Raw genomic sequence first — 54,205 nt, 5'->3', positions numbered from 1 at the left:
TGGGCCAGAAGCTGGGCGAGGCCGAACTGGCCCGCGCCGACGTGGTGATCCGCCCCCAGGTGCTGGACATCGGTCCCGCCGATTTTGCCCAGCGCGCCAGCGCGATTCTGGAAGGCGAGAAGGCCGCCCTGGCCGCCATGCCGCAGATCCGCGAACGGATAGCCCAGTTGCAGGCCGAGCGTGCGCGTGCTGCGCAACTGGCGCAGGAGAAGGTGCGGGAGGCGGAGTACAAGGCTTGTCTGGAGAAGCGGTCGAGTTTGCAGAAGTTGGCTGGGATGGCGGGGATGGGGGAGGGGTGTGTGGGGGCGAAGTAGGCGGCGCCCGCAGAGCACTCACGCGGAAATGTGGCGGCGCCCAAGTGATACGGTGTTGCGCGCAACGTCACTCCTCAGAACGAGACTGCGAGAGAATCGCAACGGCCTTCGCTTGCGCCGGTTCAAGGCCCCCGCGAATTGGTCGGCAGATGAGTGTGGCAAAAGATCTTGCCAGAGGTCGTAGACAACCATGAGCACCCTCAGTCCCCCCACCCTTGGTGGCTACTTTTGGCTCCCAGCGACACCTGAAAACCAAGTGCCTGGACGTTTTTTTGCCACTGACGATGGACGACTGCAGCTTGAGTTGATGGGGGTCCTGTCTGGGGGCGTCATGGAGGTGAATGACGACAAGGAGCTTGGCCGTATTCTCGGGCTCTCCCATACAGGCAAGTCGATTACGTTGGACGAGTGCCAGGTCATCAAGCGGACACTGAATATTCCGGGTGTCTCTCAGACAACATTTCGTGTTGGCCTTGCATTGTTTGGCGTGCATTTCGGTCAAGACGAACCCCTAGAATTTGATCGGGTTGACATCTACAGCGATGCGCTAAATGAATGGCTGGAGTTTGCCCCCATCAGCACCATCTTCGCCCTCCCCAAACCGTCTAGCGCAGCGGTCACTTTCGTACCCCCGCCAGAAAAAGAATGGACACTTTCTGACGGTACAACAGTTCGGCTTTACACGGCATGGACGGTACCTTCAACCATTCAATACCGCGAGGCGAAGATCACCCAGAAGACATGGGTAAGCTTTCGGTTCATCAAGGCTACACCTCTTGATGACGTTCTGGAGATGGTCCATCGCTTCGTGAGCTTCGCATCGGTCGGCATCAATCAGCTGGTCAGCTTTGAAGAGATCACACTGCGTTCCAAAAATTTCGTCAAGGCCGTGAGCGAGAAGGTGCAAGAAGAGTTGCTCACCCTCTACTACGTACCAGCCTTCAAGGCGGAACCCAAGTTGGCAGATATCAGGCCGCGATACACGTTGTTCCAGTTTTCAGATGTGGGAGAAGATTTTGCTGGTAAGTTCGATTCGTGGCTGACGAATTATCAAAAGTATGTGGCCCCTTTCAACCTGTACTTCGCAGTCAACAAAGGGCGCGAACTCTATCTCGACAACAAATTCCTGATGCTGGCGCAGGCCTGCGAGTCGTTGCACCGGCATACCTCCTCCAGCAAAGCCTTCCCTGAAGAAAAATACGAAGAGCTGACAGTGCTGCTTGAAAGCGCGGTCCCAAAGGAGTTCAAGGATTGGCTGGAACCTCGATTGAAGTACGGAAACGAGCCTTCTCTGCGTCAGCGCCTGAAGGAGTTGTTCAATGAGTTCACATACATTTTCGGGGATACCAAGAAGACCAAGCCGCGAATTGACAAAATCGTTGCGACACGGAACTACTTGACGCACTACGATGCAGCGGGGAAAAAACAAAGTGCCGAGGGCGGTCAGCTCTACAAGCTGTGCATTGTTCTCGAAGTGCTTTTCCAGCTCCACGTCTTAAAACTCTGCGGCTTCACGCACCAGGAAATCGATGCCATGTGCAAGAAGTCTGAGAGCTTCAAGGGAAAGCTCGGAATCATTGAAATTGCCTTGTCGTAGTGCCTGACAGATCCGTTCATAGGCCTGACGGGGGAAACAGCCTTCATCCCCCTCTTCCCCTGTGCATGGCCTGCAATTTCTGGATTCTCAAGGCCGAGACCACACGCTAAGCTTTCAGGACTCAATGAACACGGTTCAAGTAGGAGGGGCTTATGGTGGGGACAGTCAAGAAGCTGGTGCTGAAAAACTTCAAGCGTTTCAAGACGCTTGAACTCGATTTTGATCCTGAGCTGAACATTCTTGTCGGCGGCAACGAAGCCGGAAAAAGCTCAGTCCTTCAGGCGCTGGACATTGTCCTTAGTGCTAGTCGCTCAAAGGTTGAGGCATTGGGTTTGGAGACCCTCTTCAACGTTGACTGCATCGCCGAATTCCTGGCCAAGACCCCTCGAAAGATCGAAGACCTGCCGGAGCTGGTGATCGAGGTCTACTTCGACGGTGTGGCTGACCCTGATCTGGATGGTCGGAACAATAGCAAGGGCATTGACGCTCTGGGCATGAAGCTGGAATGCAAGCCTGTTGAGGACTACACGAAGCAGATCAAGGAGATCCTGGACGGCCCTCATGACAGCTTCCCCTTCGAATACTACGGCATTCAGTTTCTGACCTTTACGGACGAAGCAATCTTTCCGCACAAGAAGCCATTCAAGCATCTGCTCATCGACAGCGCGCAGATCAACAACGAGTACGCAACCCGCGAGTACACCCGTTCAATGTATGCGGCGCATGCGAGCGTGGTTGAGCGCAACCTTCATGGCTTCGAGTATCGGCGCGCAAAGCTCAAGTTCAGAGACGACATCCTGAAGGAGATGAACGATCCGCTCGACATTTACAAATTCGATGTGCGGACCAGCCCGAAGGCCAGCATTGAGACGGACATCATCATCACGGAAGGTGACATCCCGATTGACAGCAAGGGCAAGGGCCGGCAGTGCTTCATCAAGACGGAGTTCGCGCTTCGTGACCGCGAACATGCGCTTGACGTTCTCCTCCTCGAAGAGCCAGAGAACCATTTGAGCCATGTTCACATGCGCAAGCTCATCGAGCGCATCAGGGATTCCCGCAAGAAGCAACTCTTCATCGCGACCCATAGCAGCTTCATCGCGACACGGCTCAATCTCAAGAACGTGCAGATCCTGAGCGAAGAGACACCTTCAAAGCCGGCCTCACTGAAGAGTCTTAGCAAGGAGACTGCTGAGTTCTTCATGAAGGCCCCGGACAACAACGTTCTTGAGCTAGCGCTATGCAAGAAGACGATCCTTGTGGAGGGTGATGCGGAATTCATCCTGATGGATGCGCTCTACAAAAACAGTGCGCCGGGTGCAAGCACGGACAGTGACGGCGTTCACGTCATCTCTGTGGATGGCACCAGCTTCAAGCGCTACCTGGAACTGGCAGAGCTCCTGAACATCCGCGTGGCCGTCATCCGTGACAATGACCGTGACTATCAGGTCAACTGCGTCGAGAACTACACGGGCCACTTGGCAGCATCGATCAAGATCTTTGCCGATTCTGACAATGCGCGGCACAGCTTTGAAGTCTGCATGTACCAGGACAACAAGGCCTTGTGCGAGGCGCAATTCGCCGCAGGTCGGCGCACGCTTTCTGTCGAAGAGTGGATGTTGAAGAACAAGACTGATGCGGCGTTCACCTTGCTGGAGAAAAAGGGCGCGGAGCTGGCCGTGCCGGCTTACATCAAGCAGGCGGTGGAATGGATAAGAGAGTAACTTTCGCTGTCGCGGGCTCCGGGAAAACCTCCCGTCTGGTTCAAAATCTGGATGAGGAGACACGCTTCCTGATCGTGACCTATACGGATGCGAACCGGGAGAACTTGCGTCAGAAGATCATTGCGCGCTTTGGTTACTTCCCTGCAAACGTCAAGCTCTACACCTATTTCCGGTTTCTCCACAGCTTCTGCTATCGCCCTTTTCTCCGCTCTGAGAAGAAGACCAGAGGCGTGACATTCGGCTTGCCGCCGCTCCTTCCCCGTTTCAGCTTGTCGCAGGACCGTCGCTACATGACAGCGGGAAAGCGGCTCTATGCAAACAGGCTCGCGAAGTTGATTGAGCAATCGAAGCTAATGCCCGCAGTGATTGCACGCATTGAAAAGTATTTCGATGTCTTCTTCGTGGACGAGGTCCAGGATTTTGGAGGCAACGATTTCAACTTCCTTATGGAGATCAGCGCGGCCAAAGTGCAGTGCGATTTCGTTGGGGACTTCTTTCAGCACACCTACGACACTAGCCGCGATGGCCCCGTCAATGCGAGGTTACACGACGACTATGTGGAATATCAGGCCCGTTTCAAGAAGGCCAAGATCGGCGTAGACACGACCAGCCTGAAGGTAAGCCACAGATGCAGCAAAAGCGTCTGTGACTTCATCACGGAAAAGATTGGGATTGCCATCGAAGCCAGCAATGCCCGCGAATCAACGGTGCGCTATGTGGATGACCCGGATGCAGTGCGGGCGCTCTACGAGGACAACAGCGTCGTCAAGCTCTTCTACCAGGAGCACCACAAGTTTGGGTGCTACTCCCAGAACTGGGGGGCATCCAAGGGGATGGACAGGTATGGTGATGTGGTGGTGGCTCTGAACCCTGGCAATGTAGCGGCATGGAAGAAAGGCGGGTTCAAGGACATCAATCCCGGAACGCGGAACAAGCTGTATGTTGCGTGTTCGCGTGCACGCGGTAACCTGACCTTGATCCCGGAATCCCTTCTCAAAACCTACAAAACCGGCTAGCGGCTTCCGCTATCGTTTATTGATTTGGCTATCACCTCTTAGTGGTCACCCACCTCACCCCAACTCCGCCCGCGTAGGCAACCCATCCGCATCCCCCGGAAACTGCACCACGCGCGCGCCGATGGCATTGCCACGGGCCGCCGCCTGGGCCAGGGTAAGGCCTTCGAGCAAGCCACTGACAACGCCCACCGCAAACCCATCGCCAGCGCCCACGGTATCCACCACGCGCTTCACGCGCAGGCCGGGCGCGAGGCCCGATGCACCGTCGCGCTGGGCGTAGTACGCGCCCTCAGGCCCGAGCTTGACGACGACCTGCTGGGCGCCGCGCTCCAGGTAGAAGGCGGCAATGTCTTCGGCCGTGTGGCGGCCGGTGAGCTGGCGGCCTTCGGCCAGGCCGGGGAGCACGGTGTCGCAGAGTGCGGCCAGGGCATTGATGCATTCGGCCATGGCCTCGGGCGAAGGCCACAGGCGGGGGCGCAGGTTGGGGTCGAACGAGATGGAGGCGCCGGCCGCGCGGGCCTGCGTTGCCAGGTGAAAGGCCAGCTCGCGCGTGGTGGGCGACAGTGCGGGGGTGATGCCGGTGAGGTGCAGGTGGCGCGCAGGGAAAGTGCCCACGGGTGCATCGGCCACGCTGAGGTGGCTGGCGGCCGAGCCCTTGCGGAAGTATTCGATCTGCGGGTCGCTGCCGTCGTCGGCACGGGTCTTGAGCATGAAGCCCGTGGGGTGGGCGGCGTCGGCCACCACATAGCGCGCGTCGATGCCTTCGTGCGCGAGCACGCCGCGCAGGAAGTTGCCGAACGAGTCGTTGCCCAGGCGTGTGATGTAGCCGGTGCGCAGGCCCAGGCGGGCCAGGCCGGTGGCCACGTTGAGCTCGGCCCCGGCGGCGACGCGGCGGAAGTCGGGCACGGCGTGCAGTTCGCCGGGCTGCAGGGCCATGAACAGGGCCATGGGCTCGCCCACGGTGATCGCATCCAGGGGCGGCAGGTTTTGTTGCTGGGTGGTCGTCGTCGTCATCACATCACCGCGCCCAGTTGCCAGGGCAAAAATTCGTTGTCGCCCAGGCCGTTGTCTTCGCTCTTGCTGCGCTGGCCCGATGCGGTGGCGATCATCAGCTCGAACAGGGCCCGGCCGGCCTCGGCAATGCTTTCGCGGCCGTCGACGATGCCGCCGCAGTCAAAGTCCATGTCGAGCGACATGCGCGTGAACATGGGCGTGTTGGTGGCCAGCTTGAGCGAGGGCGTGGGCTTGCAGCCGTAGGTGGAGCCGCGCCCGGTGGTAAAGCAGATGAGGTTGGCGCCGCCGGCCACCTGGCCGGTGGCGGACACGGGGTCGTACCCCGGTGTGTCCATGAACACCAGGCCGTGGCTGCGCACGGGCTCGGCGTATTCGAGCACGTCCATGAGGCCGGTGGAGCCGGCCTTGGCCACGGCACCCAGCGATTTTTCGAGGATGGTGGTGATGCCGCCGGCCTTGTTGCCGGGCGATGGGTTGTTGTTCAGGTCGCCGCCGTGCAGGGCGGCATAGCCCTCCCACCAGGCCAGGCGCTTGAGCAGCTTGTCGGCCACGGCGGGCGATGCGGCGCGGTGGGTGAGCAAGTGCTCGGCACCATAGATCTCGGGCGTTTCGGACAGGATGGCGGTGCCGCCATGCTGCACCAGCAAGTCCACCGCCGCGCCCAGCGCGGGGTTGGCGCTGATGCCGGAGTAGCCGTCAGACCCGCCGCACTGCAGGCCCACGGCCAGGTGCGACAGGGGCACGGCCTGGCGCTGGGCCTGGTTGGCCTGCTGCAGCATGCCGGCCAGGATGTCCTTGCCGGCGGCAATGGTCTCGCGCGTGCCGCCTTCGTCCTGGATGGTGAGGGTGGCGAACATGCCGGGCGAGCGTGCGGTGAGCGTCTCCACCAGCGGGGCGATCTGGTTGACCTCGCAGCCCAGGCCGATGACCAGCACGCCGGCGAAGTTGGGGTGGTTGGCGTAGCCGCGCAGGGTGCGCTGCAGCAGCTCCAGCCCTTCGCCATTGCCGCCCATGCCGCAGCCGCTGCCGTGGGTGATGGCGACCACGCCGTCCACGTTGGGAAAGGCGGCCAGCGCCTCGCCCTTGAAGGCGTCGGCAATGTGGCGGCACACGGTGGCCGAGCAGTTGACGCTGGCAATAACGCCCAGGTAGTTGCGCGTAGCCACGCGGCCATCGCTGCGCACATAGCCGTCGAAGGTGCGGGCCTGCGCGGCCTGCTGCGTGGCGCGGTAGCCGGTGCCGGCAGTGTGTTCATGCACGGACTCGGCCATGCCCACGTTGTGCACGTGCACATGCTGGCCGGGGGCGATGGCCGCCGTGGCAATGCCGATGCCCTGGCCGTACTTGAGCACCTGGGCGCCGGCCGTAATGGGCAGCAGCGCGAACTTGTGGCCCGAGGCAATGGGCTCGGCCAGCGTGACGCTGTGGCCGCCAACCTGCAGCGTGGTGCCGGCGGCCAGCGCCTGGCGGGCCACGGCCACGTTGTCGGCCGTGCTGAGCTGCAAGGCCAGGGGGGGAGTGGGGGTGGTTGCGGTGTTCATCGTCGGGGCCGCACGGCCGGGGGCCGCTGCGGTTCGTCGTTGTTCAGGAGGAGGCCAGGGCCGCTTTCAGGCGCGGCTGGGCCAGGTGGGGAGCGTTCTTTTCGGCCAGCGCGACGATGGGGCCCAGGCGGCGTTCCTTCTTCTGCGCGTGGTTCTGGGCGATGTCGGCGATGCGGTGGTCGAGAAAGGGGTTCTCGAAGCGCTCGCGCACGTCCACCAGGTAGGCGTCGGCCTGCGCACGCGCGGCCACGCCCAGGGTGCTGAACACGGGCAGGATCTCGTCGGCCCACAGGGCCTCGACCTCGGCGCGCAGCGCAGGGTTGGCCATGGCTTCGCGCACGGTGAGGGTGGCGGGGTGGGCGTCACGCTGCCAGCGCTCGGCCAGGAAGGTGTGGGCGGCGTTGAGCAAGAAGAGCTTGAGACGTTCGTAAAAGGCCAGGTCGTCGGTGAGCACGATGCTGGGGTGCGTGCAGGGCAGCTGCAGGCGCGCCTGGCGCTCTATCACCCACACGGCATAGGGCTCGGCCACGGCACCCACGGGCTCGATGGCTTCGGACACGATGCGGTCTACCAGCGAGTTGGCCCACACGCAATGCGCCTGCAGCCAGTGGGTGAACTCCACAGGCAGTTGCCACTGGCGCGCCAGGCCCAGCACCAAGTCGCGCAGCACTTCGCCGTTGCGCTCGATGAGTTCGCAGGGCAGCAGGGTCAGCTCTGCAGCAGGGGCGGCCTGCCAGCGGCCGTGCAACAGCACCAGCAGCTTGGCGGGAAAGCTGTGGGGCACGGCGGCGCCTTCGGCCAGCGCGCCAGGGCCGTCGCGCTCGTCGAGCAGGTAGCCCTTGTCGGCCGTGTTGGAGACGATGACGCGCACCTTGCCGGCCACGGCGGCCTTGAGCTCGGCCCAGTGGGTGGATGCCTGCCAGGCCTCCTTGACGGCCAGGCACTGCACGGTGCGGTCGATGCGCTCGCCGCCCGAGAGGCCGCGGATGCGCACGGGGTAGCCGCCGCCTGCGGCCAGCGCCGCGATGCGGGCTGCGCCGTCGGCACGGTCGGTGGTCTGCACCACGGTGATGCCGCCCAGCGCGTCGCCCGCGCCCGCCACCCCGGCCAGCGCCTCGGAGACGAACAGGTCCACGTGGGCCTGCAGGAAGCGGCTGGTGCCGAACTGGAGGATGGGTTGCGTCATATGCGGATCAGACTTCGACGATGGCCTTCACCACGCCGCGCGCGGGGTCGAGCAGTTGTTCAAAGTCCGTGGGCACGTCGGCCAGCGCCATGCGGTGCGTGTTGAGCGCGGCGGTGGGCACCTTGCCCTCGCGCATGGCGGCGATCACGGTTTCGAAGTCTTCGGTGGTGGCGTTGCGGCTGCCCAGCAGCGTGGTCTCGCGCTTGTGGAATTCGGGGTCGGAGAAGGTGATGGTGTCGCGCACCACCGAGATCAGCACATAGGTGCCGCCGTGCGCCACAAAGCCGAAGCCGCGCTCGATGGCCTTGGCGTTGCCGGTGGCGTCGAACACCTGGTCGAAGAACTCGCCATGGGTGACCTTGGAGAGCTGGTCCACATCGCCTTCGCCCAGCGTCACGGCGTGGGCCACGCCCAGTTCGCGGCGGCAGAAGTCCACGCGGTCCTGGCGGCCGTCGATGGCAGTGACCTCGGCGCCGCGCAGGCGGGCGAAGATCATGGCGGCCATGCCGATGGGGCCGGCGCCCACCACCAGCACGCGCTGGCCGGGCTGCACGTTGCCGCGGCGCACGGCGTGCGCGCCGATGGCCAGGAACTCCACCATGGCGGCCTGGTCGAGGGTGACGCCCTCGGCCTTGTGCACGAAGGCTTCGGGCAGCGCAAGGTATTCGGTAAACGCGCCGTCGCGGTGCACGCCCAGCACCTGGATGTTGACGCAGCAGTTGGTCTTGCCCTGGCGGCAGGCCACGCAGGTGCCGCACGACAGGTAGGGCATGACGTAGGCCACGTCGCCCTTGGCCAGGCGGCCGCCGGGCACGGGCTCTTCGATCACGCCCGAGAGTTCATGCCCCATCACACGCGGGTACTGCAGGAACGGCTGGTTGCCGGTGAAGATGTGCAGGTCGGTGCCGCACACCCCCACGCGCTTGACACGCAGCAGCACTTCGCCTTCGCCGCGCACGGGGCGCTCGCGTTGCTCGGCGCGCAGGGTGCCAGGGGTTTCACAGATCACGGTCAGCATGGTGGTTCCAGGGGTAGTAGCGGGTGAAGGGGGCAGCGAAGTCCGCGGCTCAGTTGCCGTGGTACTTTTTGTAAATGGCCGGCAGCTTGCCGTTGGCGGTGTTCTTGGTGATCCAGTCGTTGAGCCAGGCCTTGAGCTCGGGCTCGTTCTTGCGCAGGCCGATGCCCAGGGGCACGGTGGACATGGTGAACTTGGTGACCATGTCCTTTTGCGGGGCCTTGGCGAGCACGGTGCTCACGATGGCGGGCGAGGTGGCGATGATGTCGGCCTGGCCGCTGACGGCTGCGGTGACCAGGGTGGCGTCGTCGTCGTAGCGCACGATCTGTGCGTCCTTGGCGCCGGTGGTCACGACCTTGTCGTTGTTGGAGCCGCGGGTGGTGGCCACGCGCTTGCCCTTGAGGTCGTCAAAGCCGTTGATCTGCACGCCCTTGGGTGCGGCGACCACGGCCAGGATCTGGGCGTAGGGCACGGAGAAGTCGACGACCTTTTCGCGCTCGGGCGTCACCGACAGCGAGGCGACCACGATGTCGGCCTTGCCGGTCTGCAGGAAGGGGATGCGGTTGGGGCTGGTGGTCTGCACCACTTCGATGGCCACGCCCAGGTCCTGCGCCAGCAGGTGGGCGGTTTCCACGTCGGAGCCCACGGCCTTCATGTTCGCGTCGACGAAGCCGTAGGGTGGCGATCCCGTGTCCAGCGCGATGCGGATCTTCTTGGCATCGCGGATGTCCTTGAGCAGGTCGGCATGGGCCGTGCCGGCGCCAAAGGCCAGCAGCGCGGCAGAGGCGATGGCGCTGCGGATCAGAAGGGAACGCTTGTTCATGGATTTGTCTCCGTTGTGGTGTTGAGAGGAAGGGGAAGGATCAAAGACCATTGCCGACAAAGTCGCGCAATTCCGTCGTGGCGGGCGTATCGAGGATGGAAGGCGGGCCCTGCTCCCACACGCGGCCCTTGTGCATGAAGATGACCTCGTCGGCCACCTTGCGGGCGAAGGCCATTTCGTGCGTGACGAGGATCATGGTCATGCCGCCTTCGGCGAGCTTTTCCATCACGCGCAGCACTTCGCCGGTGAGCTGTGGGTCGAGCGCCGAGGTGACTTCGTCGAACAGCATGAGCTGCGGCTGCATGGCCAGCGAGCGGGCAATGGCCACGCGCTGCTGCTGCCCGCCCGAGAGCTGCGAGGGGTACATGTCGGCCTTTTCGGACAGGCCCACCTGGGCCAGCACGGCAAGCGCTCGTTCGCGCGCCGTGACCTTGTTGACCTTTTGCACCAGGCGCGGGGCCAACATGATGTTCTCTTGCACCGTGAGGTGAGGGAACAGGTTGTAGCTTTGGAACACGATGCCCACATCGCGGCGCAGCTGGTGCAGGTCCAGGCTGGGGCCGGTGACTTCATGGCCGCAGACGCGGATGTGGCCGGAGTCCACGGTTTCCAGGCGGTCGATGCAGCGCAGCGCCGTGCTCTTGCCCGAGCCGCTCTGGCCGATGATGGCCACGACCGAGCCCTTCTTGACGGTGAAGGAGACGTCTTCGAGCACCCGGTTGCTGCCGAAGCACTTGGAGATGTTCTGGATTTCAACGATGGGCGACATGGAAGCTCCTTTCCAGGCGGCGGCTGAGCACCGACAGCGGATAACACAGGGCGAAGTACAGGGCCGCCACGATCACGAAGATGACGAAGGGCTCGAAAGTGGAGTTGTTGATGATCTGGCCCGCGCGGGCCAGCTCCACGAAACCGATGGCCGAGGCCAGCGAGGTGTTCTTGACGATCTGCACCATGAAGCCCACGGTGGGCGGGGTGGCGATCTTCACGGCCTGGGGCAGGATGACGTGCCACACGCGCTGGTGCCAGCGCAGGGCCAGGCATTCGGCGGCCTCGGCCTGGGTGCGGGGCACCGATTCGATGCAGCCGCGCCAGATCTCGCCCAGGTAGGCCGATACGTAGATCGACAGCGCCAGGCCCGCTGCGGTGAGCGGCGCGATGTTCAGGCCCATGGCCGGCAGGCCGAAGTAGGCCAGCGGCAGCAGCACCAGGAGCGGCGTGCCCTGGATGAGCTTGATGTACAGCCCCACCCCGAAACGCGACCAGCGCGGGCCGTAGGACGAGCCCAACGCGACCAGGAAGCCCAGCAGGCCGCCGCCCGCGAAGGCGATGAGGGAGAGCCCCACGGTCCACAGCAGGCCGTCGAGCAGGAATTGCAGGTGCGCAGCAGTCAGGAAGCCCATGGCACGCGGTCCTTTACAGAGGGGTGCCCAGGCGGCGGCGGCGCGGGAAGGCGATCAGGCCCACCAGCCAGAACACGGCGCGCATGACGAGCGACATGCCCAGGTAGGCGACGGCGACGATGAGGTAGGTCTCCACCGAGCGGAAGGTGTCGGACTGCACCCGGTTGGCCACGGCGGTGAGCTCCTCGGCCGAGATCTGCGAGCAGATGGACGAGGCCAGCATGAGCAGCACGTACTGGCTGGTGAGGGCGGGGAACACGCGCTCGATGGCGGGCGGCAGCACCACGTGGCGCAGCATCTGCCAGCGCGTGAGGCCCAGGCAGTCGGCGGCTTCGAGCTGGCTCTTGGGGATGGACTCGATGCCGGCGCGCACGATCTCGCTGGTGTAGGCGCCCACGTTGACCACCAGGGCCACGGTGGCGGCGGTGAACGCCCCCACCTGGAAGCCCATGGACGACAGGCCGAAGTAGACGATGAACACCTGCACCAGCAAGGGCGTGTTGCGGATGATCTCGATGTAGGCGCCTGCCACGCGGGCCAGCCACTTGCTGCGCCCGGTGTTGGCCAGCGCGCAGAACACGCCGAGCAGGAAGCCGAAGAAGGTGGACGCCAGGGACAGCGTCAACGTGGTCCACGCACCTGCCAGCAGGTCTGGCCAGTAGGCCAGCGGCGCGGAGAAATCGAAGGAGTAATTCAAGGTGGGAGTCCGGCTGCGGACTGGGGCGTTGTCTTCGCCTAGTCAGTCCAGTCAATCTCTGGTAAGGCCAATTGAACAACACGTTTCAAATTGGCCTTACCGGGTTAACCCCTAGTCGGTGGGTTTGCGGGCCCGCCGACAATCGCCTCACAGAGGGAAATGGCGGTTTCAGCCACTTCAAATAATCCAAAACCCAGCAGAATCCTCAACTTTGGTCAGACCACCTGATCTGACCAATTCCAGCGTTACTGCCTTATCCGCATTCGATGAACGACGTTGCCAAATCCGTGGACTCCTCCCGCCGCCTGTACCAGTTGATCGCGGACAAGGTGCGCGCCCTGATCCAGCAGGGCAACTACAAGGAGGGCAGCCGCCTGCCGCCCGAGCGCGACCTGGCGCAGCAGCTCGGGGTGTCGCGCCCCTCGCTGCGCGAGGCGCTGATTGCGCTGGAGATCGAGGGCAGCGTGGAGATCCGCATGGGATCGGGCGTGTACGTGTGCAGCCGCGCCCTGCGCCGCACGCCGCTGCCGCCGTCGATGGGCGAGAGCCCGGCCGAGCTGATGCAGGCGCGCGGTGCGCTGGAGGGTGCGGTCATCGTGATGGCCTGCGTGAACGCCACGCCCCAGGGCCTGGCGCGCGTGCAGGAGAGCATCGACGCCATGCGCGCCGACATCGCGGCCGGCCGCGACGTGATGGCGCATGACCGCCAGTTCCACGTGCGCATTGCCGAGATGGCGGGCAACTCGGTGCTCACCAGCCTGGTGGGCACGCTGTTCGACGAGCGCGGCGGCCCGCTGGCCAGCCACATGCGCAACCGCCTGGAAGGCCAGCCCACCTGGGACGAGGCGGTGGCCGAGCACGACGAGATCCTGCGCTGCCTGCAGGCGCGCGACCCGCTGGCGGCCGAGGCGGCGATGCGCTCGCACATCCGCGCCGCCGCAGATCGGTGGGTGATGCCCTGACCGCCAGGCCGGCTGTGCCTCGAATGGCACGCTTGTTGCACTGACTCCCCCGCAAGAGTAGAAGCGTTCACCGTGGTGGACCGCGCCTGCACCGCCCCGGTGCCGCGCGGGGCGCTGCGTCCGGAAATTGCTCTTGAAGACCGCTGCCCGTGCACCTGCATGGGCGCCGGCTGTGTCTTCAAGCGCGCGGGTGCACCGGTTCAGTTCGTTCGTTCATTCATCGCCCATCACCGCCCCGCACCCGCCCTGCTGGCACACCGGTTTGTTCCGACCAACCACCTGTGACTGACGGAGTGCCATCATGATGAAGCGTCGTTCCCTTCTGCGCGCGGCCGGTGCCGCTGCCTTTGTCGGTGCTGCTGCACCCCTGGCATTCGGCCAGGGCAGCCTGCACAAGTTCAAGTTCAACCTGGGCTGGAAGATCGAGGCCTCGGGCGCGGGCTTTCTGCTCGCGCAGCAGCGCGGCTACTACAAGGATGCGGGGCTGGACGTGGCCATCGACACGGGCAATGGCTCGGCGTCGGCCATCAGCCTGGTGGCCAGCGGCGCCTACGACGTGGCATCGGCCGACCTGGCGACCATGATCGAGTTCAACACCGCCAACCCGGCAGCCAGGCTGGCGGCCGTGGCCATTCAGTACGACCTGAACCCCAACGCGGTGATGGTGCGCAAGGACGGCGCCATCAAGAAGCCCGGCGACCTGGCGGGCAAGACCATTCTGGGCCAGCCCTTCAATGCCTCGCGCAAGCTGTTCCCAGTGTTCGCCAAGGCCCAGGGCTTCGATGCCAGCGGCGTGAAGTGGGAGAACGTGGCACCGGACATCGGCGATACGCGCTTCGTGAAAGGCGACTTCGACGCGGCGGCGTATTTCTTCTTCACCGGCCTGCTCAACCTCAAGGCGCGCGGCATGGGGCCCGAGCAGCTCACGGTGTTCCGCTTCTCGGACTTTGGCATGAAGTCGTACGGCAACGGCCTGATCGCCAACCCCAAGGCCATGCAGGACGCGCCCGACGCGATGAAAGCCTTTGTGAAGGCCACCACGCGCGGCTGGACCGAGGCCATGGCCGACCCCAAGGCGGGCGCCGCCGCCATCAAGGCGCGCGAGCCGCTGGCCAACGAGGCCATCGAGCTCGAACGCCTGCAGCTCATCGTGGATGGCACCATGAAGACCGCCGAAACCCAGGCCAACGGCTGGGGCGCCGCCACGCCAGCGCGCCTGCAGGCCACCATCGACGAGACGGTGGCGGCCTTTGGCCTCAAGACCAGCCTGGCGGTGGCCGACATCTGGAGCGACCGCTTTCTGCCCGCGGCGGCCGACCGCAAGCTCAAGGCCTGAGTGGGGGAATCGCCATGGGCATCCCCCTCATCGACCTGACCGGGGCGCTGCAGTTCGGCGCTGGCCGCAGCGCCGAGGTAGCCGCCGAGTTGCGCCAGGCCTGCATGGGTCCGGGCTTCTTCTATGTGCGCAACCACGGTGTGCCGCAGGCGCTGATTGCGCGCCAGTTCGCGCTGGTGCAGCAGTTCTTCGACCTGCCGCTGGCGGGCAAGGAGGCGATTTCGCTGCACCAATCCCCCTCGATGCGCGGCTACGAGAGCCTGGGTGGCCAAACGCTGGACGCAGGCGCACGGCCGGACCTCAAAGAGAGCTTTTACTGCGGGCTGGACTATGCGGCCGACCACCCCTATGTGCAGCGTGGCTACCATTCCTACGGCCACAACCAGTGGCCCGCCGAGCTGCCCGAACTGGGTGACCAGTGCCGCACCTATATCGCAGCCATGCAGCAGTTGGCGCTGCGGCTGATGCAGCTGCTGGCGCTGTCGCTGCACCTGCCCGAGGACTACTTCGACCACACGCACGCGAGCCCCATGCTCACGCTGCGCCTGCTGCGCTACCCGCCGCACCCCGAGGGTGCCGATGCGCTGACCTTTGGCGCCGGCGAGCACACGGACTGGGGCGCCATCACCCTGCTGGCGCAGGACAGCCATGGCGGGCTGGAGGTGAAGCTGCCCAGCGGCGAGTGGGTGGCCGCCACGCCGGTGGAGGATGCGCTGGTGGTGAACCTGGGCGACATGATTCCGCGCTGGACGAATGGGCTGTACCGATCCAACCCGCACCGCGTGCGCAATGTGCACAGCGGCGGGGCGGCACGCCATTCCATTCCCTTCTTCTACACGCCGGACTACGAGGCGCAGGTGGTGCCCGTGCCCACCTGCGTGCCCGCGGGCGAGGCGCCGCGCTATGAGCCCTGCACGGTGGGCGAACACTTGCAGGCGATGTACCGCAAGACCTATGGCCTGGCGGACAGCAAGCCGGCAGCGGCGGTGATGGCATGACCAAGTTGTGGTTCAACCTGCTGTGCCGCGACATCGAGGCGCAGCTGCGCTTTTACCAGGCGCTGCTGCAGCTGCCCGAAGCCGAGGGAACGCGCTCGCCCATCTACCGCGCGGTGGAGACGGAATACTTTCAGCTGGGCTTCAACGCGCCCGAGGCCTATGCCCTGCTGGGCCTGGCCGACCGCCGACCCGACGAGGCGCTGCCACCGCCGCGCAGCGTGACAGGCTACGCCACCTTCATGCTGGACACGCGCGCGGCGGTGGACGCCGCGAGCACCCATGCCGTGGCCCTGGGCGGCCAGCTCATCAAGCCGCCCTACGCCACCTACTACGGCCAGTGGCAGGCGGTGCTGGCCGACCCGGAGGACAATGTGTTCAGGGTCAGCGCCAAGCTCTGAAAAGCGCAATGCAACGGAGTGCAAAGGCAGCCCGTGCCTGCGCCCAATCGCACCCTGGCGTGGTAGAACGTGCCGGACTCCACTTCCAGGATGTGTTGCCATGCGCCCTGCCGGCCCCTTCCTGCCACCCGACGTGCTGGCCTCGCTCGACGAAGGCCAGGTGATCGAGGCCATCAAGCGGCTGCGCGTGGCCACGGGCCTGGGCCTCAAGGAGGCCAAGGACCTGATCGACGCGTACCAGGCCGGAGAAAACGTATCGATGGCCACACAGGCCGAAGCGCCCTTGCATGTGCCCGATGCGGTGCGCCAGGCCCTGGCCGAGGGCAACAAGATCGAGGCCATCCGCCTGCTGCGCGACCACGAAGGCCTGGGCCTCAAGGAGGCCAAGGACCGTGCCGAGGCGATCGAGCAGTCCATGGCCGGGCCCGCCTCCATCGGCATGGGTGCCGTGGCCCCCGGGCTCTCGCCGGGCCAGCAACCCAGTGGCGGCATGGGCAACTGGATCGTGGTGGTCGTGGTGGTGGCGATTGCGGTGGACGCGTACTTCTGGATGCGGGGTGGGGGTTAGTTGAGCCCCGCCCCACTCATCCATCAATACTTGTTCGAGAAGTTCGCGCTGATGCGCTGTCGCAGGTACTCGGCACCGGTGATGGGCGGGTACTTCTTGGCAGGGCCCTCGATGACGGCATCTTCATTGGCCTGGCAGAAGAAGGCCAGGCTGTAGCGCGCGCCCTGGTATTCGTGCGGCTGGGGGTTGCGCACGCGGTGGAAGTTGCTGGGCAACTGGTCGTCGCTCCAGCGCATGAGCATGTCGCCGATGTTGCAGGTGATCACACCTTCGGCCGGCTCCACGCTGGTCCACTGGCGGCCTTCGGCCTCCTTGCCGGGCAGCACCTGCAAGCCGCCCTGGCCGGGGCGCTGGAACAGCAGGGTGAGGCAGTCGAAGTCGGTGTGGGCGCCGGCGCGCCACAGGCCCAGCTCGTCCTTGAGCGCGGGGTCCACCGCAAAGTAATGCAGCATGCGCAGCGTGCTCTGGTAGGTGGGCACATCGGGCTGGTGGGCGCGGGTGAAGAAGTCGGCGTCAAAGCCCAGCTTGTAGGCAAAGCACGAGAGCAGGCGCATGCCCACCTCCCAGCACTGGTGCTCGAAGGCCAGCGTGGCGGCCCGGAAGCCGGGCAGCTCGGCCTCGGTGGGCCACAAGCCGGCCATGCGCGGGCGCGTGACCTGGTAGGACTCTTTCTGGTCGGGCGTGCGCGTGGAGGGGCGGATCTGCGCCTTGTGCTCCCAGCCGGAGTTGCGCGACAGCGGCCACTGGGCCTTGGTGTCCTTGGGCTGGTCGAAGAAGGACTCAGCGCGCGCGAAGGCGGCACGGATGTCTTCGATGGGGATGCCGTGGTTCGTGACCTGGAAGAAGCCGATGTCGACCGATGCGGCCCACAGCTGCTCGGCGATTTCTTCCTTGCGCGCGTCGAAGTTCGATATGTCGATGCGGCGCACTTCGCGCGTGGAGGTCTCGCCGTCCATCGCGCCGCCCATGCGCGATTCTTTTTCGAGCTCGCCCAGCACGTCGGGGGCAACGGTGGGTTCGTAAACGGAGGTGGCGGGGTTTGCGGCGGTGGTCTGCATGGTGTCTGTTTCCTCGTTGGATCAAAAACAAGGCACACGGCAGGCCGCTGGCAATGAAGCGGCACGGCGCCATGTGACTCTTGAAGGGAACAATGGCAACGGCCCGCAGGCTGCGCAGGCCCTCAACAGGCACACGCACCGCACGCAAGCCGCCACCGGCTTCAAGAGCAATGACCCGCCAGCCGGTCCACGCAATGCGGATGGGCTGGACTGAACGCTTCTACTCTCAGGGCTGATGCTAGCAAACGGCAGGCCAGCAGCACATTCGGGCACCCCACAGGGAAGCGCCACGGCGCCGTGCAGTGCTGGGGCCCGCACGCTCACCAAACCAGGGCACCAACGCACCAAGCCTGCGCAACGCAGGTGCGTGCCCAGCGCTTGCCAGCCCTTTTGCGCAAGATGCACAAACAGCCCCGCAGCGGCTTGCGCCAAGGCAAGGCCCTGGCAAAAAGGGGCCTGGCGCACAGCCCTGCGCAGCGCTTTTGCGGCACCGGGCACGCTTTCTGCATCAGCCCCTGCCGAGTAGAAGCGTTCAGCGCTGCCACCCGTTCTTGATGGTGGCGCCCGGAAATTGCTCAGTTCGACCCGGTCCTGCGGCGGCACGCGCCTGTGGGCCCGGGACATTCCACCGAACCTGGGCCTTAGCCATGATGCTGCAACGCCGCCGCTTTCTCTCGACCACCCTCGCCTCTTCCATCGCTGCCACGCTGGGCGCCCCTGCCGTGGTGCATGCGCAGGGCACGCTGACCCCACTCAAGTTCACGCTGGATTTCCGTGTGACGAGCCAGACCTCGCCCTTCTTCCTGGCGCAGGCCAAGGGCTACTTCAAGGACGAGGGCCTGGACGTGAGCATCGACGTGGGCGCGGGCTCGGTCGCCTCGATCACGCGCGTGGCCAGCGGGGCCTACGACATCGGGCTGGGGGACATCAGCTCGCTGGCCGAGTTCCACGCGCAGAACGCCGACACGCCGGTGCAGGCCATCTACCAGTACTACAACCGCGCACCCTTCGTCATCATCGGCCGCAAGGACCGGGGCATCACCACCGACTTCCAGTCGCTCAAGGGCAAGAAGGTGGCGGCCGCCGCCGTGGAGGCCACACGCCGCAGCTGGCCCATGGTGGCCCGTGCGCTCAAGACCAGGCCCGAACTGTTCGACTGGGTGACCACCGACTTCAGCGCACGCGACAACGTGGTGGTGCGCGGCGATGTCGATGCCGCCACCTACTTCCACGACTCGGCCGTGTCGCTGTTCGCGCGCGTGCCGGCCAAGGAGCTGTCGGTGCTCGAATACAACAAGGCAGGCCTCGCCCTGTACGGCAACGCCGTGCTGGCCGGCAAGCTGCTGCAGGAGAAGCCCGAGGTGGCCAAGGCGTTTCTGCGCGCCAGCAACCGCGCGCTGCGCGAGACGCTGGCCAACCCCGAGGCGGCATTTGCCGCCATCAAGGCGCGCGAGGCCATATTGAACATGGACGTGGAGCGCGAGCGCTGGGCCATCACGCGCCAGTACCTGCAGACGGCCGAGTCGCAGGCCGTGGGCCTGGGCGGCGTGCAGGGTGCCGTGCTGGCGCACCAGATCGAGGAGGTGACGGCCGTGTTCAACCTGGCGCGCAAGCCCGCGCCTGAGCGCGTGTTCAACCCCGCCTTCCTGCCCGCCCTGGCCGAGCGCAAGGTGGTGGCATGAGCAGCGCCGCAACCACCGACCTGCTGCCGCAGGAGGCCACGCTGGACGAGCGCGATGGCAAGTACCTGCGCCAGGCCATCGCCCTGGCCGACAAGGCCCGCGCGCGCGGCAACCGGCCGTTTGGCGCCCTGATCGTGGGGGCCGACGGCCAGGTGCTGGCCGAAGCCTGGAACGCCACGGGCGAGAACGGCGACTGCACCGCGCACGCCGAGACCTCGGCCGTGCGCCTGGCCAGCCCGGTGCACAGCCGCGAGGCCCTGGCGGGCGCCACGCTGTATTCGTCGGCCGAGCCCTGCGTGATGTGCGCGGGCGCCATCTACTGGGCCAACATCGGGCGCGTGGTCTATGGCATCGACGCGGTGCGCTTGCGCGTGTTCCGCGGCGAGCGACTGGACCAGCGCGATGCCGAGCTGTTCTGCCGCGACGTGTTCAACAGTTCGCCCCATCCCATCGACTGCGTGGGGCCGGCGTTGATCGAGGAATCCTCGACCTCGCACCAGGGCGCGTGGAAAACCTGAGGCCGGGCCCAGAAAGGCATGCATACATGTCACACATTGTTCGTGGCATGCCAAATGCATAGCGGTGGCAACAGCAACCGTTCACCTTGACGGAGACACCCCATGCATGCCCTGATGGCCGCCGTGCCGCACCACCAGTTCGACGACCCTGCCGACATCGACGACACCGATGGCACCTACTTGCGCAAGGCCATCGCCTGGTCGTGCACGGCGCGGGCGCGCGGCAACCGGCCCTTCGGGGCCATCGTGGTGGGCGCGGATGGGGAACTGCTGGCCGAGGCCTACTGCAATGCCACCGAAACAGGCGATTGCACAGGCCACGCCGAGACCAATGCCGTGCGCCAACTGAGCCCGCGCGTGGGCCGCGATGCGCTGGCCCAGGCCACGCTGTACTCGTCGGCCGAGCCCTGCGTGATGTGTGCAGGCGCCATCTTCTGGTCGGGCATCGGCCGGGTGGTGTTCGGCATCGACGCGGTGCGGCTGCGCGAGTTCCGCGGCGAGCGCGCCGAGCAGCGCGATGCCGAGCTGTCGTGCCGCGATGTGTTCGCCGCGTCGCCGCACGCCATCGAATGCATAGGCCCGGCCCTCATCGAAGAGGCCAGCGCCCCGCATGTGGGCTTCTGGAAGCAATGAGCAAGCAGCGACAATCGCCCACCATGCCGCCCAAAGCCCCTCCCATGACCGAACCCGAAGCCGAGGGCAGCAATGTCTCCGGCGCCTTGCTCAGCCGCTCCAAGCAGGGGCGCGAGCGCATCCTGGGCGCGATCCGCGAGGCGGCGATTGCCGAGTTCAGCCGCCACGGCTTCAAGGGCGCATCGACCAAGGCGATTGCCGAGCGCGCAGGCCTGACCAAGCCGCAGCTGCACTACTACATCGCCAGCAAGGAAGAACTGTACGAGGAGCTGCTGTATTCGGTGCTCAACGGCTGGTCGGGCGCCTTCCAGTTCGACAGCCAGAGCGACGACCCCAAGAAGGTGCTGAGCACCTATGTGCGCAAGAAGCTCGACTATGCGCTGGACAACCCGGGCCTGTCGCGCATCTTCACCACCGAGGTGCTGGGCGGCGGGCGCAACCTGGGCCGGTACTGGCCCGTGGCCGTGAAGTCCACCCAGCAGAAGGTGGACCTGATCGACCGCTGGATCGCCGAGGGCCGCATGCGCCCGCTGGACGCGCGCCTCTTGCTCATGCAGATCTGGGGCATGACGCAGCACTACGCTGACTACGGCGTGCAGGTGCACATCATGTTGGGCCTGGCGCCCGAGGAGGCCATCGACCGCGAGCCCATCGTGCGCGAGCTCACCAACTTTGTGCTGCTGGGCTGCGGCCTGGTACCCGACTTCGCACCAGAGTGAACAGGCCTGCACGCTTGCGGGCATAGCAGAACCCCTGCAGGGTGCTTTGACGCAGGGCAAAGCCGGTAGCGGCCACAAGCCGCGCTGGCACAGCATTTGCAATAGTTTGACCAATCGATCAAATCAAGTGGTCAAACATGCAAACCCCTGCCACGGCAGCCGCGCTGCCCGCCACGGAACAGGCCTTTGAACTCGTGCTCGCGCGCAGCCAGATGCGGCTGCCCGTGGAGCCCGGTGAAAGCATCTCCGACGTGCTGCAGTTCGCCGGCATTGCCATCGACACGCTGTGCGAACAGGGCGTTTGCGGCACCTGCGCCACCCGCTGGCTGGCCGGCGCGCCCGACCATCGCGACAGCTGTCTGAGCGCGGAAGAACAGGCCACCCATGTGGCGGTGTGCTGCGCACGCAGCCACGGACCCACGCTCACGCTCGATCTCTGAACCCCAACTGGAAGGAAGCCCCGCCATGCGCATCCTCGTGATCTATTGCCACCCGGTGGAGACCAGCTACAACGCGGCCCTGCATGCCGAGGTGGTGCAGCAGCTGCGCGGCGCCGGCCATGAAGTGGACGACTGCGACCTGTATGCCGAGGGCTTCAACCCCGTGCTCAGCCGCGAGGAGCGCCTGGGCTACCACGAGGTGCCGATCAACCGCCTGCCGGTGCAGGGCTATGTGGACCGGCTGCTGTGGGCCGAGGCGGTGGTGTTCTGCTTTCCTACCTGGTGCTTTGGCATGCCGGCCATGCTCAAGGGCTTTTTCGACCGGGTGCTGATGCCCGGCGTGGCCTTCGACATCAGCGACCCGCAGAACGTGAAGCCCTCGCTCACGCACATCAAGCGCATCTCGGCCGTGGTGACCTATGGCCGCCCGCGCTGGACAGCGCTGCTCATGGGCGACCCGCCGCGCAAGTCCGTTACGCGCTACATGCGCCTGCTGACCGGTGGCAAGGCGCGCGTGGACTACCACGCCTACTACCACATGAACGTGGCCACGCCGCCGCGGCTGGCGGCCTTCAAGGCGCGCGTGGGCCAGGCCATGGCGCGCTTTGCCTAAGGGGATTTTGGCCATGCACGCATCCAACGCCCCCGACCACCTGCTGCGCGCGCGGCTGCCGCGCTGGCTGCTGCCGCGCCAGTGGCCCACCGAGGGCAGCCAGCCCGCGATGGCCGATGTGCACCTGGTGCAGGGCCGCATCGAATCCATCGCACCGCACAGCCCCGCGCAGCCTACGCCGGCAGGCGCCACCTGGGACCTGGCCGGCGCCCTGGTGCTGCCCGGCCTGGTGGATGCGCACACCCACCTGGACAAGGCCTTTACCCTGCCGCGCATGGGCACCGTGAAGCCCGGCCTGCTGGGCGCCATCGAGGCCATGATGGTGGACCGCCAGGGCTGGACGGAGGCCGACATCCGCGCCCGCGCCAGCCGCGCACTGCAGTGGGCCTACGAGGCCGGCACGGTGCACCTGCGCACGCACTGCGACTGGTGGGAGCCCGATGCACAGCCCCTCGCCTGGAATGTGCTGCGCAGCCTGGCCCACGAATGGACGGGCCGCCTGCTGCTGGAGCGCGTGGCCCTGATCCCCCTGCACCTGTACACCGAGCGCGCCACCGCCATGCGCCTGGCCGCCACCGTGGCCGACAGCGGCCCCGGGGCGCTGCTGGGCGGCTTCGTGCATTCTACTAACTGGGACGCGCAGGCCCTGCGCCACCTCTTCGAGGCCGCACAGCACCATGGCCTGAACGTGGACCTGCATGTGGACGAGGAACTGCACCCCGGCGCCCAGGGCCTGGCCACCACGGCCGCGCTGCTCAAGGAGCTGCGCTTCGAGGGCCATGTGGTCTGCGGCCATACCTGCGCGCTGGCCGCGCAGGACGAGGCCACCGCCCTGGACACGCTGGATGCCGTGGCGCAATGCCCCATCACCCTGGTCACGCTGCCCATTACCAACCTGCTGCTGCAGGACGCCGTGACCGGCCGCACGCCGCGCCGGCGCGGCATCACCCTCATCAAGGAGGCGCATGCGCGCGGCATCCCGGTGCTGGTGGCCAGCGACAACATCCAGGACCCGTTCTGCCCCGTGGGCAGCCTGGACCCGCTGGAGGCCCTGGCCACCGGCGTGCTGGCCGCGCAGCTCGACGCGCCGTTCGACCGCTGGTCCGAAGCGCTGTGCCGCAGCGACTGGCTGCGCCGCGGGCCCGATGCGCTGCCCCTGCAGCCGGGCATGGCGGCCGACCTGATCGTCTTTCAGCAGGCCGATGGCTGGGGCTTTCCCTCGCGCACGCAGCAGCGCGTGGTGCTGCGCAACGGCCGCGTGGCCGGCGGGCACGCCAGCGCCGCATGGCACGTGGCGAACGCCACGCCTGCCCCCTCCCCTATCCCAGCACGGAGCCTTGCATGACGACGACCGCTTCCCCCGCCGCCACCCCGGGCATCGCCCAGCCCCTGGCCCGCTATGCCGCCTGGCGCCGCGCGGGCGACATGGTGTTCCTGTCCGGGATCATCGCCGTGGACCCTGCTGCCAGCCGCATCGTGCGCGGCTATGCCGACATCCCGGACGAGGCGGCCACGCTCATCGGCCGCACGGGCGAGTTCAGCAGCGACATCAAGGAAGGGCCCATCCTGGCGCAGAGCTGGTATGTGCTGGACCGCATCCGCCAGACCATCGAGGCCGCGGGCGGCCAGATGGCCGACGTGATCAAGCTGGTGCAGTACTTCAAGCACCTGGACCACTTTCCGCAGTACAGCCGCGTGCGCAAGCTGTTCTTCCCGGGCGAGCCGCCGGCCTCCACCGTGGTGGAGGTCACCGGCATGCTGCCCACGGCCGACATCCTGATCGAAGTCGAGGCCACCGCCTACCTGCCCAAGCGCTGACTCCATTCTCCCCGCCCCCTTTCACGAAAGACCCGCCCCATGCTGCACGGCTACACCCCGCCCCACCGCTACCTGCCCTACCTGAGCTGGACCGAGATCGCCGACCTGCCGGACAAGGAGAACACCGTCATCGTGCTGCCCACGGGCGCCACCGAGCAGCACGGCCCGCACCTGCCCTGCGCGGTGGACACGGTGATCAGCGCGGGCGTGGTGGGCCATGCCATGGCCCGCCTGCCGGCCGATGTGCCGGCCTTTGCCATGGCGCCCATCACCTACGGCAAGTCCGAGGAGCACCTGCACTTTCCGGGCACGGTCACGCTGAGCGGCGAGACGCTGCTGGCCACCATGAACGAGGTGGGCGAGTCGGTCTACCGCGCGGGCTTTCGCAAGCTGCTTTTCGTCAACGGCCACGGCGGCCAGCCGCAGGTGCTGGAGATGTGCGCACGCGAGTTGCGCCTGCGCCATGGCGACTTCATCGTGGTGCCCAGCTTCACCTGGCGCGTGCCGCACGTGGCGGGCAAGTACCTCTCGGAGCAGGAAAAGAAGCTGGCCATGCACGCCGGCCATGCCGAGACGGCGCTGATGCTGGCCCTGGCCCCAGACACCGTGCACATGGAACGCGCGGTGGTGAACTACCCGCCCGCCTTCCCGTCGCCCCTGCTCTCGCCCGACGGCCGCCCGGCCTGCGCCTGGAGTGCGCGCGACTTCGGGCCCAGCGGGATCATCGGCGACCCGCTGCCCGCCACGGCCGAGCAGGGCCAGGCCATCCTCGACTCACTGGCCGTGAGCTGGGCCGCCGCCATCACCGAGCTGCACCAGTTGCGCTGGGCCCCGCGCGCCGAAGCCACCTGGGGCCGCGCCAACCACACGGGCCATGTGGAGCACTCCACCGCCCTGGCTTGAAACCTGCGAACGCAGCCTCGTCCGCCCCCCTTTTCGTCCCTGTTCCCCCTCCACCACCTACCGGAGCCCTGCCATGATGAAGAAGACCGCCCCCCGCCTTTCCAAACTTGGTGCAGCCGCGCTGCTCGCTGTTGGTGCCGCCAGCACCATGCAGGCCCACGCGCAGGAAAAGTTCACCTACATGACCAACTGGTACGCGCAGGCCGAGCACGGCGGCTTCTACCAGGCGGTGGCCACGGGCCTGTACAAGAAGTACGGCCTGGACGTGACCATCAAGATGGGCGGCCCGCAGGTCAACATCGTGCAGATGATGGCGGCCGGCCAGGCCGAGTGCGTGATGGGATCGAGCGACCTGCAGATGATCCAGATGCGCGAGGGCGGCGTGCCCGTGACCACCGTGGCGGCCGTGTTCCAGAAGGACCCGCAGGTGCTCATCGCGCACGACGACGTGAAGAAGTTCGAGGACCTCAAGGGCAAGACCATCCTGATCGCCTCGTCCGCGCAGCGCGGCTACTGGCCCTGGCTGAAGGCCAAGTACGGCTTCAACGATGCGCAGACGCGGCCCTACACCTTCAACATCCAGCCCTTCGTAGCCGACAAGAACACCGCCCAGCAGGGCTACCTGACGTCGGAGCCCTTCGCCATCGCCAAGGCCGGTGTGAAAGCCAACACGCTGATGTTCAGCGACCAGGGCTACCCCGCCTACGCCACCACGGTGAGTTGCATGGACAAGACCGTGAAGGAGCGCGGCACCGCCGTCGCCTCTTTCGTGAAGGCCACCATGGAAGGCTGGAAGAGCTACCTGGCCGACCCGGCACCGGCCAATGCCCTGATCAAGAAGGACAACCCCAACATGACCGACGAGCAGTTGGCCTACAGCGTGGCCAAGCTCAAGGAGATGGGCATGGTGACGGGCGGCGACGCGGCCAGCATGGGCATCGGCGTGATGACCGATGCGCGCGCCAAGGCGAGCTACGACTTCCTGGTGGAAGCCAAGCTGATCGACCCCGCCAAGGTGAAGCTGGCCGATACCTACAGCACCGCCTTCGTCAAGGACCTCAAGGTTCTTCCGTAAGCCCGCCCTGCCCTGAAACAGCGGCCCCGGCCCCGCGCGCAGCGGGGCGGGCCGCATCCATCGAAAGGCGACCCCATGCAGTCCGCTGAGCCCACCCCCGCCGACCCGGCGACGCCCCACCGCCCCACGCCCGCCGTGCAGGTGCTGTCGGCCGAGAAGACCTACCCCAACGGCACGCAGGCCTTGCTGCCGGTGGACCTGACCATCGACGAGGGCGAGTTCGTCACCCTGCTCGGCCCTTCGGGCTGCGGCAAGAGCACGCTGCTCAAGATGGTGGCCGGCCTGCTGGAGCCCACCGACGGCCGGCTGCAGCTGTGGCACAAGCCGGTGGCCCAGCTGGAGGAGAGCAGCAAGAAGATGGCCTTTGTCTTTCAGTCGCCCACGCTCATGCCCTGGGCCAGCGTGCAGACCAATGTGCGCCTGCCGCTGGACCTGGCCGGCGTGCCGCGCGCCGAGGCCGATGGCCGCGTGGCCGAGGCCCTGGCGCTGGTGGGCCTGTCGAAGTTTGCCAATGCACTGCCGCGCGCGCTGTCGGGCGGCATGCAGATGCGCGTGTCCATTGCGCGCGGCCTGGTGACCCAGCCCGACCTGCTGCTGATGGACGAGCCCTTTGGCGCGCTCGACGAGATCACGCGCCACAAGCTCGACGCCGACCTGCTGGACCTGTGGCGCAAGAAGAAGCTCACGGTGATCTTCGTGACGCACTCGATCCACGAGGCGGTGTTCCTGTCGAGCCGCGTGGTGATGATGGCCGCGCGCCCCGGCCGCGTGGTGGAGGAGTTCCGCATCGACGCGCCCTACCCGCGCACGGCGGACTTCATGGTCTCGCCCGAATTCAGCCGCTATGCCAAGCAGCTGCAGGACAGCCTGCTGCGCGCCAGCGCGGACACCGAGGAGACCGCAGCATGAGCACCCCCTACCCTACTGCCCCCGCAGCGCCTGTTACCGCGCCGGCGGAGCGCAGCGCGCCCGCCCGCGCCCCCGCCAAGCCCGCGGCACCGCGCGTGCCGCTGATGGCCCAGCCCCGCGTGCAGCGCGTGGTCTACCCGCTGCTCGTGGGCCTGGTGCTCATTGCGCTGTGGCAGGGCCTGGTCACGGCGATGGAGTTGCCGCCCTACCTGGTGCCCTCGCCGCTGCTCATGCTCAAGACGCTGTTCACCGACTGGGCGGCCCTGGGCGGCTCGCTCTGGGTCACCGTCAAGATCACCGTGCTGGCCTTTGCCGTGGCCACGGTGGCGGGGGTGCTGATCTCGTTCCTGTTCGTGCAGAGCAAGCGCATCGAGACGGCGCTGTTCCCGTACGCCGTGCTGCTGCAGGTCACGCCCATCGTGGCGGTGGCGCCGCTCATCATCATCTGGGTGAAGGACCCGACGGCGTCGATGGTGATCTGCGCCGCGCTGGTGGCGCTGTTCCCCATCATCAGCAACACCACACTGGGCCTGCGCAGCGTGGAGCCGGACCTGCAAAGCTACTTCAAGCTCAACCGCGCCACGCGCATGCAGACCCTGCTGCGGCTGCGCATACCGAGCGCACTGCCCTACTTCTTCGGCGGGCTGCGCATCTCCAGCGGGCTGGCGCTGATCGGTGCCGTGGTGGCCGAGTTCGTGGCCGGCACCGGCGGCCAGGGCGCGGGCCTGGCCTACCAGATCCTGCAGGCGGGCTTTCAGCTCAACATTCCGCGCATGTTCGCCGCGCTGCTGCTGATCTCGCTGACCGGGGTGGCCTTGTTCGCCCTGATGGCTTGGGGTACCCGGCTGGCCCTGGGCAGCTGGCACGCCAGCGAAAACTCGCACGACTGACCCTACCAGCCACTCGGAACGCATCCATTTTTTGACACCGCGCACGCGTGGTGGGGGCCGCGCTTTGCCCGCCACACACCACCCGCCGCACCGACAGGAGAGACAGACATGACGACCACCACCACCCACCAACTGCCCGAACAACTGCCCGGCCTGGACTGGATTGCCGACCCGCTGCGCGTGGGCCGGCTGTCGCAGGACTTTGCCTGGTTCAGCCCCGTGCTCAAGCGCGACCTGGCGGGCAAGCGCGGCGACGTGGCCGTGCGCCCGCGCACCGAGGACGAGATCCGCCAGGTGGTGGCCGCCTGCGCGCGCGCACAGATCCCCCTCACCGTGCGCGGCAGCGGCACCGGCAACTACGGACAGAGCACGCCGCTGCATGGCGGGGTGATTCTGGACCTGTCGGGCTACAACGGCTTTGGCTGGGTGCGCGGCGGCGTGGGCCGCGCGCAGGCGGGCATCCGCCTGTCGGACTTCGACGCCCAGGCCAAGCCCCTGGGGCAGGAGCTGCGCTGGCTTCCCTCCACCTACCGCAGCGCCACCTTGGGCGGGCTGTTCGGCGGCGGCTTTGGCGGGGCCGGGTCGATCAACCACGGCCCGCTGGCCGCGCCCGGCAACGTGCTGGCGGTGCGCGCCATGACGGTGGAGCCCGAGCCCCAGGTGATCGAGCTGCGCGGCCCCGAGGCCATGCTGCTGCACCACACCTACGGCACCAACGGCATCGTGCTGGAGCTGGAGGTGGCACTGACCCCCGCCGTGGCGTGGACGGAATGCATCGTCACCTTCACCGACTTCGACGCTGCGCTGGAGTTTGCCGACCGCTTTGGCGCTGCGCCGGGGCTGGAGAAGAAGGAGGTGTGCTTCCTTGCCGCGCCCATCCCGGCCTACTTCACCAGCCTGGTCGAACACCTGCCTGCGGGCTGCCACGCCGTGATGCTGCTGGTGGCCCCGCATTCCGAAGACGGCATGCGCGACATGGCTACCAAGTATGGCGGCACCGTGGGCTACCGCAAGACGGCCGACGAGGTGGAAAAGAGCCACAAGACCCTGCTCGAATACACGTGGAACCACACCACCCTGCATGCGCTGAAGGTGGACAAGACGCTCACCTACATCCAGAGCGGCTTCAACCCCGCCACCCGGCTGGAGCAGGTGAAGGCGCTGGAAAAGGCCCTGGGCAGCGAGGTGATGATGCACCTGGAGTTCTTGCGCACCAAGGAAGGCGCCTTCAACTGCAGCGGGCTGCAGATCATCCGCTACAGCACCGAGGAGCGGCTCAACCAGATCATGCAGATCTACCGCGACCACGGCGTGCAGATCAACAACCCGCATGTCTACATCGTGGAAGACGGCAAGCAGAACAACCTGGACCCTGCCGTGGTCAGCACCAAGCAGCGCTTCGACCCGCAAGGCCTGCTCAATCCCGGCAAGCTGCGCAGCTGGGTGCCACCCGTGGCCAAGGCTGCGTAGCACCCACGGCAAGGGCCGCGAGCAGGTGCGAAGGCATAATCAGCTATTCATTTAATAGCAGCTTCCATCCATGTCCTGGCACGCGCGCCTGCAGCTCGACTACACCGTTGAAGGCCCCACCCCCAACGCCCGCACCGTGGCACGGTACGAGCACAACGGCCCGCTGCGCATCCTGCAAAGCCTGTACCCCGAGGGCGACGGCATCTGCCACAACGTGCTGGTGCACCCGCCCGGCGGACTGGTGGGCGGCGATACGCTGGACATCAGCGCCACCGTGGGCCCGGGCGCGCACGGCCTGGTCACCACGCCGGGCGCCACGCGCTTTTACCGCTCCACCGGGCCGCTGGCGCTGCAGCGCAGCCACCTCACGCTGGCCGAGGGCGCGCGCATGGAATGGCTGCCGCTGGAGGCGCTGTGCTACAGCGCCTGCAATGCCGAGAACCAGCTCACCATCGACCTGGCCCCCGGCGCCGAATGCATGGGCTGGGACGTGACCGCCCTGGGCCTGCCCCATGCCAAACAGCCCTTTGTGCAGGGCCGCTTCGTGCAGCACCTCACCGTGCCCGGCCTGTGGCTGGAGCGCGGCGTGATCGACGCCGCCGACGAGCGCCTGCTGCACAGCCCCCTGGGCCTGGCCGGCCAGCGCTGCATGGCCAGCATGTTCTTTGCCGCCGGCAGCGCGCTGGAACGCAACCGCCGCGACGCTGCGCTGGACGTGGCACGCGCGGTGGTGGAGCAGCACCCGCAAGTAGCCGCCACGGCGGGCGCCACCAGCCCCAACGACCGCATGGTGGTGCTGCGCGTGCTGGCCCCGCAGGTGGAGCCCGCGATGAAGCTGCTCAAGGCGGTGCGCGTGGCCTGGCGCGAGCAGCTGTGGGCCCTGCAGGGCGAAGCGCCGCGGATCTGGGCGATGTAACCCACCCAACACACCTTTGACAGGAGCCCTTCGCCATGCCCCACCCCCAACGCAGCGCCGCAACGCGCCACTTTTCGGGCACCTATGCCGAGGCCCGCGCCAAGTTCCTCGACGCTGCCTCGCACGCCGGCGCCACGGTCGAGTCCTTTGTGCTCCCGGGGTACCGCGGCGCACTCGGCGAAGAGCTGGCCACCGATGTGGCGCTGCTCGGCGCACTCGACGCCAAGAAGATCCTGCTCGTCACCTCGGGCACGCACGGGCCCGAGGGCTTCAGCGGATCGGGCACGCAGATCGCCACGCTGCACGATGCCGATCTGCTCGCGCGGCTCGATCAGGCAGGCGTGGCGCTGCTGCTGGTGCATGCGGTCAACCCGCACGGGTTTTCGCACCTGCACCGCACGAACGAAGACAACATCGACCTGAACCGCAACCACATCGACTTCGCCGCACCGCGGCCGGTGAACGCGTCGTACGCCGAGGTCGAGCCCCTGGTGCTGCCCGCCACCTGGCCGCCCACGCCTGCCGACGACGCGGCGCTCGCCGCCTACGTTGAAAAGCACGGCATGCCCGCCTTCCGCAATGCGGTCTTCAAAGGGCAGTACACCTCGCCCGACGGCCTGTTCTATGGCGGCACTGCCCCCTCGTGGAGCAACCAGACGATCCGCGCCATCCTGCGCAAGTACACGGCATCGGCCACGCATGTGGGCTGGATCGACGTGCACACCGGCCTGGGGCCCTACGGCCACGGCGAAAAGATCTACCCGGGCCGCAACACGCCCGAAGACTTGGCACTGGCGCAATCCTGGTGGGGCGCCGACGTGTTTTCGCCGTTCTCCGGCGATTCGGCCTCGGCCAACGTGTCGGGCCCGGTGGTCTCCACCGCGTACGACGAATGCCCGAAGAACGCCCGCATCGCGCTCATGGGCCTGGAGTTCGGCACCGTGCCCGAACCCGAGATGCTGTACCGCCTGCGCGCAGACACCTGGCTGCGCCGCCACCCCGAGGCGCCCACAGCGCAGCAGCGCGAGATCCGCGCCCAGCTGCGCGACGCGTTCTATTGCGACAACGAGGAATGGAAGGGCATGCTGCTGGGGCAGACGCGGGTGGTGGTGCTGCAGACGCTGCAGGGCTTGCGCAAGGCCTGAGGCGCCTGGAGTTCGCCAAGGCGAAGCCGCCGCTGCTCTACGGCTGCGCTTGGCACACGACCTCTACATTGACACCGTCCGGGTCCAGGACATAGGCGGCGTAGTAGCGATCGTGGTAACGCGCCCGGATGCCCGGGGCTCCGTTGTCCACCCCTCCAGACGCCAGGGCGGCATTCCAGAAGGCGTCCACCAGTGCCCTGGTGGCCACGGAGAAAGCCACATGCAGGCCCCGGCTCGGCTGCGCGCCATCGTGGATCCACAAAGTCGGATAGCCGTTGGCGCCCAGGCCGTGGCGCGAGCCCTTGCCGGTCCTGGACGCATCGACGGAAATCACCAAGCCGATGCCCAAGGGTTGGAGGGCCGCCTCGTAGAACTTGCACGAGATGGCTGCGTCGCTCACTGCGAACTCGATGTGATCCAGTATGGCCATGGAATTTCCTTGAAAAGCGGAGCAGGTGATCCCTGCATGGGGGACAGTCAGCCGCAGCGATGCCGGCAGACCTGGATGGTCCAGTCCACGGTCGACTGATCGATGGCCGCGTGGACAGGGGAGTCGGCCAGCTCGGTCATGATGCCCGCGGCGGCGCGCTCCCCGTCCTTCGCCGACTGCCAAAGCAGCATGTCGATCACCCAGCCGTCGCGGCCTTCGCAGATGCGCCTGAGGATGAAACCGGGCTGCTTCTGGAGCCAGGCATCGACATCGGCGTTGGCGGCAATGAAGTCCTGGACCGTGAGGCCCTTCGCCAGTTGGAAGGTGGTCATCTCCATGGCTTCACTGACCATGGCGACCACCTTCCGTTGCAGCGGCTTGGCCGTGCTGCCAGCTCTTGTAGACAAACTCCAGGCTGTAGCCGTCAGGGTCCAGAACGTTCGCGGCGTAGTAGCGCGGGTCGTAGTGCAGGCGTGGCGCGGGAGCCCCGTTGTCCACCGCACCGGCGGCCATCGCGCTGGCATATGCCGCATCGACCGCCCCGCGGCTGCCGGCGACAAAGCCGACGTGCACGGCACGCGCATCCACCTTGCCCTGCCGGAGCCAGAAGTACATCCGTCCGCCGGAGCCAAAGCCCTTCAGGTCGGGGTGCCCTGGCGGCCCTTGCCGGCCATCGTAGTCGTGGCGGTTGACGATGCCCAGTGGCTTGAGCGCCTGGGTGTAGAAGCGGATCGCGCGATCGAGGTCGCTTACCGAGAGAAAGAGATGGTCCAGCATGGAAATCCTTGGTTGGAGCAGGTTGCGCGCTCTCCGGGGGTCAGACGACATAGCCGCCAGATACCTCGATATCCTGCGCGTTGATCCAGCCGCCGTCCTCGGTCAGCAGCGAAGCGATCACGCGGGCGACCTCGTGCGGCTCTCCGACCCGTCCCAGTGCCGTCTGAGACGACAGGAGGGCCTCGAACTCTTCATTCAGGCCACCGCCCAGGTCGGTGCGGATGGGGCCGGGGGAGACCGAGTTGACGCGGATGCGGCGCTCGCCGAATTCCTTGGCCATGTAGCGGGTCAGCACCTGGAGACCGCCCTTGAAGGACGCATAGGGAGCCACACCGGCCGTCGCGATGCGTGTCGTCGCGCTGGTCAGGTTGACGATGGCCGAACCTGGCTGCAACAGGGGGAGCAGCGCCTGCGTCAGGAAGAACGGCCCTTTGAGGTGCACATTGAACAGCCCGTCGAACTGGGCTTCGGTGACGGATTCGATGGCCTGGAACAGGCCGTAGCCGGCGTTGTTCACCAAGCCATCCAGGCCCGTTGTGTTCCAGGTGGCTGCCAGCGCCCGCTCGACGGCAGCGCGAAAGTCCGGGAAGGTCTGGACGGCGCCGACGTCCAGAGGCAAGGCGACCGCCCTGCCGCCCAGGCTTTCTATCTGGCGCACCACGGTGCGGGCAGCATCCGGATTGGCGTTGTAGGTCAGGATGACGCCGAGACCGCGGCGTGCCGCTTCCAGGGCGGTGCTGGCGCCGATGCCGCGGCTTGCGCCGGTGATGACGATGACTTTGCTGGGGTTCATTGGAGGCTCCTCAAGGGGGTTGGTTGGAATGCCTCAACGATAGGGAAACCGTGCTTTGGCGTCGCAGCGTTTCCTGCCTCAAACCTGCCCAATCCTGCTTTCCTGCTGGAAGCAACCGCCCGCGCACGGTCTAATGCTGACGATGAACGAGCCATTGAATGAGCTGCGCGCGCTCGCCGCGCGCGCGGAAAACCGACGCACCGAGACGGGCATCCCACGCGTTTTCATGGTGCAGGGTGCGATCCCCGAACACGAGTTGGCCGGCGTCTACGAGCCCATGGTCAACCTCATCCTGCGGGGAGGAAAATCCATGACCGTAGGGGACCAGACCCTGCACTACGACCCTGCCACCTACTTTGTGATGTCGGTCGACCTGCCGGCGGCGGGGGTGGTGAAGCCGGACGCCGACGGATCGCCCTATCTGGCCATCGCACTGACGCTGGACGCGTCCCTCCTGGTCGAACTGCTGTCAGCCCTGCCCCCTGGCGCCGGCACTGCGCCCCAGGAACGCGCATTCTCCGTGGCCGCCGTCACGCCCCCACTGCTGGACGCCTGGGTACGGATGCTGAGGCTGCTGGACCACCCCGACGATATCCAGGCGCTGGCTCCCGCCTACGAGCGCGAAATCCTCTACCGCGTGCTCCAGGGTCCGATGGGATGGATGCTGCGCCACATTGCCACCCCCGACACCGCGCTGGCGCGGGTCAATCGCATCATTCAGCGCATCCGGCGTGATTTCGCATTGCCGCTGCCGATCGAGCAGCTGGCGGACGACGCGGCCATGAGCGTATCGGCGTTCCATCGCCACTTCAAAGCGGTCACCACGCTCAGTCCGTTGCAGTACCAAAAGCAGCTGCGTCTGTTGCAGGCCCGCAAGCTGCTGGTGGCTTCAGGCACGAGTGTTACCGCCGTGGCCCATGAGGTGGGCTATGAGAGTTCCACGCAGTTCAGCCGCGAGTATGGGCGCGCATTTGGCCTGCCGCCTGCCAAGGATGCCGCGCGCATCGCGGCGCACATGCAATCGCGCACACCAATGGACGGGAACGCCACCGCCCACTGAAATCGACAGCGTCAGCCAGCCGATTCCACGGGCTTGGGTGAGAGCTTCTCCGACAGCAGGTTCGCCGTATAGCGCAGCCTGTCGATGTCGGCCTCGGGCTGCACGCCCCGGCTGAAGCAGCACAGCGTGCCGTAGACCTTGCCGTCGGCCAGGCGCACGGGGGTGCTCAGGTGGGTGCCGATGGTGAAGCCGGGGTCGGGCGCCTTGCCGGATTGGACGTAGGGCGCAGCGTCCTCGATTTTTTCGGGCAGGCGGCCTTCCACGACGCGCTGGCACCAGCTCTCTTCCACGGGGTCGGACATGCCGGCCTCCAGCAGAGGGAAATCGGGTGCGTTGTCCACGGCCATGAAGGTGCGGCGGCCATCGGCGATCTGGGAAACGAAGGCCACGTCCATGCCCAGGCGCTTGCGCAGCAGTTGCAGGACGGCCGGCACCACGGGAGGAAGTTCGTGGTCGGCGGAGTCGCTGGTGGCGACCAGCAACTCGGTGATGGTGACGTCGAGGTCGTCGGGGTTGTAATCCAGCATGTGCATGCCCCGAAGTCTAAGCGCCCGGTATGAAGCCCTGGCTACAGAGGGTAAGCAGATGTGTGGATTCCATACTCAATTGCCATCAAAAAAGCAATTTTTATTTCGCCAAAACCCGGGGCGTGGCAAACGCCGGCCCGCCGCGCACCCCTCCCTCAGGTTGCTGACGGCACCTTCAGCAACCCATCGGCCTTGAACATGGCCCGAATCCCGCGCACGGCCTGGCGGATGCGGGCCTCGTTCTCGATGAGGGCGAAGCGCACGTACTCGTCGCCCTGGTCGCCGAAGCCGATGCCGGGCGATACGCAGACCTTGGCCTTGTCGAGCAACTGGCGCGCGAATTCGAGCGAGCCCAGTGCGCGGTAGGGCTCGGGGATGCGGGCCCAGATGTACATGCTGGCCCGGGGGCAGTCCACGGCCCAGCCGGCTTCGGTCAGGCCCTTGTACAGCACGTCGCGGCGGCGCTGGTACTGGGCGGCGATATCCTTCACGCACTGCTGGTCGCCCTCCAGCGCGGCGATGGCCGCGACCTGCAGGGGGGTGAAGGTGCCGTAGTCGTGGTAGCTCTTGATGCGCGCGAGCGCGGCCACGAGGTCGGGGTTGCCCACCATGAAGCCCACGCGCCAGCCGGCCATGTTGTAGCTCTTGGAGAGGGTGAAGAATTCCACCGCGACATCCTTGGCGCCGGGTACTTCCATGATGCTCGGGGCCCGGTAGCCGTCGTACACGATGTCGGCATACGCCAGGTCGTGCACCACCAGGATGTCGTGCTTCTTGGCCAGGGCGACGACGCGTTCGAAGAACGACAGCTCCACGCACTGCGCCGTGGGGTTGCTCGGGAAGCCGAAGATCATCATCTTGGGCTTGGGGTAGCTGCCGCGGATGGCTTTTTCGAGCTCGGCGAAGAAATCCACGTCGGGTGCCACGGGCACGCTGCGGATGTCGGCGCCGGCGATCACGGCGCCGTAGATGTGGATGGGGTAGCTCGGGTCGGGCACGAGCACGGTGTCGCCGCGGTCCAGCGTGGCCAGCATCAGGTGGGCCAGGCCCTCCTTGGAGCCGATGGTGACGATGGCCTCGGTGTCGGGGTTGATGTCCACTGCATAGCGGTCCTGGTACCAGTGGCTGATGGCGCGGCGCAGGCGCGGAATGCCCTTGCTGGCGGAGTAGCCGTGGGTGTCCGGCCGCTGGGCCACCTCGGTGAGCTTGGCCACGATGTGCGGCGGGGTCGCGCCATCGGGGTTGCCCATGCTCATGTCGATGATGTCTTCGCCACGGCGGCGGGCGGCGAGTTTCAGCTCGGCCGTGATGTTGAAGACGTAGGGGGGAAGGCGATCGATGCGCGCAAAGCGGCGCTTGCCTGGAGAAGCAGACATGCTGGTGAACTTTCACGTAAGCGCCCGGAACCGTCCGAGCGACGTGGCCAACAATGGGGTTGGCCCGCGTTCACTGTAACGCAGAAAGCGCAGGGCGTTTTGCCGATGGCGGCGCTGTCGCGCCGCCGCTACGCTCAGGCCTTGTGCAGGGCTGCTGCTGCGCGCGCCGTGGTGCGCTCCGATGACATCGACCAGGCAAAGATGCCCACACCGCAGATGCCCAGCACCACGCCGACCCAACCCGTGGACGTCCAGCCCAGGCCGGCCGCGATGGACACGCCGCCCAGCCATGCGCCCAGCGCATTGGCGGCGTTGAAGGCCGAGTGGTTGAGCGCGGCGGCCAGGGTCTGCGCGTCGCCGGCCACGTCCATCAGGCGGATCTGCAGCGCCGGGCCGATGGCGACCAGGGTGCCCAGGAAGAAGGTGGCCAGCGCGGCGCTGACCGGGTGGTGCGCGGCGGGAACGAAGAGCGCCAGCGCCAGGATGGACCACAGCAGCACCTTGCCGATGGCAGGCATGAGGGCCTTGTCGGCCATGCGCGAACCGACGATATTGCCCGCCACCATGCCCAGACCGAAGAGCGACAGCACGAAGGGCATGAGCGCGGGCGGCATGCCAGCCACCTCGAGCAGCGTGGGCTTGATGTAGCTGAACACGGCGAACATGCCGCCAAAGCCGATGGCGCCGATGCCCAGGGTGAACCACACCTGCTTGCGCGCCAGGGCGCCCAGCTCGCGCAGCGGGCTGGCGCCATGCGATGCCGGCATGTCGGGCACCCACAGGCGCACCATGACCACGGCGGCCACGGCAATAAGGCCCACAAAGACAAAGGCCGCGCGCCAGCCGAAGACCTCGCCCAGCGCGGCCGCGATGGGCACGCCCACCAGGGTGGCGGTGGTCAGCCCCAGCATGACCCAGCCCACGGCGCGCGCACGGCGCCCGGGCGGTGCCAGCGCCGCGGCCACCAGGGCCGCCACGCCGAAGTAGGTGCCGTGCGGCAGGCCGGTGAACAGGCGCATGGCACTGAGCGACAGGTAGCCCGGCGCCACGGCCGATGCGAAATTGCCCAGCGCATACACCACCATCAGCGCCATGAGCAGCGCGCGCCGGCCCCAGTTGGCACACAGCACGGCCAGCACCGGAGCACCCACCACCACGCCCAGCGCATAGGCGCTGATGACGTGGCCGGCCTGCGGAATGCTCACGCCGATGTCGCGTGCCACCTCGGGCAGCAGGCCCATGATGACGAATTCGCCCGTGCCGATGGAAAAGCCCCCGACTCCGAGGGCCAGCACGGCACGCACCAGGGTGCGGTCTTCGGTAGGGGTGTGGGCGATGGGCGACGGGGAGGACGGCAGGGGCGCGGTCATGGCGGCAACAGCAAGCAACAGGGCAGCGCTGCACCGGGCGCAATGGCGCGGCGCAGGGCATTCAGGGGGTGTGAGAATGGAACGGAGTTACAGGGGTAAACCCGAATTCCGTAACCATAGCACGGCCCGGCAAAACGTGCTGGCAGCGCCTGCCGGCCCGGCCTGCTACGCTGGAGGTGTTTTCACCCTACCGAGGCCCGCGCATGAGTACACCGAGCATTGCCGACGAACTCGCCAGCACCGTGAAGGTGCTGGCCTTCGACATCTTTGGCACCGTGGTGGACTGGCACGGCAGCATCGTGCGCGAGATGCAGGCGCTGTACCCGGCCATCGACGGCGATGCCTTCGCCATTGCCTGGCGCAGCGGCTACCAGCCGGCCATGGCGCGCGTGATGCGGGGCGAGCAGGGCTGGACGCGCATCGACGAGCTGCACCGCAGCATCCTCGACGAGATCCTGCCGCGCTTTGGCCTGTCGCACCTGACCGAGGCCGAGCGCTGGCACCTGAACCGCGTGTGGCACCGGCTGGACCCGTGGGCCGACAGCGTGGCCGGGCTCACGCGGCTCAAGACGAAGTTCACCCTCACCACGCTGTCCAACGGCAACATCGGCCTGCTCACCAACATGGCCAAGCGCGCGGGCCTGACGTGGGATTGCATCCTGAGCGCCGAAGTGTTCCGCGCCTACAAGCCCAGCCCTGAGACCTACCTGGGCGTGGCCCGCACCTTCGACCTGGAGCCCGCACAGGTGGCCCTGGTGGCGGCCCACCACGACGACCTGGCGGCGGCGCGCGGCTGCGGGCTGCGCACCATGTATGTGGAACGGCCGCTGGAATATGGGGCGGCGCATCCCAAGGACATCTCGGCGCAGGCAGGGAACGACCTGCACAGCACGCGGCTCACGGACCTGGCGACGCAGCTCGGTTGCTGATCGCCTAGCGCGCCGCCACCAGCAGCTGCACGAACATCTGCACCTTGGCGTGGCACTCGGGGCTGATGGAGGTGAACTCCAGCCCCGCCAGCCACTGCCCGCCCTCGGGCTTCAAGGTGATGACGCGCGCGTAGACGTCGGTGGCGCGGTACTCGACCAGGGTCAGGTCAAATTCGAGCTTGATCTCGCTGTGCAGGTCCAGCGGCTCGGTCATCTCCACCAGCAGGCCGTGGTAGCCGATGTCGCGGATGGCGGTGTGCACGATCTGCGGCACGATGATCTTGTCCTGGATGCGCTGGCACAGGCAGGGCAGGCGCGTGTCCACGCGGTGGCTGCGGCGAAACTCCTGGCGCGGCACCTTGAGCTTGCGCGAGGGAATCGCCACCAGCTCACGCAGGCCCACGGGCTGCTGGCGCCCCTTGACATAGACCTGCATGGGGGCCGATGCCGACACCAGCCCCCAGCAGCGCTGGTAGGTGGCCTCGCTGATGAGCACCTGGCCGCGCAGGCTGAAGGCTTCGATGCGCGAGGCGAGGTTCACCTCTTCGCCGATCACGGTGTATTCGGAGTACACGTCGGAGCCAAAACGCCCGGCCATCACGTTGCCGGTGTTCACACCAATGCCCAGGAAGACCTCGGGCAGGCGCTCACGCATGTGGGCCAGGTTCAGGTCGCGCATGGCCATCTGCATCTCGACCGCGCACATCAGCGCGCGGTCCACGTCGTCCTCGCGCGCCACGGGCGCGCCGAAGAGCACCATGATGGAGTCGCCCATGAACTTGTCGATGGCGCCCTGGTGCTTGAAGACCACCTCGCTGAGCACAGACAGGCAACGGTTGAGCGCGGCGATCACCACGCCCGCGGGCAGCGCGGCCGAGAGCGCGGTGAAGCCGCGCAGGTCGGCCAGCAGGATGGTGACCTCGCGCGGGGCCGCCACCACGCTGTCGTCCGCGGGCACGCCCTCGGGCCCGTCGGAGCCGCGCAGGATGGCGGCCATCTCGGCCGTAGCGGCTTCGCTGAGCGCGGCGCCCGTCTCACGGGCAATCAACGCCTGCAGGCGGCGCAGGGCGTCGTGGTTGAATTCTTTGTGCATGGCAACGGGCGGGGTTCCACAGGGGTCCGGGCGCTGCCGGGGGCGCGGCAGGCCACTCCAGCCAGAATAGGCGCGGCCCGCAGGCCGGTCAAGCCGCCCCCGGGAAAACAACCACAACAGGGGAAAGCGCCCTATGGACACAGGGCGCCCGCCGTGCTCGCGTCACCGCTCAGCAACGGTCCCTGGGGCCTGCTGCACCACCTGGTCGAGCATGCCGAAAGGCCCGGCGCCGCCCTGCCCGTCCAGCGCCAACATGCGCACCCGTTCGCCAAAGCGCAGAAAGGGCGTGCGCGGCGCGCCCTGGGCCAGGGTTTCGATCATGCGGCGCTCGGCAATGCAGCACGAGCCCATGGCCGCGTCGACATTGGAGACGGTGCCCGAGCCGATGAGGGTGCCGGCCGACAACCGGCGCGTACGCGCCGCGTGGGCGATGAGTTCGCCAAAGTGGAAATGCATGGCCCCACCGTGAGGGTGGCCACACCAGGCGTCGTTGCGGTGCACCTGCAGTTGCAGGTGCACGCGGCCGTCGCGCCAGGCCGGCCCCAGTTCGTCGGGCGTGACGGCGATCGGGGCGAAGGCCGTGGAAGGCTTGGCCTGCAAGAAGCCAAAGCCGCTTTTCGCCTCGCGCGGGCCGAAGCTGCGCAGGCTCCAGTCGTTGAGCAGCACCACCAGGCGCACATGCTGCAGGGCCTGCTGCGGGCCCACACCCATGGGCGTATCGCCCAGCACCACGGCGAACTCGCCTTCATAGTCGATGCCATCGTCTTCACTGGGCAGCGGCACCGGATCGTGCGGGCCGAGGAAGTCATCGGCCGCACCCTGGTACATGAGGGGAATGGTCTCGAAATCGGCGATGGGCGGGGTCTTGAAGGCGCGCTCCATGAGCCGGCCATGGTTCAGAAAGGCCGAGCCGTCGAGCCACTGGAAGCTGCGCGGCAACGGCGCCGCGCACTGCCGGGGATCGAACGGCACCGCCCCCACGGTGGTACGGGCGTCAGGGATGTCGAGGGCCTGCGACAGGCGCGCAAGGCCCGGCTGCACCGCATCCCAGCGCTGCAGCGCGTCGAGCATCGTCGCCGCCACGGGGTTGGCGTCCGCACAGTGGCTGGCATCGGCCGAGACGACGACCAGGCGGCCATCGGGCTGGCCGTTCTTGAGGGTGGCGAACTTCATGCCGCTTCCTTGTGCAGGGGGAGTACCGGATCGAAGATGGCGACCGCGCGCGTCCAGCCGGCCGACGCGCCGCGCACCTTGACCGGAAAGCACGAGATATAGAAGCCGCTGCCGGGCAAGGCTTCGAGGTTGTGCAGCTTTTCCAAATGGCAATAGCCGATGTCGCGACCGGCCTTGTGGCCCTCCCAGATCAGCGAGGCGTCGCGGCTCTCGGCATAGCGCTCGGCCGTGTAGGCAAACGGCGCGTCCCAGCTCCAGGCATCGGTGCCGGTCAGGCGCACGCCGCGCTCCAGCAAATACATGGTGGCCTCGTAGCCCATGCCGCAGCCGCTGCGGGTGTAGTGCGGCGTGCCGTAGGCGCTGCCCGCGCGGGTGTTGACGACCACGATCTCCAGCGGCTGCAGGCGGTGGCCGATGCGCGCGAGCTCGGCCTCCACATCGGCCGCCTGCACCACATAGCCGTCGGGCAGGTGGCGAAAGTCGAGCTTCACACCGGGCTGGAAGCACCAATTCAGGTCCACCTCGTCGATGGACAGGGCGCGCTGGCCACCGTCCATGGTGGAGGCGAAGTGGTAGGGCGCATCGAGGTGCGTGCCGTTGTGGGTGTTGAGCTGCACGTCTTCGACCGCCCAGGATTCGCCGTCGGGCAGGTCCTCCTTGCGCACGCCGGGGAAGAAGCGCGCCAGGTCGTCGAAGCTCATGTGGTGGTCGATGTAGCTGATGCGCGGGCCCAGGCCGGGTGGGTCGGAGACGACATCATTTTCAAGGTGCATCGAGATATCGACGATGCGGCGTGGGGATGCGATGGACATGGTGGAAGGCTTTCTCAGGATTCAGCGGTGAAACCGGTCTGCTTGATCAGGCCGCGCCACTGGTCGGCGTCGGCCTGCAGCATGCGGGCCAGGTCGGAGGCGCTGGAGGCGCGGATCTCCAGCCCGTACTGCTTGCCGAAGTCGACCACCTCGGGCTGGGTGAGCGCGGCCTGTAGCGCGTCGGACGCGCGCTTGACCACCTCGGGCGCGGCCTTGCCGGGCAGGAAGAAGCCATACCATTCGCTGACCTTGAGGGGATAGCCCAGTTCCTGCAAGGTGGGCACCTGGGGCAGGAACACCGAGCGCTTGCCCCCGGCAATGGCCAGCACGCGCAGCTTGCCGGTCTTGGTGTGCTGCAGGTAATCGCCGATGGGGCCCCAGAACGCCGGCACCTGCCCGCCCAGCAGGTCCTGCACGCCGGGCACGGTGCCGCGGTAGGCGATGTGGCGCATGTCGAGCTGCGTGATCTGCGACAGCAGCACGCCCACCATGTGCGGCATGGAGCCTGCGCCGGGGCTGCCGTAGTTGGCATTGTTGGGGTTGGCCTTGAGCCAGGCCAGGAAGTCGGTTAGCGTGCGCACGCTGTCGGGCACGCCCGGGCCCACGGCCAGGCCATGGTCGGTGTGCGCGGCCACCGAGACGGCCGTGACGTCGGCCAGCCCGTAGCGCAGCTTGGGGTAGGTGTAGGGGTAGATGGACAGCATGGACGAGGGCGTGATGAGCAGGTTGCTGCCGTCGGCCGCGCTGTCGCGCAGCGTGAGGATGCCGATCTGCCCGCCCGCGCCGGGCTTGTTCTCGACCACCACGGCGCCCGCGTACTTGCCACGCATGCGGTCGGCCACGCGGCGGGCCAGCGCGTCGATGGGACCGCCCGCCGGAAAGCCGATGAGGATGCGCGCGACATCCGGGATGCCCGTGGCGGCGTGGGAAGCATGGGCCCAGGTAGAAGGCAGCAACGCGGCTGCGGAAAGCTGGGTGAACCGGCGGCGGGTGGTCATGGTTTTGTCTCCTGCGGAATGGACTGCAATGGCTGCGGCAAAGGGGGCTGATCGAAGGCGGCGGGCTTAGTACTGGTCGCCTCTGCAAAAAAATTATACGAACGTACAAAACCAATTCCACCAGGGTTTGTACGAGTGTTCAATTGTTTTGCACGAACGTATAAATCAGACCATGGCACGCACCAAATCCCCTGATTCCATCTCGCCCGAGGCGTCCCCTCCAGCGCCGCGCAAGCGCGCTACCGGCAAGGCCCTGGCCGGCGCCAACGACCAGTTGGCCCCGAACCGGCAGGCCAACATCCTGCAGGCGGCCGAGCGGCTGTTTGCAGCACGTGGCTTCCATGGCGTGTCGATCCGCGACATTGCCGACGAGGCCGGCGTGCCGCTGGCCCTGGTGGGCTACTACTACGGCCCCAAGCTGTCGCTGTACCACGCGATCTTTCGCGCGCATGCGGGCTACATCGATGTGCGGCTGCAGTCGCTGGCCGAGGCGCAGCGCGCCGCCGCCCCCGAGCACCTGCTGGACGAGATCGTCAAGGCCTTTGTGCTGCCGGTGCTGGAGGTGGCGAGCCAGCCTGCAGGCCAGCACTTCCTGCGGCTGCTGTCGCGCGGCATGAGCGACCACCTGGAGGAGGACGAGCCCATCATCCGCGAGCTGTTCGACCCGCTCGCGCATTCGTTCATCGACGCCATTGCCAGCGCCCTGCCCCAGGCCACGCGCGGCCAGGTGGCCTGGTGCTACCAGTTCGCGTTGGGTGCGCTGCTGCACCATGTGAACGACCGGCGCATCGAGCGCCTGTCGTTCGGCCAGAACCAGCCCGGCGACGCGGCCGTGGCCGGGCCGCTGCTGGTGCGCTTCATCGCCCACGGCATGCGCGGCGCCTGCGGCAGGCCGGTGCACTGATGGCCCCGCAGTCCATGCGCCTGACCGGCGCGCCCTGAGGCGGCGCAGGCCGCCCCACCACACCGCTTTGACACGCCGGTGGCATGCCACCGGCGCGTGAGCCTGCGCGCGCCCTTGCCAAGACGGCAATGGCGCCAGCGACAGCGCCTGCCCGGCACCCCCCACCACGCCCAGCCCTTCGGAACGCCCGCCTTGCGAGCGCGCCGTGGACGGGTACGCCCTATACAAAACCTCCCCCATCCCCCCCACCACAGGAGACACCCCATGAAGTACCCCCTTCTCACCCCTGCCCTGCTGGCCAGTGCGCTGGCCGCCTTGAACGCCACCCCAGTCCATGCCCAACCCGCTTCCGGCCCGGGCCTGCAGCTCTACGGCCTGGTGGATGCGGCCGTGGGCCGCTTCGAGGGCGCGGCCGCTGGCGTGAACACGCTGGACCGGCCCATCGACAAGCTCGAAGGCGGCGGCATGTCCACCAGCCACTGGGGCGTGCGCGGCAATGAGGACCTGGGCGGCGGGCTCACGGCGGCGTTCGAACTGTCGTCTTTCCTGCGCAACGACTCAGGCGCGAGCGGGCGCAGCGACGCCCTGTCCGCACCCGTGAACGTCACGGGGGACCCGGTGTTCTCGCGCGCGGCCTGGGTCGGGCTGGCGCACCCCGACTGGGGGCGCGTGCGCCTGGGCAATGTCACTTCGCTCTTGTTCCTGAACAGCATCACCTCGAATGCGTTCGGCGATTCCACCGTCTTCGGGCCGCTGAACCTGGTGACCTTCATCGGCGCGCCGCTCACAGGCGGTACGGGCTGGGCGAACTCCGTGGTGTACGACAGCCCCACCTGGGCGGGCGTGAGTGCATCGGCGGCACATGCGCTGTCAGAGGGCCAGGGCGGCGGCAACAGCGCCGTGCGCGTGGCCTACGGCCAAGGACCGTTCGCAGCCTCGGTGGCCTGGCAGAGCGTGGCGAAGAACCCGGTCACCTTTGCCGACGGCACCTCGCCCAACGACACGCGAGCCTGGCAGCTCGCGGCCTCGTACGACTTCACGGCGGTGAAGGTGTTTGCCCATATCGGGCGCATCCAGAACCGGGGGACGGCCGCCGTGCCACTCGACGTGGGCTACCGCGTGTGGGATGTGAGTGCCGCTGTGCCCATTGGCGCCGGCCGGCTGCTGGCCGGCTATGCATCGCGCCGTACGGGCGATGCCGTGGGGCCGGTGCCGGCCACTGTGGCCGGGGGCAATGTGCAGCGGCGGGTCTTCACGGTGGGGTACGACCACTTCCTGTCGAAACGCACCGACCTCTACCTGGTGGCCATGCGCGACAGCACGCGCACGCAGACCTTGCCGGCGCCGCCGCGTGTGCTGGATGCACAGGGCACCAGCTTCGCGCTGGGCATGCGGCACCGCTTCTGAGGATCAGATGGCCAGGGCGCCGTTGGGATCATCCACCCACTGGCGCTGCACGCAGTGGAAGGCCGTGGTCTCTGGGTCATAGTCCCAGCGCGAGGCCCAGCGCTGTGCCTTGTCGGGGCTGGCCGGGTCAGCCTCGTGGCTCAGGATGACCAGGCTGTTGGGGTAGCCGTGGCGCAACCGGTGCGACACGGCCGTGCCGGCCTGGCTGACCCACAGGCCCGGCAGCGGCTGCAGCAGGCCCGCAGCATGGGCGTGGCCCGAGAGCAGCATCTGCGCGCCCGCATCGCGCCAGCGCAGCAGGGCCTCCTCGGCACGTGCGGGGCGGTGGGCCTTGTCCTGCGCATTGCGGGCCGTGAGCGGATGGTGGGCAACAACGATGCGCCAGGGCTCCTCGTAGGCCTCGGCCAGTTCCTTCTCGACACGGGCGATCTGGGCGCCCGACAGGCTACCTCGCTCATGGCGCCAGGGGCGCGTGGTGTTCACCCCGACGATGAAGAAGCGGCCCAACTGGCGCACGGGCTCCAGGTCGCTGCCGAACTCCTGCCCGAAGCGCTGGTAGGCGCGCCCCCAGCGCAGCCACCAGGCAAACAGCGGCAGATCGTGGTTGCCGGGCAGTACCACGGCGGCACCCGCATCGAGGCCCCGGATGAAGCTGGCAGCCTGGGCAAACTGCTCCGGGGTGGCGCGCTGCGTGACGTCGCCCGAGACCACCACCACCGACACCCCGAGCTGGCGGGCCAGCGCCTGCACCGCGCGGCAGACCACGGGTTCGTGGGCACCGAAGTGCAGGTCGGACAGGTGCATCAGTACGGACATGGGCGTAGGGTACAGGCGCGGGGCAGGATCAGTCCACCCTTCAGCCCGGCGCCACGGCAGTGGCCCCCAGCACGGGCAGGGGCACGGCGGCAGGGGCCACGGGCTCATCGGCGGCCACACTCTCCTGCACCGTTGGCGAGGCGGCCGCGGGGTCACGGTCGAGCGTGGTGCGCGTGACCAGCCACAGCGGCCTGTCGTGCACGCGAAAACGCAGCGGCGGCGCCATCCACTCACGCTCGCCATCGAAGGCCACCTTCACCTGGGCCGGGCGCCAGCTCGCGGGGGCCACGGTCATCTCGGCGCAGGCCATGCTCACCACGGCCGGGTCGCGCGCGAGCTGGCCCGTGGCCGCGTTCCACACGGTGCGGGCCACGGCCCAACGGCCCTGTGGCTGCAGCAGGATGACCGCCAGTTGACCGCCGTCGGCGACCGACTTCGCTTGCACCACCCCCATGCGATCGAGCTGCAATGGGTTGTTGCCCACGAACAGCGTGGTGACCAGGTGCTCTTCCTGCCGGGCCTGCGCGCCTTCGTGCGTGCGCAGGATCACGCGCCAGCGGCGCCCGCCGGCGGGGCGGAACATGCTCCACACGGCCGACAGGATGGCCACCATGCGCGAGCGGCCAAAGCGCTTGGAGGCCATTTCGCGCTCGGCCAGCAGGCGCGGGTACAGGCCTACGGCGGCATTCACCACGAACATGCGGTCGTTGACGAAACCCACCTGCACGGGGCGCATATCGCCCAGCTCCATGGCGCGCAGCATGTCCTGCACGGCCACCTCGGGATCGAGCGCGAGGCCATGCTCGCGGCTGAAGTAGTTGAAGGTGCCCATGGGGATCACCCCCATGGGCACGCCCGCCTGCAGCGCCGCAGAGGCCACGGCGTTGATGGTGCCATCGCCGCCCGCGGCCACCACCAGCCCGGCATCGACCTGGGCTGCGCGCACGGCCGTGTAGGCCAGGTCGACGATGTCGCCGCGCTGGTCGGGTACATGCCACACCACGTCGTGCGCATGCGCTGCGAAGGCGCCTTCGAGCTTGGCGCGCACCAGGTCGAAGTCGGCGCCGGGGCGCTTGGGCACCACGAGGTGGATGCGCCCATGGGGGTGGACGGCAGGAGGGCGTTCGGCGAGGGTCATGGGTGCATGAGAACAGGCATGGGTCCGCGGCACGGGAGAACAATGATGGCACCGCTACCGGGCGATGGTGCCCTGCCTGCGGGCCGGGGCCTGTCAGCCACGGCGCTGTGCGTTTGTCGGCGCCTTGTCCTACATTCACAGCGGCTGCAAAGGGCTGTTGCGCAATGGGGTACAACCGGCACCCTTGCATGTTCCCATGACTTTTTCCGCATGCCCCTGACGAAAGCGCCGCCCCCATGATGATGCCGGATGCCCTTGCCATAGGCACCCTGGTTGCCAGCTACCCGCTGGGCTGGTGGCTCGCAGGGCTGGTCCTGGCCAGTTTGGTGGGGCCCGCATCGCTGTGGGGATTGCGCGCGCTGCGTCGCCATGGCGGCCCCCTGGTGCACAAGGCACTGCCCACCCTGGCGCCCCTGGATGCGCGCTGGATACTGCTGGCCGGGATGGCCGCAGCGGCCTGCGCCATGGTGCTGGCGGGCAGCGTGATGGCCGAGCTGGCCGAGAGCGGCAGCGAACGCGGCGCCGACGACTGGGGCGCGCTGGACGACGCCATCGCGGCCGGCCTGCGCCTGCATGCGCCCGCCGAAGTGCTGCGCCTTTTCGCCACCCTGACCCACCTGGGCGACACCGCCGTGCTCACCGCCTTGACCGCCGTGGTGGGTGCCGCGCTGTGGTGGCATGGCCAGCGGCTGCTGGCCACGGGCTGGCTGGCGGCCATGGCGGGCAACGGGGCGCTGACGCGCATCCTCAAGGCCATTTTCGAGCGTGCCCGGCCCGAGCACCTGCACCACGGCGTGGCCCAGGCCGATGGCTACAGCTTTCCCAGCGGGCACAGCAGTGCCTCGATGGTGGCCTACACCCTGCTGGCCTACCTGGCCACGCGCCTGCTGCCGGCGCGCTGGCACATGCCCTGTGCGGTGCTTGCGGGCATGCTGGTCTTCACCACGGGCTGGAGCCGCATGGTGCTGCAGGTGCACTACGCCAGCGACGTGCTCGCGGGCTGGCTGCTGGGCGGCACCTGGATGGTGTGCACGGTGCTGGTGATCGAGAGCGTGGCCCGCTGGCGCCAGGCAGTGCGGGCCGCCACGCCCGCGCGCAGCTGAACGCTGCCGCGCTGCATGCTCAGCGCAGCACCGGCAGCACCACCCGGGAGGGCCGGCCGGCCCCCATGTGCACGCTGTTGCGTGCCACCACACGCGGCCCGGCGCTCCCCTCGGGCGCGCCGGTGTTGGGGTTCACATCGAAGCGGGGGAAGTTGCTGCTCGATAGGTCCAGCCGGATGCGGTGCCCCTTGCGGAACAGGTTGGAGGTGGGCATGGGCTCGATGCTGATCTGCACCACCTCGCCGGGCTGCATCATGGCGGGCGCCTCCCACGAACGCCGGTAGCGGCAGCGCAGGATGCCGTCCGTGAGGTTCATCGCGTAGCCCTCGGGGTAATCCTCGCTGGGCGGGTACAGGTCGATCAGCTTGGCGGTGAAGTCGGTGTCGGGCGCCGTGGAAGACACCCACAGCTCGATGGTGATGGGGCCCGAGACCTCCACATCCTCTTGCAGCACCGGTGTCTGGAAGACCAGCACATCGGGCCGCTGCGCCAGCGGTCCATATGGCGCCTGGGCGCCGAAGGTCTGCGCGCTGCTGCGCTGGTCGTAGGCCCCGGCCACCATCAGGGGCTCGCCCGAGGTGATGGAGCCACCCAGCGTGGGCACCGGGCATGCGGGGTCGAAATCGAAGGCCAGCACGTCACCACGCCCTGGCGCCTGGGGGGACAGGCTGCCATCGGCCCCCAGGTACCAGGGAATGAAATCGGTGCCGGGTAGGGGCCAGCGGCTGGCGCTGCGCCAGCAGCCCCCATGCTCCAGCCGGCCCTCAGGCGTGCGCCGCCCCGAGCCGCCGCCCATGCGGAAGTAGCGCACGCCCTCGTCCATGCCCTGCGGCATGGGTGCACCCTTGAGCCAGTGGTCGAACCAGGCGAGCCGCATGGCCACGTAGTCGGGGGCCAGCGAACCATCGAGCACGGCGGTGGGACCAAAGTCCACGTCGCCGGCATACGGTACGCTGCGCTCGCCATGCGTCCAGGGGCCTAGCACCATGCGCACACCCTTGTTACCGCGCTGGGCGAGCCCGAGATAGTTGTCGGTGGTGGTCTGCGCATAGGGGTCCCACCAGCCGCACATGAGCATCATGGCCACGCCGTCGAGCGCGCCGTAGTGGCCCGCGGCATACAGCTCGGGCTGGCGCCAGTAGGCATCGAAGCTGCCGCGCTCCCATTGGCCGAAGAGGTAGTCCTCGTACTCGGGCGCCCACTGCAGGGGCGAGTCGCCACGCGACCAGGGCAGGCGCAGGAACCACTCGCCGATGTCGGCCTGCGCCAGCGCCTGGCGCGCGGCATCGCCGAGCTGGGTGCTGCCGCTGCAGGCGTTGCGTAGCGCCCAGACGGCCTGCTTGAGCTCGAACGCGCCGCCGTGGCGTATGCCGCCGCGGTAGGCATTGGCAAAGCCCCCGCATTCGAGGAACATGGCCTTGAGCCCCCCGGGCCGCTGGCTGGCCAGCGCCGTCTGGGTATGGGCCGCGTACGACAGGCCATAGGTGCCCACGGCGCCGTTGCACCAGGGCTGGGCGGTGATCCACTGCAGGGTGTCGGCACCGTCATGGGCCTCGCCCAGGTACTTGGTGAACTGGCCTTCGGAATCGAAGCGGCCGCGGCAGTCTTGCACCACCACGGCGTAGCCCGCCTCGGCAAAACGCGCGGCCACTTCGCCACGGCGCATGGGCGACGGATTGGCGGCGGTGCGCTCGCGCCGGGTTTCGGCGTCCTTGCCATAGGGGGTGCGCTCCAGCAGCACGGGCAGCGGTCCCGCCATGTCGGCCGGCAGATAGAGGTCGGTGGCAAGGTGCACCCCGTCGCGCATGGGCACGCGGTGGGTGTGCCGGGTCACGCCGCCGTGCGTGGCGGCTGCAGTATGGGAAAGCTGGGTCATGGAAATATCCCGCCACTCAGTCGAGCTTGAGGTTGCGTTCCTTGACCAGCTTGGCCCAGCGTGCCGTGTCTTCCTGGATGAAACGCGCCAGCTCCTGCGGCGTGGTGGGTGCCGGCTCGGCCCCCTGGGCCACCAGCAGGTTGGCCACCTCGGCATCGCCCAGCGACGCGTTGAGGGCCCGGCTGACCTTGTTCACCACATCGGGCGGCGTGCCCGTGGGGGCGAAGAGGGCGTACCAGATGTCGTACTCGAAATCTTTCACGCCGGCCTCGGCCATGGTCGGCACCTGGGGAAAAGCGCGCGAGCGCTTGGCACTGGCCACCGCCAGGGGCACGAGCCGGCCGGCCTTGATGTGCGCGAACACGCTGGGCACCGCATTCATGCCCAATTGCACATGGCCGCCCACCAGCTCGTTCACGGCGGGGCCGCCGCCCTTGTAGGGGATCTGGACCATCTTGGTGCCCGTGGCCGCCTGGAACATCTCCATCGACAGGTGGCCGGGGCTGCCATTGCCGCTGGTGCTGTAGTTCAGCGTGCCCGGGCTCTTGCGCGCCAGGTCGACCAGCTCGCGCACGCTGCGGGTCTGCAGGCCGGGGTGCGTGGTGAGGATGGGCACGTTGATCACCACCCGCCCCACGGGCACGAAGTCGCGCGAGGGGTTGTAGGACAGCTTGCTGGACAGCAGCGGCGCCGTGACCATGCCCGAGCCCGCGCCCATGAGCAGGGTGTAGCCATCGGCCGCAGACGCGGTCACTGCCTGGAAGCCGTGCGCACCGGGCCGGTTGTCGATGACGACGGGCTGCCGCCATTGATCCGACATCTTGCGCGCCACCACACGCATGGCCGTATCGGCAGCTGCCCCTGCCGGGAACGGGACCACGATGCGCACGGGCTTTTCAGGGAATTCGGCCGCCCCTGCGGCCAGGGGATGGACCACCAAGAAGGAAAGTGCCATCAGGGAGAGGACTTGCGGGATTCGGGACATAAGACAGCTCGATGTGGATGGCAAGGAAGAACGGTGTTGGGGCCGGGTTTCAGAAGTCATGGCGGATCCCTGCGCCCACGGCGCGCACGGCCACGTTGCGGCGGCTCGAATCGATGCCGTCACGGTCGATGAAGGCCTGCAGTTCGGTGCGCTTGGACAGGGCATAGGTATACGCCACCTGCTGGCGCTTGCGCAGCCCCTGGCGCGAGGCCTGCACGTCGCGCTGCATCACATTGACCACCAGGGCATGCTGACCCGCGGAGAAGCGGCTGCCCACCAGCCAGTAATCCACGTCGGCACGTGCGGTGGCGCTGGTGGTGGCATAGCGGTCGCGGCCCAGCAGCACATAGGGCTCGACGGCACCGAAGTCGTAGCGCAGGCCCGCCTGCCATTTGCTCGCGAACTCGTTGGCCAGCGGGCCGCCGGGGCGTGTGTCCTTGCCATAGCCGATGCCGGCGGACCAGGGCCCGTCCACGTAGTTCAGGCCCAGGTCGAGCGACTTGGCGCCGCTTTCCTGCTCGGGCGTCTTGGCGTCGCCGCGCAGGTAGTAGCGCGCACGCAGGTTCACGCCGCCCCAGGTCGGGCTCTGGTAGCCCAGCGAATTGGAGGTGCGGTTGCGCGCATTGAGGATGGAGGTACCGATGGCCGTGGCCCCGGCATCGTTGGCCGCGAACGAGGTGATGCGCGTGACCTGCGAGTACAGCGGCGAGCCCGTGGGGTTGGCCGAATCGAGCCGGCCCAGCGCCAGCGTTCCCAGGCCGCCGCGCAGCGCCACGTAGCTGTTGCGGAATGCGGGCGTGGTGGCGGCGCCCGAGTCGGCTTCGAGCCCCATCTCCAGGCCGAACAAGGCGGCCATGCCGTCACCCAGGTCCTCCTTGCCGCGAAAGCCCAGGCGCGAGGCGTTGTCGCGCTCTTCCATCACGGAGCCGGCATTGCCGACCTTGACGTTGTTGACGGTGAGCCGCACCTGGCCGTAGACCTGCAGGTCTTGCGTTTGCGCTGCGGCGGGTGTGCCGGCAGACAGGAATACCAGGCCGCTGGCAGCCAGCGCGGCGGGGGAAATAGGCCTCATGAATCTCGCTCCTCGAACAGGGTGTGGGTTCAGACGCCACGAATTCTGTGGAGCGAGGCAGGTCCCTACAACGCTATGACAAAGCCGTATTACCCTATGCGGATTGCGGCGCGTTTGCAGCCGCGCAGCGGCGGTGCAAAGATGCACGCACGCACCCGGCAACCCAGACGGCTTCTTATCTGCCCTCCATGAACTTCAAACAGCTCGAGGCCTTCCACGCGATCATGCTCAGTGGCTCGACCACCGCGGCGGCCGAGCGCCTGGGCCTGTCGCAGCCGGCCGTCAGCCGGCTGCTGGCGCAGCTGGAGGAGAGCCTGGCGCTGCGCCTGTTCGTGCGCGAGAAGGGGCGACTGACGCCGACGGCCGAGGCGCAGGCCCTGCGCAGCGATGCCCAGGGGCTGATGGACTCGGCCCAGTGCTTTCGCCGGCATGCCGAGCAGTTGCGCCTGGGCGGGTTCCGGCGGCGGCTGCTCAAGGTGGCGGTGCCCAACACCCTGGCCACCACGCTGATGCCCACGCTGGCGCAGCGCTTCATGCAGGCGCATCCTGACGTGGTGGTGGAGGTGCTCTCGGGCTCGTACAGCGATGCGGAGCAGGCCCTGCTCGGCCGCGAGGCGGATATCGGCCTGGTGCGCCTGCCCATGGAGATGCAGGGGCTGAGCACCCGCGCCACACTGGAATCCGAGGCCGTGTGCATCATGCCCAAGGGCCATGCGCTGGAGCAACTGGCCGAGGTGAGCCCCGACGACCTGATCGACTGCAGCCTGGTGCTGCTGGGCCGCCAGCGCCAGATACGCCACGAGATCGACATGGCCTTCCGCCAGAAGCGCGTGCAACCGCGCGTGGCGCTGGAGGTGCACTCGGTGAGCGAGGCCTGTGCCCATGTGGCGCAGGGGCTGGGTGTGTCCATCGTCAACGCGCTGCTGGCACGGCATTGCCCGATGGGCGGCATCACGGCGCGGCCGTTCAAGCCGCACATCGCCTACCAGCTGGCCATTGCCACCCTGAGCCATGCGCCGGCCTCGCCCCTGCACGACACCTTCACGCAGTTGCTGGTGGAGGCGATGGTGTTGCCCGACCTTGCAAACGAGCGGCCCGCCAAGGCGGGTTGAGTGAACCAGCGCCCGATCAGATCGCGACCAGGTTGCGGATTCCCTTGGCTTCCATCTCGCTGCCAGGGCCCCGCGCAATGACTTCGCCGCGCTCCATGACGAGGTACTGGTCGGCCAACTCCTGCGCGAAGTCGTAGTACTGCTCGCACAGCAGGATGGCCATCTCGCCCTTGTCGGCGAGCATGCGGATCACGCGGCCGATGTCCTTGATGATGCTGGGCTGGATGCCTTCGGTGGGTTCGTCCAGGATCAACAGTCGCGGCCCGGGCGCGAGCGCACGCGCAATGGCCAGCTGCTGCTGCTGCCCACCCGAGAGGTCGCCCCCGCGGCGGCGCAGCATCTGCTTGAGCACCGGGAACAGCTCGTACAGGTGCGGCGGCACGGGGGTGGCGCCGCTCTTGTAGGCCAGGCCCATGCGCAGGTTCTCTTCCACCGTGAGGCGGCCGAAGATCTCGCGGCCCTGGGGGACGAAGCCGATGCCGGCGCGGGCGCGGTCGTAGGGGGCGGTCTTGTCGATGGGCTTGCCGTCGAACTGGATGGAGCCGCTCTTGATGGGGACCAGGCCCATGAGGCTTTTGAGCAGGGTGGTCTTGCCCACGCCGTTGCGGCCGAGGAGGACGGTGACCTTGCCGGGTTCGGCGGTGAGGCTCACGTCGCGCAGGATGTGGGAGCCGCCGTAGTACTGATTGATGTTTTGGACGGTGAGCATTGTTTTCTGCCTCTGTCAGGGGTTCGGGGCTATGGTTGCTTCTGCTCTTGTTTTAAGGGCGGAGGCCGGGATGTGCGCCCGGCGGCGCAGTAACTTTCTCTTGTCTCGCCAAGAGAAAGTCACCAAAGAGAAGGCGACCCCCAGTCTGCGTCCCTTCGCTGCGCTACGGGCAACCTGCGATGCTCGGATCTGGGGTGGTGCCGCAGAACTCGCTGCGTTCTTCGAACTCCGCTCAAACAGCTGCGGCAAGCTAGACGACGAAGTGCATGTGTCCTTCGGCACACACGCCCACCCCAGCTCCTGCGCTTCTCGGCGCAGCCAGAAGGGGTGGGGAGCGGGTACCACTCGGCTGCTGCTTGCGCAG

The 54,205-nt window shown here is 67.2% G+C and carries 56 protein-coding genes (1 of these 56 cut by a window edge); 30 read left to right on the top strand and 26 right to left on the bottom strand.

Features of this window, described 5'->3' with window-relative positions; translation table 11 throughout:
- The 4 genes from AC3WOH_RS07985 to AC3WOH_RS07970 all read left to right on the top strand — a co-directional run.
- Nucleotides 1–314, top strand: the final stretch of a protein-coding gene (locus AC3WOH_RS07985; protein WP_492228824.1) for a patatin-like phospholipase family protein. Its footprint begins 730 nt before the window's first position; only the last 314 of its 1,044 coding nucleotides appear in the window; its start codon lies beyond the left edge, outside the window; its stop codon occupies nucleotides 312–314.
- A 190-nt stretch (nucleotides 315–504) separates the two neighbouring features.
- Entirely contained in the window at nucleotides 505–1,911 is a 1,407-nt protein-coding gene (locus AC3WOH_RS07980) for an ApeA N-terminal domain 1-containing protein (protein WP_492228823.1), read from the top strand.
- 152 nt (nucleotides 1,912–2,063) lie between these two features.
- On the top strand, nucleotides 2,064–3,635 hold the full coding sequence (locus AC3WOH_RS07975) for an ATP-dependent nuclease (protein ID WP_492228822.1): 1,572 nt from the start codon (nucleotides 2,064–2,066) through the stop codon (nucleotides 3,633–3,635).
- Nucleotides 3,620–4,651 (top strand): DEAD/DEAH box helicase, encoded by a 1,032-nt coding sequence (locus AC3WOH_RS07970; RefSeq protein WP_492228821.1) that lies wholly within the window; start codon nucleotides 3,620–3,622, stop codon nucleotides 4,649–4,651. Before AC3WOH_RS07975 ends, AC3WOH_RS07970 begins: the two co-directional genes overlap by 16 nt.
- A gap of 54 nt (nucleotides 4,652–4,705) precedes the next feature.
- On the opposite strand, the gene AC3WOH_RS07965 is transcribed toward AC3WOH_RS07970, so the two are convergent.
- From AC3WOH_RS07965 to AC3WOH_RS07930, 8 genes are read right to left on the bottom strand one after another with little or no spacing between them, the layout of a single operon-like run.
- Nucleotides 4,706–5,665, bottom strand: coding sequence for a sugar kinase (locus tag AC3WOH_RS07965; RefSeq protein WP_492228820.1), 960 nt, complete (start codon nucleotides 5,663–5,665; stop codon nucleotides 4,706–4,708).
- Nucleotides 5,665–7,206: a UxaA family hydrolase gene (locus AC3WOH_RS07960; RefSeq protein ID WP_492228819.1), complete on the bottom strand. Its 1,542-nt coding sequence runs from the start codon at nucleotides 7,204–7,206 to the stop codon at nucleotides 5,665–5,667. The genes AC3WOH_RS07965 and AC3WOH_RS07960 overlap by 1 nt, the downstream gene beginning before the upstream one ends.
- A 43-nt stretch (nucleotides 7,207–7,249) precedes the next feature.
- Nucleotides 7,250–8,392, bottom strand: coding sequence for a mannitol dehydrogenase family protein (locus AC3WOH_RS07955; RefSeq protein WP_492228818.1), 1,143 nt, complete (start codon nucleotides 8,390–8,392; stop codon nucleotides 7,250–7,252).
- A gap of 7 nt (nucleotides 8,393–8,399) precedes the next feature.
- Complete coding sequence (locus AC3WOH_RS07950; protein WP_492228817.1) at nucleotides 8,400–9,410, bottom strand: zinc-binding alcohol dehydrogenase family protein; 1,011 nt, start codon at nucleotides 9,408–9,410, stop codon at nucleotides 8,400–8,402.
- Between the two features lie 49 nt (nucleotides 9,411–9,459).
- Nucleotides 9,460–10,230 carry a transporter substrate-binding domain-containing protein gene (locus AC3WOH_RS07945; RefSeq protein WP_492228816.1) on the bottom strand — a complete coding sequence of 257 codons (771 nt, stop codon included), beginning with the start codon at nucleotides 10,228–10,230 and terminating at the stop codon, nucleotides 9,460–9,462.
- Nucleotides 10,231–10,270: 40 nt separating this feature from the next.
- Nucleotides 10,271–10,999: an amino acid ABC transporter ATP-binding protein gene (locus AC3WOH_RS07940; RefSeq protein ID WP_492228815.1), complete on the bottom strand. Its 729-nt coding sequence runs from the start codon at nucleotides 10,997–10,999 to the stop codon at nucleotides 10,271–10,273.
- Entirely contained in the window at nucleotides 10,983–11,633 is a 651-nt protein-coding gene (locus AC3WOH_RS07935; RefSeq protein ID WP_492228814.1) for an amino acid ABC transporter permease, read from the bottom strand. Before AC3WOH_RS07935 ends, AC3WOH_RS07940 begins: the two co-directional genes overlap by 17 nt.
- Nucleotides 11,634–11,646: 13 nt before the next feature.
- Nucleotides 11,647–12,330, bottom strand: a complete 684-nt coding sequence (locus AC3WOH_RS07930) for an amino acid ABC transporter permease (protein WP_492228813.1) — start codon at nucleotides 12,328–12,330, stop codon at nucleotides 11,647–11,649.
- A 266-nt stretch (nucleotides 12,331–12,596) separates the two neighbouring features.
- On the opposite strand from AC3WOH_RS07930, the gene AC3WOH_RS07925 reads away from it, so the two are divergent.
- The 5 genes from AC3WOH_RS07925 (at nucleotide 12,597) to AC3WOH_RS07905 (ending at nucleotide 16,592) form a co-directional block, all read left to right on the top strand.
- Nucleotides 12,597–13,292, top strand: coding sequence for a FadR/GntR family transcriptional regulator (locus tag AC3WOH_RS07925; RefSeq protein WP_184856896.1), 696 nt, complete (start codon nucleotides 12,597–12,599; stop codon nucleotides 13,290–13,292).
- A 301-nt stretch (nucleotides 13,293–13,593) separates the two neighbouring features.
- The gene (locus AC3WOH_RS07920) at nucleotides 13,594–14,628 is read left to right on the top strand and encodes an ABC transporter substrate-binding protein (protein WP_492228812.1); all 1,035 of its coding nucleotides are present in this window, start codon (nucleotides 13,594–13,596) and stop codon (nucleotides 14,626–14,628) included.
- A 14-nt stretch (nucleotides 14,629–14,642) separates the two neighbouring features.
- A complete protein-coding gene (locus AC3WOH_RS07915) occupies nucleotides 14,643–15,626 on the top strand; it encodes an isopenicillin N synthase family dioxygenase (protein ID WP_492228811.1) in 984 nt (327 codons plus the stop codon).
- A complete protein-coding gene (locus AC3WOH_RS07910; protein WP_492228810.1) occupies nucleotides 15,623–16,024 on the top strand; it encodes a VOC family protein in 402 nt (133 codons plus the stop codon). The genes AC3WOH_RS07915 and AC3WOH_RS07910 overlap by 4 nt, the downstream gene beginning before the upstream one ends.
- A gap of 100 nt (nucleotides 16,025–16,124) precedes the next feature.
- Nucleotides 16,125–16,592, top strand: coding sequence for a ribosomal protein L7/L12 (locus AC3WOH_RS07905; RefSeq protein ID WP_492228809.1), 468 nt, complete (start codon nucleotides 16,125–16,127; stop codon nucleotides 16,590–16,592).
- Nucleotides 16,593–16,615: 23 nt separating this feature from the next.
- Here the strand turns inward: AC3WOH_RS07905 and AC3WOH_RS07900 are convergent, their stop codons facing one another.
- Nucleotides 16,616–17,560 carry an isopenicillin N synthase family dioxygenase gene (locus AC3WOH_RS07900; RefSeq protein ID WP_492229004.1) on the bottom strand — a complete coding sequence of 315 codons (945 nt, stop codon included), beginning with the start codon at nucleotides 17,558–17,560 and terminating at the stop codon, nucleotides 16,616–16,618.
- A gap of 743 nt (nucleotides 17,561–18,303) precedes the next feature.
- On the opposite strand from AC3WOH_RS07900, the gene AC3WOH_RS07895 reads away from it, so the two are divergent.
- From AC3WOH_RS07895 to AC3WOH_RS07825, 15 genes are all read left to right on the top strand, one after another.
- Entirely contained in the window at nucleotides 18,304–19,332 is a 1,029-nt protein-coding gene (locus AC3WOH_RS07895) for an ABC transporter substrate-binding protein (RefSeq protein ID WP_492229003.1), read from the top strand.
- A complete protein-coding gene (locus tag AC3WOH_RS07890) occupies nucleotides 19,329–19,850 on the top strand; it encodes a nucleoside deaminase (RefSeq protein WP_492228808.1) in 522 nt (173 codons plus the stop codon). Before AC3WOH_RS07895 ends, AC3WOH_RS07890 begins: the two co-directional genes overlap by 4 nt.
- Before the next feature lie 102 nt (nucleotides 19,851–19,952).
- A complete protein-coding gene (locus AC3WOH_RS07885) occupies nucleotides 19,953–20,483 on the top strand; it encodes a nucleoside deaminase (protein WP_184856901.1) in 531 nt (176 codons plus the stop codon).
- Nucleotides 20,484–20,527: 44 nt separating this feature from the next.
- A complete protein-coding gene (locus AC3WOH_RS07880; RefSeq protein WP_492228807.1) occupies nucleotides 20,528–21,202 on the top strand; it encodes a TetR/AcrR family transcriptional regulator in 675 nt (224 codons plus the stop codon).
- Nucleotides 21,203–21,339: 137 nt separating this feature from the next.
- On the top strand, nucleotides 21,340–21,642 hold the full coding sequence (locus AC3WOH_RS07875) for a 2Fe-2S iron-sulfur cluster-binding protein (RefSeq protein ID WP_492228806.1): 303 nt from the start codon (nucleotides 21,340–21,342) through the stop codon (nucleotides 21,640–21,642).
- Between the two features lie 25 nt (nucleotides 21,643–21,667).
- Nucleotides 21,668–22,255 (top strand): NAD(P)H-dependent oxidoreductase, encoded by a 588-nt coding sequence (locus tag AC3WOH_RS07870; RefSeq protein ID WP_492228805.1) that lies wholly within the window; start codon nucleotides 21,668–21,670, stop codon nucleotides 22,253–22,255.
- A 13-nt stretch (nucleotides 22,256–22,268) separates the two neighbouring features.
- Entirely contained in the window at nucleotides 22,269–23,600 is a 1,332-nt protein-coding gene (locus AC3WOH_RS07865; protein WP_492228804.1) for an amidohydrolase family protein, read from the top strand.
- Entirely contained in the window at nucleotides 23,597–24,073 is a 477-nt protein-coding gene (locus AC3WOH_RS07860) for a RidA family protein (RefSeq protein WP_492228803.1), read from the top strand. The genes AC3WOH_RS07865 and AC3WOH_RS07860 overlap by 4 nt, the downstream gene beginning before the upstream one ends.
- Before the next feature lie 39 nt (nucleotides 24,074–24,112).
- A complete protein-coding gene (locus tag AC3WOH_RS07855; RefSeq protein WP_492228802.1) occupies nucleotides 24,113–24,976 on the top strand; it encodes a creatininase family protein in 864 nt (287 codons plus the stop codon).
- A 76-nt stretch (nucleotides 24,977–25,052) separates the two neighbouring features.
- Nucleotides 25,053–26,051, top strand: coding sequence for an ABC transporter substrate-binding protein (locus AC3WOH_RS07850; protein ID WP_492229002.1), 999 nt, complete (start codon nucleotides 25,053–25,055; stop codon nucleotides 26,049–26,051).
- 75 nt (nucleotides 26,052–26,126) lie between these two features.
- Nucleotides 26,127–26,960, top strand: coding sequence for an ABC transporter ATP-binding protein (locus tag AC3WOH_RS07845; protein WP_492228801.1), 834 nt, complete (start codon nucleotides 26,127–26,129; stop codon nucleotides 26,958–26,960).
- Nucleotides 26,957–27,850, top strand: a complete 894-nt coding sequence (locus AC3WOH_RS07840) for an ABC transporter permease (protein ID WP_492228800.1) — start codon at nucleotides 26,957–26,959, stop codon at nucleotides 27,848–27,850. The genes AC3WOH_RS07845 and AC3WOH_RS07840 overlap by 4 nt, the downstream gene beginning before the upstream one ends.
- A gap of 108 nt (nucleotides 27,851–27,958) precedes the next feature.
- A complete protein-coding gene (locus AC3WOH_RS07835) occupies nucleotides 27,959–29,320 on the top strand; it encodes an FAD-binding oxidoreductase (RefSeq protein ID WP_492228799.1) in 1,362 nt (453 codons plus the stop codon).
- 70 nt (nucleotides 29,321–29,390) lie between these two features.
- On the top strand, nucleotides 29,391–30,236 hold the full coding sequence (locus AC3WOH_RS07830) for an urease accessory protein UreD (RefSeq protein WP_492228798.1): 846 nt from the start codon (nucleotides 29,391–29,393) through the stop codon (nucleotides 30,234–30,236).
- Nucleotides 30,237–30,271: 35 nt separating this feature from the next.
- Nucleotides 30,272–31,381, top strand: coding sequence for a M14 family metallopeptidase (locus AC3WOH_RS07825; RefSeq protein ID WP_492228797.1), 1,110 nt, complete (start codon nucleotides 30,272–30,274; stop codon nucleotides 31,379–31,381).
- Between the two features lie 37 nt (nucleotides 31,382–31,418).
- On the opposite strand, the gene AC3WOH_RS07820 is transcribed toward AC3WOH_RS07825, so the two are convergent.
- From AC3WOH_RS07820 to AC3WOH_RS07805, 4 genes are read right to left on the bottom strand one after another with little or no spacing between them, the layout of a single operon-like run.
- Nucleotides 31,419–31,811, bottom strand: coding sequence for a VOC family protein (locus AC3WOH_RS07820; protein WP_492228796.1), 393 nt, complete (start codon nucleotides 31,809–31,811; stop codon nucleotides 31,419–31,421).
- A gap of 47 nt (nucleotides 31,812–31,858) precedes the next feature.
- Nucleotides 31,859–32,164 carry a hypothetical protein gene (locus tag AC3WOH_RS07815; RefSeq protein ID WP_492228795.1) on the bottom strand — a complete coding sequence of 102 codons (306 nt, stop codon included), beginning with the start codon at nucleotides 32,162–32,164 and terminating at the stop codon, nucleotides 31,859–31,861.
- A complete protein-coding gene (locus AC3WOH_RS07810) occupies nucleotides 32,154–32,588 on the bottom strand; it encodes a VOC family protein (protein WP_492228794.1) in 435 nt (144 codons plus the stop codon). The genes AC3WOH_RS07815 and AC3WOH_RS07810 overlap by 11 nt, the downstream gene beginning before the upstream one ends.
- Nucleotides 32,589–32,628: 40 nt before the next feature.
- Complete coding sequence (locus AC3WOH_RS07805) at nucleotides 32,629–33,381, bottom strand: SDR family NAD(P)-dependent oxidoreductase (protein ID WP_492228793.1); 753 nt, start codon at nucleotides 33,379–33,381, stop codon at nucleotides 32,629–32,631.
- A 142-nt stretch (nucleotides 33,382–33,523) separates the two neighbouring features.
- Between AC3WOH_RS07805 and AC3WOH_RS07800 the strand changes: the two genes are divergently transcribed.
- A complete protein-coding gene (locus AC3WOH_RS07800; protein ID WP_492228792.1) occupies nucleotides 33,524–34,441 on the top strand; it encodes an AraC family transcriptional regulator in 918 nt (305 codons plus the stop codon).
- Between the two features lie 11 nt (nucleotides 34,442–34,452).
- Here the strand turns inward: AC3WOH_RS07800 and AC3WOH_RS07795 are convergent, their stop codons facing one another.
- The 3 genes from AC3WOH_RS07795 to AC3WOH_RS07785 form a co-directional block, all read right to left on the bottom strand.
- Nucleotides 34,453–34,974: a GAF domain-containing protein gene (locus AC3WOH_RS07795; protein ID WP_492228791.1), complete on the bottom strand. Its 522-nt coding sequence runs from the start codon at nucleotides 34,972–34,974 to the stop codon at nucleotides 34,453–34,455.
- A gap of 149 nt (nucleotides 34,975–35,123) precedes the next feature.
- Nucleotides 35,124–36,344 carry an alanine transaminase gene (gene alaC / locus AC3WOH_RS07790; RefSeq protein ID WP_492228790.1) on the bottom strand — a complete coding sequence of 407 codons (1,221 nt, stop codon included), beginning with the start codon at nucleotides 36,342–36,344 and terminating at the stop codon, nucleotides 35,124–35,126.
- A gap of 134 nt (nucleotides 36,345–36,478) precedes the next feature.
- On the bottom strand, nucleotides 36,479–37,714 hold the full coding sequence (locus tag AC3WOH_RS07785) for an MFS transporter (RefSeq protein WP_492228789.1): 1,236 nt from the start codon (nucleotides 37,712–37,714) through the stop codon (nucleotides 36,479–36,481).
- Between the two features lie 203 nt (nucleotides 37,715–37,917).
- On the opposite strand from AC3WOH_RS07785, the gene AC3WOH_RS07780 reads away from it, so the two are divergent.
- Nucleotides 37,918–38,643, top strand: coding sequence for a haloacid dehalogenase type II (locus AC3WOH_RS07780; RefSeq protein ID WP_492228788.1), 726 nt, complete (start codon nucleotides 37,918–37,920; stop codon nucleotides 38,641–38,643).
- Between the two features lie 4 nt (nucleotides 38,644–38,647).
- Here AC3WOH_RS07780 and AC3WOH_RS07775 read toward each other — a convergent pair whose 3' ends face one another.
- The 4 genes from AC3WOH_RS07775 to AC3WOH_RS07760 form a co-directional block, all read right to left on the bottom strand.
- A complete protein-coding gene (locus AC3WOH_RS07775; protein WP_492228787.1) occupies nucleotides 38,648–39,736 on the bottom strand; it encodes an adenylate/guanylate cyclase domain-containing protein in 1,089 nt (362 codons plus the stop codon).
- A gap of 162 nt (nucleotides 39,737–39,898) precedes the next feature.
- Nucleotides 39,899–40,909 carry a fumarylacetoacetate hydrolase family protein gene (locus AC3WOH_RS07770; protein ID WP_492228786.1) on the bottom strand — a complete coding sequence of 337 codons (1,011 nt, stop codon included), beginning with the start codon at nucleotides 40,907–40,909 and terminating at the stop codon, nucleotides 39,899–39,901.
- Nucleotides 40,906–41,721: a cyclase family protein gene (locus tag AC3WOH_RS07765; RefSeq protein WP_492228785.1), complete on the bottom strand. Its 816-nt coding sequence runs from the start codon at nucleotides 41,719–41,721 to the stop codon at nucleotides 40,906–40,908. The genes AC3WOH_RS07770 and AC3WOH_RS07765 overlap by 4 nt, the downstream gene beginning before the upstream one ends.
- 14 nt (nucleotides 41,722–41,735) lie before the next feature.
- Nucleotides 41,736–42,719, bottom strand: a complete 984-nt coding sequence (locus AC3WOH_RS07760) for a tripartite tricarboxylate transporter substrate-binding protein (RefSeq protein WP_492228784.1) — start codon at nucleotides 42,717–42,719, stop codon at nucleotides 41,736–41,738.
- A gap of 172 nt (nucleotides 42,720–42,891) precedes the next feature.
- Between AC3WOH_RS07760 and AC3WOH_RS07755 the strand changes: the two genes are divergently transcribed.
- The gene (locus AC3WOH_RS07755) at nucleotides 42,892–43,623 is read left to right on the top strand and encodes a TetR/AcrR family transcriptional regulator (protein ID WP_492228783.1); all 732 of its coding nucleotides are present in this window, start codon (nucleotides 42,892–42,894) and stop codon (nucleotides 43,621–43,623) included.
- A gap of 264 nt (nucleotides 43,624–43,887) precedes the next feature.
- Nucleotides 43,888–45,030 (top strand): porin, encoded by a 1,143-nt coding sequence (locus AC3WOH_RS07750; RefSeq protein WP_492228782.1) that lies wholly within the window; start codon nucleotides 43,888–43,890, stop codon nucleotides 45,028–45,030.
- A 3-nt stretch (nucleotides 45,031–45,033) separates the two neighbouring features.
- Here AC3WOH_RS07750 and AC3WOH_RS07745 read toward each other — a convergent pair whose 3' ends face one another.
- Together AC3WOH_RS07745 and AC3WOH_RS07740 are read right to left on the bottom strand one after the other, a co-directional pair.
- Complete coding sequence (locus AC3WOH_RS07745; protein ID WP_492228781.1) at nucleotides 45,034–45,846, bottom strand: metallophosphoesterase family protein; 813 nt, start codon at nucleotides 45,844–45,846, stop codon at nucleotides 45,034–45,036.
- Nucleotides 45,847–45,886: 40 nt separating this feature from the next.
- Nucleotides 45,887–46,984, bottom strand: coding sequence for a diacylglycerol/lipid kinase family protein (locus AC3WOH_RS07740; protein WP_492228780.1), 1,098 nt, complete (start codon nucleotides 46,982–46,984; stop codon nucleotides 45,887–45,889).
- Between the two features lie 236 nt (nucleotides 46,985–47,220).
- Between AC3WOH_RS07740 and AC3WOH_RS07735 the strand changes: the two genes are divergently transcribed.
- A complete protein-coding gene (locus AC3WOH_RS07735; protein ID WP_492228779.1) occupies nucleotides 47,221–48,087 on the top strand; it encodes a phosphatase PAP2 family protein in 867 nt (288 codons plus the stop codon).
- A 19-nt stretch (nucleotides 48,088–48,106) separates the two neighbouring features.
- Here AC3WOH_RS07735 and AC3WOH_RS07730 read toward each other — a convergent pair whose 3' ends face one another.
- From AC3WOH_RS07730 to AC3WOH_RS07720, 3 genes are all read right to left on the bottom strand, one after another.
- Complete coding sequence (locus tag AC3WOH_RS07730) at nucleotides 48,107–49,963, bottom strand: CocE/NonD family hydrolase (protein ID WP_492228778.1); 1,857 nt, start codon at nucleotides 49,961–49,963, stop codon at nucleotides 48,107–48,109.
- A 16-nt stretch (nucleotides 49,964–49,979) separates the two neighbouring features.
- The gene (locus AC3WOH_RS07725; RefSeq protein ID WP_492228777.1) at nucleotides 49,980–50,918 is read right to left on the bottom strand and encodes a Bug family tripartite tricarboxylate transporter substrate binding protein; all 939 of its coding nucleotides are present in this window, start codon (nucleotides 50,916–50,918) and stop codon (nucleotides 49,980–49,982) included.
- Between the two features lie 79 nt (nucleotides 50,919–50,997).
- Nucleotides 50,998–52,020 carry a porin gene (locus AC3WOH_RS07720; protein ID WP_492228776.1) on the bottom strand — a complete coding sequence of 341 codons (1,023 nt, stop codon included), beginning with the start codon at nucleotides 52,018–52,020 and terminating at the stop codon, nucleotides 50,998–51,000.
- A gap of 188 nt (nucleotides 52,021–52,208) precedes the next feature.
- Here AC3WOH_RS07720 and AC3WOH_RS07715 point away from each other — a divergent pair, with 188 nt between their 5' ends.
- Nucleotides 52,209–53,132: a LysR family transcriptional regulator gene (locus AC3WOH_RS07715; protein ID WP_492228775.1), complete on the top strand. Its 924-nt coding sequence runs from the start codon at nucleotides 52,209–52,211 to the stop codon at nucleotides 53,130–53,132.
- A gap of 16 nt (nucleotides 53,133–53,148) precedes the next feature.
- Here AC3WOH_RS07715 and urtE read toward each other — a convergent pair whose 3' ends face one another.
- Nucleotides 53,149–53,841: an urea ABC transporter ATP-binding subunit UrtE gene (gene urtE, locus AC3WOH_RS07710; RefSeq protein ID WP_492228774.1), complete on the bottom strand. Its 693-nt coding sequence runs from the start codon at nucleotides 53,839–53,841 to the stop codon at nucleotides 53,149–53,151.
- Nucleotides 53,842–54,205: the final 364 nt, after the last annotated feature.

The sequence above is a fragment of the Acidovorax sp. FW305-C-20-28 genome (genome assembly GCF_058783375.1).
This window is presented reverse-complemented; position numbering and strand designations above follow the sequence as displayed.

Excerpts from the sequence above, each read along its gene's own strand:
- AC3WOH_RS07980 (WP_492228823.1), top strand. The coding sequence starts at position 505 with ATGAGCACCCTCAGTCCCCCCACCCTTGGTGGCTACTTTTGGCTCCCA.
- AC3WOH_RS07975 (WP_492228822.1), top strand. The coding sequence starts at position 2,064 with ATGGTGGGGACAGTCAAGAAGCTGGTGCTGAAAAACTTCAAGCGTTTC.
- AC3WOH_RS07970 (WP_492228821.1), top strand. The coding sequence starts at position 3,620 with ATGGATAAGAGAGTAACTTTCGCTGTCGCGGGCTCCGGGAAAACCTCC.
- AC3WOH_RS07965 (WP_492228820.1), bottom strand. The coding sequence starts at position 5,665 with ATGACGACGACGACCACCCAGCAACAAAACCTGCCGCCCCTGGATGCG.
- AC3WOH_RS07960 (WP_492228819.1), bottom strand. The coding sequence starts at position 7,206 with ATGAACACCGCAACCACCCCCACTCCCCCCCTGGCCTTGCAGCTCAGC.
- AC3WOH_RS07955 (WP_492228818.1), bottom strand. The coding sequence starts at position 8,392 with ATGACGCAACCCATCCTCCAGTTCGGCACCAGCCGCTTCCTGCAGGCC.
- AC3WOH_RS07950 (WP_492228817.1), bottom strand. The coding sequence starts at position 9,410 with ATGCTGACCGTGATCTGTGAAACCCCTGGCACCCTGCGCGCCGAGCAA.
- AC3WOH_RS07945 (WP_492228816.1), bottom strand. The coding sequence starts at position 10,230 with ATGAACAAGCGTTCCCTTCTGATCCGCAGCGCCATCGCCTCTGCCGCG.
- AC3WOH_RS07940 (WP_492228815.1), bottom strand. The coding sequence starts at position 10,999 with ATGTCGCCCATCGTTGAAATCCAGAACATCTCCAAGTGCTTCGGCAGC.
- AC3WOH_RS07935 (WP_492228814.1), bottom strand. The coding sequence starts at position 11,633 with ATGGGCTTCCTGACTGCTGCGCACCTGCAATTCCTGCTCGACGGCCTG.
- AC3WOH_RS07925 (WP_184856896.1), top strand. The coding sequence starts at position 12,597 with ATGAACGACGTTGCCAAATCCGTGGACTCCTCCCGCCGCCTGTACCAG.
- AC3WOH_RS07920 (WP_492228812.1), top strand. The coding sequence starts at position 13,594 with ATGATGAAGCGTCGTTCCCTTCTGCGCGCGGCCGGTGCCGCTGCCTTT.
- AC3WOH_RS07915 (WP_492228811.1), top strand. The coding sequence starts at position 14,643 with ATGGGCATCCCCCTCATCGACCTGACCGGGGCGCTGCAGTTCGGCGCT.
- AC3WOH_RS07910 (WP_492228810.1), top strand. The coding sequence starts at position 15,623 with ATGACCAAGTTGTGGTTCAACCTGCTGTGCCGCGACATCGAGGCGCAG.
- AC3WOH_RS07905 (WP_492228809.1), top strand. The coding sequence starts at position 16,125 with ATGCGCCCTGCCGGCCCCTTCCTGCCACCCGACGTGCTGGCCTCGCTC.
- AC3WOH_RS07900 (WP_492229004.1), bottom strand. The coding sequence starts at position 17,560 with ATGGGCGGCGCGATGGACGGCGAGACCTCCACGCGCGAAGTGCGCCGC.
- AC3WOH_RS07890 (WP_492228808.1), top strand. The coding sequence starts at position 19,329 with ATGAGCAGCGCCGCAACCACCGACCTGCTGCCGCAGGAGGCCACGCTG.
- AC3WOH_RS07885 (WP_184856901.1), top strand. The coding sequence starts at position 19,953 with ATGCATGCCCTGATGGCCGCCGTGCCGCACCACCAGTTCGACGACCCT.
- AC3WOH_RS07880 (WP_492228807.1), top strand. The coding sequence starts at position 20,528 with ATGACCGAACCCGAAGCCGAGGGCAGCAATGTCTCCGGCGCCTTGCTC.
- AC3WOH_RS07875 (WP_492228806.1), top strand. The coding sequence starts at position 21,340 with ATGCAAACCCCTGCCACGGCAGCCGCGCTGCCCGCCACGGAACAGGCC.
- AC3WOH_RS07870 (WP_492228805.1), top strand. The coding sequence starts at position 21,668 with ATGCGCATCCTCGTGATCTATTGCCACCCGGTGGAGACCAGCTACAAC.
- AC3WOH_RS07865 (WP_492228804.1), top strand. The coding sequence starts at position 22,269 with ATGCACGCATCCAACGCCCCCGACCACCTGCTGCGCGCGCGGCTGCCG.
- AC3WOH_RS07860 (WP_492228803.1), top strand. The coding sequence starts at position 23,597 with ATGACGACGACCGCTTCCCCCGCCGCCACCCCGGGCATCGCCCAGCCC.
- AC3WOH_RS07855 (WP_492228802.1), top strand. The coding sequence starts at position 24,113 with ATGCTGCACGGCTACACCCCGCCCCACCGCTACCTGCCCTACCTGAGC.
- AC3WOH_RS07850 (WP_492229002.1), top strand. The coding sequence starts at position 25,053 with ATGAAGAAGACCGCCCCCCGCCTTTCCAAACTTGGTGCAGCCGCGCTG.
- AC3WOH_RS07845 (WP_492228801.1), top strand. The coding sequence starts at position 26,127 with ATGCAGTCCGCTGAGCCCACCCCCGCCGACCCGGCGACGCCCCACCGC.
- AC3WOH_RS07840 (WP_492228800.1), top strand. The coding sequence starts at position 26,957 with ATGAGCACCCCCTACCCTACTGCCCCCGCAGCGCCTGTTACCGCGCCG.
- AC3WOH_RS07835 (WP_492228799.1), top strand. The coding sequence starts at position 27,959 with ATGACGACCACCACCACCCACCAACTGCCCGAACAACTGCCCGGCCTG.
- AC3WOH_RS07830 (WP_492228798.1), top strand. The coding sequence starts at position 29,391 with ATGTCCTGGCACGCGCGCCTGCAGCTCGACTACACCGTTGAAGGCCCC.
- AC3WOH_RS07825 (WP_492228797.1), top strand. The coding sequence starts at position 30,272 with ATGCCCCACCCCCAACGCAGCGCCGCAACGCGCCACTTTTCGGGCACC.
- AC3WOH_RS07820 (WP_492228796.1), bottom strand. The coding sequence starts at position 31,811 with ATGGCCATACTGGATCACATCGAGTTCGCAGTGAGCGACGCAGCCATC.
- AC3WOH_RS07815 (WP_492228795.1), bottom strand. The coding sequence starts at position 32,164 with ATGGTCAGTGAAGCCATGGAGATGACCACCTTCCAACTGGCGAAGGGC.
- AC3WOH_RS07810 (WP_492228794.1), bottom strand. The coding sequence starts at position 32,588 with ATGCTGGACCATCTCTTTCTCTCGGTAAGCGACCTCGATCGCGCGATC.
- AC3WOH_RS07805 (WP_492228793.1), bottom strand. The coding sequence starts at position 33,381 with ATGAACCCCAGCAAAGTCATCGTCATCACCGGCGCAAGCCGCGGCATC.
- AC3WOH_RS07800 (WP_492228792.1), top strand. The coding sequence starts at position 33,524 with ATGAACGAGCCATTGAATGAGCTGCGCGCGCTCGCCGCGCGCGCGGAA.
- AC3WOH_RS07795 (WP_492228791.1), bottom strand. The coding sequence starts at position 34,974 with ATGCACATGCTGGATTACAACCCCGACGACCTCGACGTCACCATCACC.
- alaC (WP_492228790.1), bottom strand. The coding sequence starts at position 36,344 with ATGTCTGCTTCTCCAGGCAAGCGCCGCTTTGCGCGCATCGATCGCCTT.
- AC3WOH_RS07785 (WP_492228789.1), bottom strand. The coding sequence starts at position 37,714 with ATGACCGCGCCCCTGCCGTCCTCCCCGTCGCCCATCGCCCACACCCCT.
- AC3WOH_RS07780 (WP_492228788.1), top strand. The coding sequence starts at position 37,918 with ATGAGTACACCGAGCATTGCCGACGAACTCGCCAGCACCGTGAAGGTG.
- AC3WOH_RS07775 (WP_492228787.1), bottom strand. The coding sequence starts at position 39,736 with ATGCACAAAGAATTCAACCACGACGCCCTGCGCCGCCTGCAGGCGTTG.
- AC3WOH_RS07770 (WP_492228786.1), bottom strand. The coding sequence starts at position 40,909 with ATGAAGTTCGCCACCCTCAAGAACGGCCAGCCCGATGGCCGCCTGGTC.
- AC3WOH_RS07765 (WP_492228785.1), bottom strand. The coding sequence starts at position 41,721 with ATGTCCATCGCATCCCCACGCCGCATCGTCGATATCTCGATGCACCTT.
- AC3WOH_RS07760 (WP_492228784.1), bottom strand. The coding sequence starts at position 42,719 with ATGACCACCCGCCGCCGGTTCACCCAGCTTTCCGCAGCCGCGTTGCTG.
- AC3WOH_RS07755 (WP_492228783.1), top strand. The coding sequence starts at position 42,892 with ATGGCACGCACCAAATCCCCTGATTCCATCTCGCCCGAGGCGTCCCCT.
- AC3WOH_RS07750 (WP_492228782.1), top strand. The coding sequence starts at position 43,888 with ATGAAGTACCCCCTTCTCACCCCTGCCCTGCTGGCCAGTGCGCTGGCC.
- AC3WOH_RS07745 (WP_492228781.1), bottom strand. The coding sequence starts at position 45,846 with ATGTCCGTACTGATGCACCTGTCCGACCTGCACTTCGGTGCCCACGAA.
- AC3WOH_RS07740 (WP_492228780.1), bottom strand. The coding sequence starts at position 46,984 with ATGACCCTCGCCGAACGCCCTCCTGCCGTCCACCCCCATGGGCGCATC.
- AC3WOH_RS07735 (WP_492228779.1), top strand. The coding sequence starts at position 47,221 with ATGATGATGCCGGATGCCCTTGCCATAGGCACCCTGGTTGCCAGCTAC.
- AC3WOH_RS07730 (WP_492228778.1), bottom strand. The coding sequence starts at position 49,963 with ATGACCCAGCTTTCCCATACTGCAGCCGCCACGCACGGCGGCGTGACC.
- AC3WOH_RS07725 (WP_492228777.1), bottom strand. The coding sequence starts at position 50,918 with ATGGCACTTTCCTTCTTGGTGGTCCATCCCCTGGCCGCAGGGGCGGCC.
- AC3WOH_RS07720 (WP_492228776.1), bottom strand. The coding sequence starts at position 52,020 with ATGAGGCCTATTTCCCCCGCCGCGCTGGCTGCCAGCGGCCTGGTATTC.
- AC3WOH_RS07715 (WP_492228775.1), top strand. The coding sequence starts at position 52,209 with ATGAACTTCAAACAGCTCGAGGCCTTCCACGCGATCATGCTCAGTGGC.
- urtE (WP_492228774.1), bottom strand. The coding sequence starts at position 53,841 with ATGCTCACCGTCCAAAACATCAATCAGTACTACGGCGGCTCCCACATC.